40 protein-coding genes (1 of these 40 running past the window's edge) are annotated in these 57,671 nt (G+C 75.6%); 16 read left to right on the top strand and 24 right to left on the bottom strand.

Features of this window, described 5'->3' with window-relative positions:
* From HWY08_RS19545 to HWY08_RS19535, 3 genes are all read right to left on the bottom strand, one after another.
* Window positions 1-506 carry the start of an HD-GYP domain-containing protein gene (locus HWY08_RS19545; protein ID WP_176068394.1) on the bottom strand. It extends 859 nt beyond the left edge of the window, so only the first 506 of its 1,365 coding nucleotides appear in the window; its start codon is at window positions 504-506; its stop codon lies off the left edge, out of view.
* A complete protein-coding gene (locus HWY08_RS19540) occupies window positions 490-2,181 on the bottom strand; it encodes a hypothetical protein (protein ID WP_176068392.1) in 1,692 nt (563 codons plus the stop codon). Before HWY08_RS19540 ends, HWY08_RS19545 begins: the two co-directional genes overlap by 17 nt.
* Window positions 2,182-2,273: 92 nt before the next feature.
* The gene (locus HWY08_RS19535; protein WP_176068390.1) at window positions 2,274-2,915 is read right to left on the bottom strand and encodes a nicotinamidase; all 642 of its coding nucleotides are present in this window, start codon (window positions 2,913-2,915) and stop codon (window positions 2,274-2,276) included.
* Between the two features lie 65 nt (window positions 2,916-2,980).
* Here HWY08_RS19535 and HWY08_RS19530 point away from each other — a divergent pair, with 65 nt between their 5' ends.
* On the top strand, window positions 2,981-4,606 hold the full coding sequence (locus HWY08_RS19530; protein ID WP_176068388.1) for a 3'-5' exoribonuclease YhaM family protein: 1,626 nt from the start codon (window positions 2,981-2,983) through the stop codon (window positions 4,604-4,606).
* Window positions 4,607-4,696: 90 nt separating this feature from the next.
* Window positions 4,697-5,422 carry an HAD family hydrolase gene (locus tag HWY08_RS19525; RefSeq protein ID WP_176068386.1) on the top strand — a complete coding sequence of 242 codons (726 nt, stop codon included), beginning with the start codon at window positions 4,697-4,699 and terminating at the stop codon, window positions 5,420-5,422.
* Window positions 5,423-5,428: 6 nt separating this feature from the next.
* Here the strand turns inward: HWY08_RS19525 and HWY08_RS19520 are convergent, their stop codons facing one another.
* Genes HWY08_RS19520 through holB form a run of 4 tightly spaced genes read right to left on the bottom strand, consistent with a single transcriptional unit; the run spans window position 5,429 to window position 10,745 of the window.
* Window positions 5,429-6,211, bottom strand: a complete 783-nt coding sequence (locus tag HWY08_RS19520; RefSeq protein ID WP_176068384.1) for a TatD family hydrolase — start codon at window positions 6,209-6,211, stop codon at window positions 5,429-5,431.
* Between the two features lie 8 nt (window positions 6,212-6,219).
* Window positions 6,220-8,328 carry a methionine--tRNA ligase gene (gene metG / locus HWY08_RS19515; protein WP_176068382.1) on the bottom strand — a complete coding sequence of 703 codons (2,109 nt, stop codon included), beginning with the start codon at window positions 8,326-8,328 and terminating at the stop codon, window positions 6,220-6,222.
* Window positions 8,329-8,332: 4 nt separating this feature from the next.
* A complete protein-coding gene (gene holA, locus HWY08_RS19510) occupies window positions 8,333-9,700 on the bottom strand; it encodes a DNA polymerase III subunit delta (RefSeq protein ID WP_176068380.1) in 1,368 nt (455 codons plus the stop codon).
* Complete coding sequence (holB, locus tag HWY08_RS19505; RefSeq protein WP_176068378.1) at window positions 9,684-10,745, bottom strand: DNA polymerase III subunit delta'; 1,062 nt, start codon at window positions 10,743-10,745, stop codon at window positions 9,684-9,686. Before holB ends, holA begins: the two co-directional genes overlap by 17 nt.
* Window positions 10,746-10,826: 81 nt before the next feature.
* Between holB and HWY08_RS19500 the strand changes: the two genes are divergently transcribed.
* Window positions 10,827-12,329, top strand: coding sequence for a mechanosensitive ion channel family protein (locus HWY08_RS19500; RefSeq protein WP_176068376.1), 1,503 nt, complete (start codon window positions 10,827-10,829; stop codon window positions 12,327-12,329).
* 258 nt (window positions 12,330-12,587) lie between these two features.
* On the opposite strand, the gene HWY08_RS19495 is transcribed toward HWY08_RS19500, so the two are convergent.
* Entirely contained in the window at window positions 12,588-18,059 is a 5,472-nt protein-coding gene (locus HWY08_RS19495; protein ID WP_176068374.1) for a HAMP domain-containing protein, read from the bottom strand.
* A gap of 177 nt (window positions 18,060-18,236) precedes the next feature.
* On the opposite strand from HWY08_RS19495, the gene HWY08_RS19490 reads away from it, so the two are divergent.
* Together HWY08_RS19490 and HWY08_RS19485 are read left to right on the top strand one after the other, a co-directional pair.
* The gene (locus tag HWY08_RS19490) at window positions 18,237-20,330 is read left to right on the top strand and encodes a hybrid sensor histidine kinase/response regulator (protein WP_176068372.1); all 2,094 of its coding nucleotides are present in this window, start codon (window positions 18,237-18,239) and stop codon (window positions 20,328-20,330) included.
* 95 nt (window positions 20,331-20,425) lie between these two features.
* On the top strand, window positions 20,426-20,929 hold the full coding sequence (locus tag HWY08_RS19485; RefSeq protein WP_176068370.1) for a DivIVA domain-containing protein: 504 nt from the start codon (window positions 20,426-20,428) through the stop codon (window positions 20,927-20,929).
* A gap of 44 nt (window positions 20,930-20,973) precedes the next feature.
* Here the strand turns inward: HWY08_RS19485 and polA are convergent, their stop codons facing one another.
* The 7 genes from polA to HWY08_RS19450 all read right to left on the bottom strand — a co-directional run bounded on the left by polA (window position 20,974) and on the right by HWY08_RS19450 (window position 32,251).
* Entirely contained in the window at window positions 20,974-23,670 is a 2,697-nt protein-coding gene (gene polA, locus HWY08_RS19480) for a DNA polymerase I (RefSeq protein ID WP_176068368.1), read from the bottom strand.
* A 99-nt stretch (window positions 23,671-23,769) separates the two neighbouring features.
* A complete protein-coding gene (locus tag HWY08_RS19475) occupies window positions 23,770-24,174 on the bottom strand; it encodes an FHA domain-containing protein (RefSeq protein WP_176068366.1) in 405 nt (134 codons plus the stop codon).
* 138 nt (window positions 24,175-24,312) lie between these two features.
* Window positions 24,313-26,823, bottom strand: a complete 2,511-nt coding sequence (locus HWY08_RS19470) for a hypothetical protein (protein ID WP_176068364.1) — start codon at window positions 26,821-26,823, stop codon at window positions 24,313-24,315.
* On the bottom strand, window positions 26,820-28,283 hold the full coding sequence (locus tag HWY08_RS19465) for a hypothetical protein (RefSeq protein ID WP_176068362.1): 1,464 nt from the start codon (window positions 28,281-28,283) through the stop codon (window positions 26,820-26,822). Before HWY08_RS19465 ends, HWY08_RS19470 begins: the two co-directional genes overlap by 4 nt.
* A gap of 61 nt (window positions 28,284-28,344) precedes the next feature.
* Entirely contained in the window at window positions 28,345-30,465 is a 2,121-nt protein-coding gene (gene glyS, locus HWY08_RS19460; protein ID WP_176068360.1) for a glycine--tRNA ligase subunit beta, read from the bottom strand.
* 3 nt (window positions 30,466-30,468) lie between these two features.
* Window positions 30,469-31,377: a glycine--tRNA ligase subunit alpha gene (locus HWY08_RS19455; RefSeq protein ID WP_176068359.1), complete on the bottom strand. Its 909-nt coding sequence runs from the start codon at window positions 31,375-31,377 to the stop codon at window positions 30,469-30,471.
* Window positions 31,378-31,483: 106 nt separating this feature from the next.
* Window positions 31,484-32,251 (bottom strand): SDR family NAD(P)-dependent oxidoreductase, encoded by a 768-nt coding sequence (locus HWY08_RS19450; RefSeq protein WP_176068357.1) that lies wholly within the window; start codon window positions 32,249-32,251, stop codon window positions 31,484-31,486.
* Between the two features lie 137 nt (window positions 32,252-32,388).
* Between HWY08_RS19450 and HWY08_RS19445 the strand changes: the two genes are divergently transcribed.
* The 4 genes from HWY08_RS19445 to HWY08_RS19430 are packed head-to-tail and all read left to right on the top strand — an operon-like array spanning window position 32,389 to window position 35,336.
* Window positions 32,389-33,312 (top strand): phosphatase PAP2 family protein, encoded by a 924-nt coding sequence (locus HWY08_RS19445; protein ID WP_176068355.1) that lies wholly within the window; start codon window positions 32,389-32,391, stop codon window positions 33,310-33,312.
* Window positions 33,313-33,361: 49 nt separating this feature from the next.
* Window positions 33,362-33,895, top strand: a complete 534-nt coding sequence (locus HWY08_RS19440) for a biotin transporter BioY (protein ID WP_176068353.1) — start codon at window positions 33,362-33,364, stop codon at window positions 33,893-33,895.
* Window positions 33,892-34,620 (top strand): energy-coupling factor ABC transporter ATP-binding protein, encoded by a 729-nt coding sequence (locus HWY08_RS19435; RefSeq protein ID WP_176068350.1) that lies wholly within the window; start codon window positions 33,892-33,894, stop codon window positions 34,618-34,620. The genes HWY08_RS19440 and HWY08_RS19435 overlap by 4 nt, the downstream gene beginning before the upstream one ends.
* Window positions 34,617-35,336 carry a hypothetical protein gene (locus HWY08_RS19430; RefSeq protein WP_235969713.1) on the top strand — a complete coding sequence of 240 codons (720 nt, stop codon included), beginning with the start codon at window positions 34,617-34,619 and terminating at the stop codon, window positions 35,334-35,336. Before HWY08_RS19435 ends, HWY08_RS19430 begins: the two co-directional genes overlap by 4 nt.
* 31 nt (window positions 35,337-35,367) lie before the next feature.
* Here HWY08_RS19430 and HWY08_RS19425 read toward each other — a convergent pair whose 3' ends face one another.
* The 5 genes from HWY08_RS19425 to HWY08_RS19405 form a co-directional block, all read right to left on the bottom strand.
* Entirely contained in the window at window positions 35,368-35,658 is a 291-nt protein-coding gene (locus tag HWY08_RS19425; protein ID WP_176068346.1) for a hypothetical protein, read from the bottom strand.
* Between the two features lie 84 nt (window positions 35,659-35,742).
* Window positions 35,743-36,831, bottom strand: a complete 1,089-nt coding sequence (locus tag HWY08_RS19420) for a fatty acid desaturase (RefSeq protein WP_176068344.1) — start codon at window positions 36,829-36,831, stop codon at window positions 35,743-35,745.
* A gap of 100 nt (window positions 36,832-36,931) precedes the next feature.
* The gene (locus HWY08_RS19415) at window positions 36,932-37,804 is read right to left on the bottom strand and encodes a hypothetical protein (protein ID WP_176068342.1); all 873 of its coding nucleotides are present in this window, start codon (window positions 37,802-37,804) and stop codon (window positions 36,932-36,934) included.
* A gap of 33 nt (window positions 37,805-37,837) precedes the next feature.
* Entirely contained in the window at window positions 37,838-38,521 is a 684-nt protein-coding gene (locus tag HWY08_RS19410) for a Dph6-related ATP pyrophosphatase (RefSeq protein ID WP_176068340.1), read from the bottom strand.
* Window positions 38,522-38,578: 57 nt separating this feature from the next.
* Complete coding sequence (locus HWY08_RS19405) at window positions 38,579-39,283, bottom strand: hypothetical protein (protein WP_176068338.1); 705 nt, start codon at window positions 39,281-39,283, stop codon at window positions 38,579-38,581.
* Window positions 39,284-39,551: 268 nt separating this feature from the next.
* On the opposite strand from HWY08_RS19405, the gene HWY08_RS19400 reads away from it, so the two are divergent.
* Genes HWY08_RS19400 through HWY08_RS19380 form a run of 5 tightly spaced genes read left to right on the top strand, consistent with a single transcriptional unit; the run spans window position 39,552 to window position 44,568 of the window.
* Window positions 39,552-39,962, top strand: coding sequence for a hypothetical protein (locus HWY08_RS19400; RefSeq protein WP_176068336.1), 411 nt, complete (start codon window positions 39,552-39,554; stop codon window positions 39,960-39,962).
* A gap of 16 nt (window positions 39,963-39,978) precedes the next feature.
* The gene (locus tag HWY08_RS19395) at window positions 39,979-40,584 is read left to right on the top strand and encodes a hypothetical protein (RefSeq protein ID WP_176068334.1); all 606 of its coding nucleotides are present in this window, start codon (window positions 39,979-39,981) and stop codon (window positions 40,582-40,584) included.
* Window positions 40,581-41,987, top strand: coding sequence for a TonB-dependent receptor (locus tag HWY08_RS19390; RefSeq protein ID WP_176068332.1), 1,407 nt, complete (start codon window positions 40,581-40,583; stop codon window positions 41,985-41,987). Before HWY08_RS19395 ends, HWY08_RS19390 begins: the two co-directional genes overlap by 4 nt.
* Complete coding sequence (locus HWY08_RS19385) at window positions 41,984-43,231, top strand: sensor histidine kinase (RefSeq protein WP_235969712.1); 1,248 nt, start codon at window positions 41,984-41,986, stop codon at window positions 43,229-43,231. The genes HWY08_RS19390 and HWY08_RS19385 overlap by 4 nt, the downstream gene beginning before the upstream one ends.
* 8 nt (window positions 43,232-43,239) lie before the next feature.
* A complete protein-coding gene (locus tag HWY08_RS19380; RefSeq protein WP_176068330.1) occupies window positions 43,240-44,568 on the top strand; it encodes a sigma-54-dependent transcriptional regulator in 1,329 nt (442 codons plus the stop codon).
* Between the two features lie 6 nt (window positions 44,569-44,574).
* On the opposite strand, the gene HWY08_RS19375 is transcribed toward HWY08_RS19380, so the two are convergent.
* The gene (locus tag HWY08_RS19375) at window positions 44,575-46,068 is read right to left on the bottom strand and encodes a 3-hydroxybutyrate oligomer hydrolase family protein (protein ID WP_176068328.1); all 1,494 of its coding nucleotides are present in this window, start codon (window positions 46,066-46,068) and stop codon (window positions 44,575-44,577) included.
* A gap of 250 nt (window positions 46,069-46,318) precedes the next feature.
* Here HWY08_RS19375 and HWY08_RS19370 point away from each other — a divergent pair, with 250 nt between their 5' ends.
* Window positions 46,319-47,611, top strand: coding sequence for a DUF190 domain-containing protein (locus HWY08_RS19370; RefSeq protein WP_176068326.1), 1,293 nt, complete (start codon window positions 46,319-46,321; stop codon window positions 47,609-47,611).
* Between the two features lie 7 nt (window positions 47,612-47,618).
* On the opposite strand, the gene HWY08_RS19365 is transcribed toward HWY08_RS19370, so the two are convergent.
* The 3 genes from HWY08_RS19365 to HWY08_RS19355 are packed head-to-tail and all read right to left on the bottom strand — an operon-like array spanning window position 47,619 to window position 52,688.
* Window positions 47,619-49,409: a hypothetical protein gene (locus HWY08_RS19365; RefSeq protein ID WP_176068324.1), complete on the bottom strand. Its 1,791-nt coding sequence runs from the start codon at window positions 49,407-49,409 to the stop codon at window positions 47,619-47,621.
* Complete coding sequence (locus tag HWY08_RS19360; protein ID WP_176068323.1) at window positions 49,406-51,676, bottom strand: ATP-binding protein; 2,271 nt, start codon at window positions 51,674-51,676, stop codon at window positions 49,406-49,408. Before HWY08_RS19360 ends, HWY08_RS19365 begins: the two co-directional genes overlap by 4 nt.
* 34 nt (window positions 51,677-51,710) lie before the next feature.
* A complete protein-coding gene (locus HWY08_RS19355; protein WP_176068321.1) occupies window positions 51,711-52,688 on the bottom strand; it encodes a hypothetical protein in 978 nt (325 codons plus the stop codon).
* A gap of 526 nt (window positions 52,689-53,214) precedes the next feature.
* On the opposite strand from HWY08_RS19355, the gene HWY08_RS19350 reads away from it, so the two are divergent.
* Window positions 53,215-57,174 carry a serine/threonine-protein kinase gene (locus HWY08_RS19350; protein WP_176068319.1) on the top strand — a complete coding sequence of 1,320 codons (3,960 nt, stop codon included), beginning with the start codon at window positions 53,215-53,217 and terminating at the stop codon, window positions 57,172-57,174.
* The last annotated feature ends 497 nt before the right edge of the window (window positions 57,175-57,671 follow it).

The raw sequence follows: 57,671 nt of genomic DNA, 5'->3' as shown, positions 1-57,671 counted from the left end.
AGGAGCTCCACCGCGCGCACCCCGCGCATGGCGAGGCCCGCCGCGAGCGCCGTGCGCGGCCCGGACTCGGCCGGCCGCTCCGCGAAGGCGGTCACCAGGGCGCGCACCGCCGGCCCGTCGAGCGGGGCGTGCACCGCGACCCCGCCCACGTTGTGCTTGGCGAGCTCGGCGCCCAGGTCGCGCACGCCGGCCTTGCCCTCGGTGCGCACCCGGAAGTCGTTCAGGTAGACCTGGTCCTCCACCGTGACGAGCTGGAGCGTCCCGAGCAGCTCGTGCAGGCCGGCGACCACGCGCGAGAGTTCCGCCACCGGCGCGTCGAAGGCGCGGTTGTCGGCGGCGTGCACGCGGCTCATCTTGAGCAGCCCGCACAGCACGCTCGCCAGCGCCTCGCCGCCCTCGCGGACCTTCTGCGCGAGCTCCCGGTCCTCGCCGGCGCGCGCCCGGCCGATGGCGCGCGAGAGGCTCGACTGCGCGCGCGCCAGCTCCTCGTCAAGGCGCACCGGCATGCCCGGCCCCCTTCCTCCGCCGCGCCAGCACCGCCAGGCAGTGGCGCCGCAGCTCCGGCTCGCCGCGCTCGGCGAGCCCGGCGAGCAGCGCCTCCGCCTCCGGACCCGGCAGCTCGCCCTCCCCCGCCACCGCCGCCCACTGCAGGGTCCGCTGCTGCGCGGACAGGCCGCGCAGGAAGCGCGCCTTCGGGTCGAGCCAGCCCGCGAAGAGGCGGCCGGCGAAGATCGGCGACACCTGCGCCAGCGCCCGGCCCAGCGCCTCGGCCTCCTCCGGCGGGAGCTCGCGCTTGCCCTCGAGCTGCGCGCGCAGCGGCTCGAGCACCGCCGCGTCGCCGTGGCGGCCGAGCAGCTCGGCGGCGCGCACGCGCACCGGCAACGCCGGGTCGGTGAGCAGGTCGCAGACCGGGCGCAGCGGGAAGGCGCCGGACGCGCGCTCGAGCGCGGCGAGCCCCTCCAGGCGGAGCGCGGCGTCTTGCTGCCCGAGGAGCTGGCGCGCCACCTCGCTCGCCCGCTCCGGCGCGCGCGCCACGATGCCGCGGGCCAGCTCGCGGGCGAGGCGCGGGTCGAAGGCGGAGAGGCGCGCCAGCACCGCGTCCGCCTCGCGCGGCAGGCGCGCCAGCACGATCCGCAGCAGCAGCCGCTGCCGCGGCTCGGACGTGCCGGCGTCCGGCAGGAGCCGGTCGAGCGCCGCCTCGATCCCGAGGAGCGGCAGGAACGGCACCAGCGCGGGCGGGAGCTGGGCGGCGTCCTCCGGCACGGAGGCGAGCACGAGGTCCAGGGTGCGGGCGTCGCCCAGCCCTCGCAGCGTGGCCTCGCGGAGCTCGCCGCCCCCGGTGTCGCCGATGAGGTCGATGAGCCGCCGCAGCGACTCGAGCTCGCCGTCGGCGAGGAGCGCGTCGCGCAGCTCGGCGAAGAAGGCGGAGAGGTCCGGGTTCGGCAGCGGCCAGCCGGCGCGGGACGCCTCGGCGAGCAGGTCGCGCGCGAGCGACAGCGCCAGCTCGGCCACCGCCTCCTGCTCGTCGCTCGCCTGCGCGCGCAGCGCGGCGAGCTCCGCCTCCGGCACCTCGCGGAAGGCGATCGGCGCGGGCTGCGGCAGCCGGGGCAGGGGCGTGTCCCAGCCGGCGGGCGGCTGGGCGCGCGCGGCGCGCTGCGCCTGCTCGTCGAGCTCGGGCTCGGGGTTCTCCTCGGAGGGGGTGAAGCCCTCCACCGCCTCGATCGTGATCCCGCCGAACTCCGCCTTGCGCAGCAGGGTGACGATGTCCTCCTCCTGCTGCCGCACCGCGGTGTAGCGCACCGCCAGGATCTGGAGCAGCTGCAGGAGCTCGTCCCAGCTCACCGAGGGCTGCAGGGTGAGCCGGCGCACGCCGTCGCGGAAGAGGCGGAACGCGAGCGACTTCTCGCGATCGGGCTCGCGGTAGACCACCTCGCCCGCCACCGCCAGCTCGAACGGGCGCACCTCGATCGCCAGCGCGCCGAAGGCGGAGAGCGCGTCGCGTGCGCGGTCCCGGTAGTCGGCGAGCAGCTGCCGCACCACCGCGTTCCCGGCGTCGTAGAGCACGAAGCTCCGGGCGGCGCGCGAGAGCGCGAGCAGCACGCCGGCGGCGGCCTGCGCCACGGGCGACGCGGCCGGGCGCTCGGCGGGGACCGCGGCGGGGGGTGAGCGGACGGGGGCCACGGGTGGGCTTCCTGGGGGCGATCGAACCCTGCCCGCGCGGCGCCGTCAATCGCGTGGCCGCGGGGCGGGGCGAGGTGCGGCGATGTGCGCGCTCAGCGCTCGAGCTCGCGGCCGGCCACGAGGCGCACGCCGGCCCTGGCGAACGCCGCGTCCACCTCGGCGCGGCGCTCGGGGAAGACGGCGCGGGTGAGATCGTCGACGACGCACGCCTCGAAGCCGGCCTCGGCGGCGTCGAGCGCGCTCCAGCGCACGCAGAAGTCGCGCGCCAGCCCGCACACGAAGACGCGCCGCACCCCGCGCGCCTCGAGCCACGCGGCGAGCCCGGTGGTGGGCCGGCGGCCGTCCGGTCCGGCGTTCTCCCGGAAGGCGCTGTAGGAGTCCACCTCGCGGCGGGTGCCCTTGCGGAGCACGAGCGTGAGCGCGCGGTCGGGCAGCCCCTCGTGCAAGGCCGCCCCGCGCGTGCCCTGGACGCAGTGATCCGGCCACAGCTCCTGCGCGCCCTGCGGGCGCGCCAGCGACTCGTACGGGCGATGGCCGGGGTGCGCGGACGCGAACGACACGTGCCCGGGCGGGTGGAAGTCCTGGGTGGCCACCACCGTCGGGAAGGCGGGGGCGAGCCGGGCGATGGGCGCCACCACCTCGTCGCCGCCGGGGACGGCGAGCGCGCCGCCCGGCAGGAAGTCGTGCTGGAGGTCCACCACGAGCAGGGCGTCGCGGGCGGGATCGAGGCGCATCACCCCCTGAACATAGAGGAAACCGTGTTGTCTCGCCGCCGCGCCTGAGCTAGCTTCCGCGGACCATGGACAAGATCTGGGTCAAGGACGTCAAGGAGGGCGAGCGGGTGAAGAGCATCTTCCTCGTCGCCCGCAAGGCCGTCCCGACCGCGAAGAGCGGCAAGGCTTACCTCTCCGTCACGCTGCACGACAAGACCGGCGAGCTCGAGGCGCGCGCGTTCGAGCGCGTCGAGGAGCTGGCCCAGATCTTCGAGGAGAAGGACCTCGTCGAGGTCGAGGGTCAGGTCGGCGCCTTCCAGGGGAAGCCGCAGCTGCGCCTGGAGCAGGTGACGAAGGCCGACCCCGCCCAGCTCGAGGCGGCCGAGTTCGTCTGGGCGCCGCCGCCGGAGCCGAAGAAGCCGGAGCGCACCGGCCCGAGCCCGGAGGAGGACGCGGCGTGGAAGGAGCTCGTCGCGCTCGTCGACGCGGTGAGCGACGAGAACGTGAAGAAGCTCGTCCGCGCCTTCCTGGAGGACGACGACGTGGCCAGCCGGCTGCGCCGCGCGCCGGCCGCGAAGAGCGTGCACCACGCCTACCCGGGCGGCCTGCTCGAGCACACGGTCTCGTGCCTGAAGCTCGCCCACCGGCTGGCCGATCACTACCCGCAGGTCGACCGCGACCTGCTCGTCGCCGGCGCCTTCCTGCACGACCTCGGCAAGATCCGCGAGCTCTCCTTCGAGCGGCAGGTCGAGTACAGCGACGAGGGCCGCCTGGTCGGCCACCTCGTCATGACCGCGCAGTGGATCCACGACAAGGCGCGGCGCGCGGGCGTGCCGCGCGACCTCGAGCACCACCTCGTGCACCTCGTGCTCGCCCACCACGGCCGCCTCGAGTACGGCTCGCCGAAGGTGCCGATGACGCTCGAGGCGCTCCTCACGCACGAGATCGACGAGCTCGACAGCCGCGTGAACTCCTGGCTCAACCTCATGGGCCGCGAGGGCGGCAACCGGCGCTGGACCAGCTCCGACAACGTGTACGAGCAGCACATCTGGCGCGGGACGCTCCCCACGGCGCAGGTCGAGAAGAAGGGGCCCCCGCCGGAGCTCATGACCCCGGTCATCTACGTGCCGCGCGAGGGCGGGCCGCAGCAGCGGCCGGCCGGCGGCGGCCAGGGCGCGCAGAAACGCAAGCGCCAGGAGCGCCGGCCCGAGCCGCGCCCCGAGCGCGCCGCCGCGGCGGCCGCGCCGGGCGAGGCGGCCGCGGGCGCGGAGGCGCCGAAGGAGGGCGCTCCGGCGGAGCGCCGGGAGCGCCCCGAGCGCCCGCCGCGGCCCGAGCGCGCGCACGGCGCGCCCGGCGGCCACGGCGGCCCGGGCGGTGGCGGCGGCTTCCGCGGCGGCCCGGGCGGCCCCGGCGGCGCGGGAGGCCCCGGCGACCGCAAGCGCGGGTACACCGGGCCGCGGCTGCCGGGCGACAAGGGCCCGCAGGCGCGCCCGAAGGCGTCCCCGTCGCTCACGCACAACCCCTTCGCCGCGCTGGCGCAGAAGATCGAGGGCGCCGGCGAGGCGCACCCGGAGCCCCAGGCGTCCGCGCCCGCCGAGGCGCAGCCGCCGGCCACCGAGCCGCCGCCGCCCTCCGACGCCCCCGCCACGGCGACCCCGGGCGTCGCCGAGACCCCGGCGCCGGGCGACGTGCCGGCCGGGGAGAACCACTAGGCCACTCCCCCACCCGGGGAGAGGGCCAGGGAGAGGAGCCGCACTGCGGGCTCCTCCCCGCCGCGCCCACGCGTGTACAATCGCTCCCCCGTGGTCCCCTTCGGCCGAACCGCCGCCATCTTCGACGTCGACGACTCGCTCCTCGACGGCAACGCCGGCACGATCTTCACCTGGTACCTCTACAGCGAGAAGATCATGCGGCCCGACATGCGGGCGCGGATCCCGCGCATCATCTACGAGTACGCGCGCCGGCGGCTCTCCGAGCAGGACATGGTCGAGGTGGGCTCGCGCTGCCAGCAGGGGCTCCGCGCCGACGAGATCAAGGCGCACGCGCACGCCTGCTTCCAGCGCCACCTGCGCAAGCGCATCACCACCGGCGCCGTGCGCCAGATCCGCAAGCACCTCCTCTCCGGGCACCTGGTGGTGGTCGCCTCCGGCTCGCCGCAGTACATCATCGACGAGGTGGGCCGGCACCTGCGCGCCCACGTGGCCATCGGCACGCGCACCCGGGTGGTGGACGGTCGCGCCACCGACCAGATCGTCCCGCCGGTCGTCTTCCGCGACGGCAAGCGCTCGGTGGTCGAGCGTGTGGCGGAGAGCTACGACATCGACCTGGCGAAGAGCTTCGTCTACTCCGACTCGGTCGCCGACACGCCGCTCTTCGAGGCGGTCGGGAACCCGGTGGTGGTGAACCCCAAGCCGCCCTTCCGCGCCGCCGCCGAGCACCGCGGGTGGGAGGTGGTCGAGTGGCACGAGCGCACGAAGGGCCAGCTCCCGCCCGACACCGCCGACGAGTGGGGGAGCTGGGACGGCTAGGCCGCCCTACCCCAGCCTGAACAGCCGCCGCGCGTTGGCGCTCGTCACGTCCCCGACCTCGTCGACCGTGGTGCCCCACAGCTCGGCCACCTGGGCCGCCGTGTGCGCCACGTGCGCCGGCTCGTTCCGCTTGCCGCGGAACGGCACCGGGGCGAGGAACGGGCAGTCGGTCTCGACGAGCAGCCGGTCGCGCGGGACGCGGCGCACCGCCTCGCGCAGGTCGCCGGCGGCCTTGAACGTCACCACCCCCGCCACCGACAGGTAGAGGCCGAGGTCGAGGTAGGTCCGGGCGCGCGCCCAGTCGCCGGTGAAGCAGTGGATGACGCCGCCCGCCGGCGGCACGCCCTCCTCGGCCAGCACGCGCGCGCACGCCTCGTCCGCCTCGCGCACGTGCACCACCACCGGCTTGCCCGCCGCGCGGGCGGCCTGGATCGAGCGGCGGAACGAGGCCTCCTGCACCTCGCGCGGCGACAGGTCGTAGTGGAAGTCGAGGCCGGTCTCCCCCACCCCCACCACCCGCGGGTCCCTGGCCGCCGCCTCCATCGCGCGCCAGTCCTCCTCGGGCACCTTGGCGCACTCGTGGGGGTGGATGCCGACCGTCGCGGCGAAGGTGGCCGGCTGCGCCGCCGCGAGCGCCAGCGCGTTGCCGAAGTCGCCGGGGGCGCGCCACAGCCCGATGAGCACCACCCGCTCCACCCCCGCGGCGCGGGCGCGGGCGATCACCGCGTCGAGGTCGGCGCGGTAATCCTCGAAGTCCAGGTGGGCGTGGCTGTCGATGAGGTGCGGCATGCCGGCGCTCACTTCACGCGGGTGCCCGCCGGGATCCCCTTGCCGACGGTGACCACCTGCAGGTCGGGCGGCTCGCCGGCGGCGAGCAGCATGCCCTGCGAGGTGATGCCGCGCAGCGGGCGCGGCGCCAGGTTCGCCACCACGACGATGCGGCGGCCGACGAGCGCGCTCGGATCGGGGTAGGCCTGGGCGATGCCCGCCACGATGGTGCGCGGCGCCGGCTCCCCCACGTCGACGGTGAGCTTGAGCAGCTTGTCCGCCTTCGGCACCGCCTCGGCCGCCTGCACCTCGCCCACCCGCAGCTCGACCTTGGCGAAGTCGTCGTACTGGATCACGCCGAACGCCGGCGCCCCGGCCGCGCCGGCGGAGGCCGCGGGCTTCACGGTCGCCTTGCTGGCGGTCTCGGCCGGGCTCTGCGCCTTCGCGACCTTCGGGGCGGGCGCGTCCGGCAGGGAGACGATGAGCTTCGCCACCTGCTTCGCATCCACCGGCTGGATCTGCGGCGGCTTGGCGGTGAAGCGGGCCGGCTGGCCGTCGAAGGGCGTGAAGCCCTCGGGCCAGGCCAGGCTCACGCCGCCGAGCGCCTCGGCCAGCCCGGCCGCGAAGCGCGGCAGGACCGGCGCCAGCATCACCGCCAGCCCGTGGAGCGCCTTGGTGAGGTCGTACAGCAGCGCCCGCGCCCCCTCCGCCTCGAGCCGCTCCCACGGCTTCTGGTCCTGGAGCGCCTTGTTGCCGAGGTCGGCCAGGTCGTTGGCGGCGCGCAGCGCCGCCCGGTACTCGAGCTCGCGGAAGGCGGGCCGCGCCTGCGCCAGCGCGCGGGCGGTGGCCGCGGCGAGCTCGCCGCCCGCCGGGGCCGCCGGGCGCGCCAGCTCCCCGCCCGCCTTCGCGACGAGCGCGTGGACGCGCGAGGCGAGGTTCGCGATGCGCTTCACCAGGTCGGCGTTGACGCGGTTCCTGAACTCCTCCAGCGCCAGATCGAGGTCGTAGATGCCGGGCGAGAGGTTCGAGGCGTAGTAGTAGCGGAGCAGCTCCGGGTCGAGCCCGGACTCGAGGTAGGTGCTGGCGGTGACGAACGTCCCGCGCGACTTCGACATCTTCTCGCCGTTCACGGTGAGGTGGCCGTGGACGGGCATCCGGTCCGGGCGCTTCAGGCCGGTCGCCCACAGCATGGCGGGCCAGAAGACGGCGTGGAAGCGCAGGATGTCCTTGCCGATGAAGTGCTCCAGCCGCGTCGGCGCGCCCTCGGCCAGGTAGCGCCGCTCGAACTCGGCCGGGGCGAGCCGCTCGTGGGTCGGTGCTTCCGCCGCGAAGTAGTGCTCCGCCGAGGACAGGTAGCCGATCGGCGCGTCCACCCAGACGTAGAGGTACTTGCCCTTGAACTCCGGGTCCTTCACCGGGAACCCGAAGTACGGCTCGTCGCGCGTGATGCACCAGTCCTGCAGGTCGGCGAGCCAGCCCTTCACCTGCTCGCGCACCGCCGGCTCGAGGTGCCCCTCGGCGTTGACCCAGCCCTCGATGATCCCCTTCACCTCGGGCCGCTTGAGGTCCACGTAGGCGTGGTCGCTGGCGCGCACGACCGGCGGCGTCCGGCAGATGGCGCAGTACGGCTGCTTCAGCTCCCGCGGGTCGTAGGTGGTCCCGCAGTGCTCGCAGACGTCGCCGTACTGGTCGGGGGTGCCGCACTTCGGGCAGGTGCCCTTCACGAAGCGGTCGGGCAGGAAGCGCCGGTCGGTCTCGCAGTAGAGCTGCTCGACCGACTTCTTGTAGATGAGGCCTTTCGCCTTGAGCGCGTCGTAGACGCGGTACGCCCACTTGGCGTTCTCGGGCGAGTCGGTGGTGTAGAAGGTCGAGAACTCGACCCCGAAGGCCCGGTAGCCCTCGTGGTGCTCCTTCCGGTACTTCTCCACGAAGTCCCGGGGCGCGACGCCCGCCTTGGCGGCGTTCACCTCGATGGGCGTGCCGTGCGCGTCGGCGGCGCAGACGTAGGTGACGTCGTCCCCGCAGGCGCGCCGGAACCGGACGTAGATGTCCGTCTGGATGTACTCGACGAGGTGCCCGAGGTGCGGGCTGCCGTTGGCGTAGGGCAGCGCGCTCGTCACCAGGATTCGTTCGCTCACGTCCTCATCCTCTCGTATCGGCGGCCATCAGCCGCCACAGCGCGCGCTCGAGCAGCGGCCGCTCGTCGGCGCCCGACTTCATGGCCAGGTCGGCGTCCGCGAGATCGCGGAGCCCGCGCAGCAGCGCGGCGCGCGAGTACCGCTGCGCCGCCTGGTACTTCATCCAGAACCCGTACGGCTTCTTCGACCCGAGCTCCTCCTCGGGGATGTGCGGCAGCACCTGCGCCTGCCAGGCGTCGTAGCTCGCGATCCGGCGCTCCCCGGCCGCCCGGCGCCCGCGCTCGCGCTCCACCACCAGCCGGCGGACGGCCGAGGCGAGCATGCCGAGCAGCATGATGGGGTGCGCGCCGTCGGCCAGGCTCCGGTCGAGCACCGCCAGCGCGAGGGGCAGGTCCTTCGCCTCGACGGCGTTGCCGAGGGCGAAGAACGGATCCTCGGCGACGCGGGTGACGAGCGCGTCCACGTCGGCGGCGCCGATGGTCTTCCGGTCGCCGGCGTGGGCGACGAGCTTCGCCACCTCGCTCGCCAGCGTGCGGGCGTCGGCGCCGACGAGGGCCGCCAGCCGCTCCTCGGCGGCGCGGTCGATGGTCTTTCCCGTGCCCGCCAGCAGCCCCTCCAGCACCGGGCGCAGCACCGGCCGCTGCGCGTCCCAGGTGCCCTCGGTCCCGATGGCGAGCGCGACCCGCCGCCCGGCGGCGGCGAGCCTCTTCACCAGCGGCAGGCGACCGTCCACCTTCCCCGAGGCCACCACCAGCACGTGCCCGGGGGGGAGGCCCGCCGCCAGCGCCGCGTCGAGCGCCGAGGCGTCGTCGCGCGGCGACCTCATCTCCTTCTCCACCGCCCAGGCCGCCGCCTCGCGCACGAACTCGAGGTCGGCCCCCTCGACGCCCAGCTCCTTCTTCCACTCCGCCGCGGTGGGCGCGCCGTCCCCGGCGAGCGCCTCCGCCTTCCAGCCGGCCTTGGCCGCCAGCGCGAGGAGCTTGCGCGCGCCCTCGCGCTGCCGCCCCTTCTTCCACGCCTCGCGCGCGTTCGCGAAGGGGCCGCCGCCGTCCTCCTTGGAGGTGAGGAAGGCGGGCTCGAGCACCAGCACCACCTTGCGCGCCTCCGGGCCGGAGAACAGCCCGCGGGTCGCGAGCTCGGCGGCCACCTCGGCCGGCGAGGCCGCGGCGTCGAGCTCCACCACGTTGAGGTCGCGCTGCGCCTCGGGCACCAGCGCCTGCGCGAGCTCGCGCGCGGCCCGGCCGGCCAGGTACGCGTCGCCCTCGAAGAGGTAGACGGGCGCGGGGCGGCCGGCGCGCGCCTCGTCGAGGCACAGCTCCAGCGTGGCCCCCTCGGCCTTGCGCGCCGGGCGCCCCTTACCGAAGCTCGCCATGGAACCAGTCGATGAGCATGCGCTCCAGCGCCAGCGCCGGGGACGCGTTCTGGAGGAGCGCCGCCGCCGCCTCGCGCGCCGCCTCGCCGCGGCGGAGCACGTCCGCCGGCGCGAGCGCCCCGGCGGCGGCGGCCGTCCGCTCGGCCAGCTCCGCCAGCGCGAGCGGCGCCGCGGCGCCCGCCGCCTGGAAGGCCAGCACGTCCCGGAGCCAGAGCTGCAGGAGCTCGCAGGTCTCGCGCGCCGCCTCGCGATCCTCGGCCTGCGCGGCGGCGAAGGTGATCCAGGTGGAGGCGTCGCCCGGGTCGAGCGCCGCGGCGGCCGCCACCGCCTCCTCGCGGGCGCGGAGCGCGTCCGGGTCGAGCGCGAGCGCGCGCCCCAGGGAGCCGCCGGACAGCGCCGCCAGCAGGCGCGCGTCCTCGGGCGCGCGACCGGCCGCGGCGAGCCGCTCGGCCAGGAGCGCCTCCGGCAGCGGCGCGAAGGCGAGCCGGGCGCAGCGCGAGCGGATCGTGGGGAGCAGCGCGTCCGGGCTCGAGGCGACGAGCACGAGGGTGGTGTCGGCGGGCGGCTCCTCCAGCGTCTTGAGGAGCGCGTTCTGCGCCTGCGGGTTGAGCGCGTCGGCGGGGTCGATGACCACGAACCGGCGGCGCCCCTCGAAGCGGCGCAGCGACAGGCGGTGGTCGACGAGGTCGCGGACCTGGTCCACCACGATGTCCTTCGACGGCGTCCGCCCGCCCTTCGGCTCCCAGCGGCCGGCCTTCGCCATGACCCGCTCCTCCGCCAGCGCGAGGACGTCGGGGTGGGTGCCGCGGGCGATCTTGCGGCAGGGGCCGCACGCGCCGCAGGGGTCGGTCCGGAAGCCGGCGGCGCTCCCCGATGCCGCCCCGCCCTCGCAGTTGGCCGCCTGCGCGAGCAGCCGCGCCGCGGTGCCCTTCCCCACCCCCTCCGGACCGGCGAAGAGGTAGGCGTGGTGGAGGGCTCCCCGCGAGAGCGCCGCGCGCAGCGCGCCGAGGGCGCGATCCTGGCCGATGAGCTCCGAGAACGGCATGGGGCGGGCGGACCATAACATAAGGCCGGGCGGGCGCTTCCGCCGCTTTGCGCGGGCCGCCGGCGGTAGGATGCTCGTCCCATGGACCTCGAGGACTTCCTCGCCCGCTACGCCACCGGCGCCTTCGGCTTCGTGCTCCTCGCCGCAATGATGACGGCGCGGTCGCTCACGCGCGACGAGGCCTACCGGCGCGACCTCTCCGGCGCCGTGAAGTACCTCCTCTTCTTCCTCGCCACCGCCTTCCTGCGCGCGCTGACGCCCAACCGCGCCTCCTGGCACAAGCTCGACAAGGGGCTCTTCGTGGCGGGGCTGGTGCTCTTCTCCTTCGGCGCCATCCGCGGGAGCGCCGCCACCTGGAGCCTGCTCCACCGCCGCCGCACCGGGGTCGAGACGCCGAAGATCCTGCGCGACCTGGTGGACGGGGTGCTGTTCGTCCTGGCGCTGCTCGTCATCCTGCAGGCGACGCTCGAGATCGACGTCAGCGCGGTGCTGGCGAGCTCCGCCGTCATCTCCCTCGTGCTGGGCCTCGCGCTGCAGGAGACGCTCGGCAACCTCTTCGCCGGGCTCTCGCTGCAGGCGGAGCGGCCGTTCGGCGAGGGCGACTGGGTCCGCATCGGCGCCCACCAGGGGAAGGTGGTCGAGATCGGCTGGCGGGCGACCCGGATCCTCACCGGCGCCGGCGAGGGGCTCACCATCCCCAACAACGCGGTGGCCAAGGAGGCGGTCTACAACCTCTCCCGCCGCGGCTCGGTCATGCGCCGGGTGGCGCTCTCGCTCGCCTACGACGTGCCGCCGAACGCCTTCAAGGACGCGGCGCTGACGGTGGTGCGCTCGAACCCCCGGGTGGTGGCGGAGCCGCCGCCGGTGGTGCGCACCGCGGAGCTGGCCCCGGCCGCCATCCAGTACGAGGTGCTGTTCTGGGTGGGGCGGTGGGAGCAGGGCGGCGAGGTCGAGGACGAGGTCCGCTCCCAGCTCTGGTACCGCCTGCACCGCGCCGGGATCGCGCTCTCGCCGGTCGGGAACGAGGTGCGCCTCGCCCGCGGCGCGCGGCCGGCGGCGGGGGCCGAGGAGGTGGACGTGGAGGCCCTGCTCGCGCACGTGGACTTCCTCGCCCCGGTGGAGCCGGCGCTCCGGCGCGAGCTGGCGGCCCGGGCGCGCGTGGCCCGCTTCGGCCGCGGCGAGGTCATCCTGCGCCAGGGCGACACCGCCCCCGCCCCGTTCTACGTGGTGGCCGACGGCGAGGTGGTGGTGCGGGTGCGCGCGCCGGACGGCCGCGAGCAGGAGGTGGCGCGGCTCGGGCCGGGCGACTTCTTCGGGGAGATGGCCGCCCTCACCGGCGATCCCCGCTCGGCGACCGTCGCCGCGACGCAGGACAGCGCGCTCGTCGCCGTCGACCGCGAGGCGTTCGGCGAGCTGTTCGGCCGCGCGCCCGAGGTGGCCCGCAAGCTGACCGACGTGCTGGCGCGCCGGCGCGCGGGGCTCACCCGCACCGTCGAGCAGGCCGCCACCGGCGCGGTGCGCCCGCCCGAGGAGCCGCATCAGCTCCTCGACCGGCTGCGGGAGATCTTCAAGAGCCTCGGGTAGGCGCGCTCAGCGCCGCTCGCGCGGCTCGCGCCCTCCGTCGCCCGCGAAGGCCACCGCGCCGAGCAGCGCCCCCATCGACCCGGCGACCGCCGGGTTGCAGGCGATCGATCAGGTCGAGCCGAGCGCCTGCGAGGCGAAGCTGTAGGTCAGCCCGAGCAGCGCCCCGGCGCCGAGGCCGGCGAGGAGGCGCTTCCAGGGTGAGCGGCGAGGGCGATCGTCCAAGGTGGACCTCCTCCCGGTACGAGCCGCGCGGGCGCCTCAGGGGTTCGCGCCCGCCTCCTCCGCGACGGGGCCGATCGCCCCCGAGCTGACGAGCCAGTGGTGGATGACCGAGAGCAGCCGCTCGGGGTCCACCGGCTTCGCGACGTAGTCCGAGGCGCCGGCGGCGATGGCGCTCTCGCGGTCGCCCTTCATCGCCTTGGCGGTGAGCGAGACGATCGGCAGCTGGGCGTAGCGCGGCATGCCGCGGATGAGCTTCATGGCCGTCAGCCCGTCCATCTCCGGCATCATCGTGTCCATGAGCACCAGGTCCACGTCGGGGTGGCGCTCCAGCATGCTGAGGGCCTCGCGCCCGTTCTGCGCGTGGACCACCTCCAGCCGCGCCCGCTCCAGGACGGTGTTGATGGCGAAGAGGTTCCGCATGTCGTCGTCCGCGAGCAGGATCTTCTTCCCCGCCAGGTCGACGCCCACCGGCAACGGCGGGAGCTCCGCCTCCTCCTCGACCGCGGCTGCGCGGACCTCCCGCGCCGGCTCGGCGCCCGCGTAGCGCTCCGGGAGCAGCACCGTGAAGAGGCTCCCCTGCCCGGCCGCGCTCTCCACCTCGATGGTGCCCCCCAGCAGCCGGGCGATCTCGCGGCTGATGGTGAGCCCGAGCCCGGTGCCCCCGTACTTGCGGCTGGTGGTGCCGTCCGCCTGCTGGAACGCCTCGAAGATGATCCGCTGCTTCTCCTTCGGGATGCCGATGCCGGTGTCGCGGACCGAGAAGGCGAGGAGCCCGCGGGCGGCCCCGGGCCGCAGCCGCTGAGCGGAGTCGATGGTGAGCGACACCGCGCCGCGCTCGGTGAACTTGAAGGCGTTCGACAGCAGGTTCTTCAGGATCTGCTGCAGCCGGGCCACGTCGGTGTACACGCTGGCCGGGAGCCCGGCGCCCATGGAGATCGTGAAGTCGAGCCCCTTCTGCTCCGCCACGTGCCGGAAGGTCTGCTCCAGGTAGTCGCGCACCTCGGAGAGGTGCGCCTCCCGCGGCTCGATCGGCATCTTGCCGGCCTCGACCTTGGACAGGTCGAGGATCTCGTTGATGAGGTTCAGGAGGTCGTTGCCCGACGCGTAGACCGTCGCCGCGCACTTCACCTGCTCCGGCGTCAGGTTCCGGTCGCGGTTGTCCGCCAGCACCTTGGAGAGCATGAGCAGGCTGTTGAGCGGCGTCCGGAGCTCGTGCGACATGTTGGCCAGGAACTCGGACTTGTACTTGGAGATGAGCTGGAGCTGCTCGGCCTTCTCCTCCAGGCTGCGGCTGGCGAGCTCCACCTCCGAGTTCTTCTGCTCGAGCAGCCGCGCCTTCTCGTTCAGCTCGGTCGCCTGCGCCTCCAGCTCGGCGTTGGAGCGCTTCAGCTCGGCGAGGAGCTCCTCCGTCCGCATGCTGGACGAGATCATGTTGAGGATGACGCCCACGTTGTCCATGAGCTGGTCGAGGAAGGCCAGGTGGTTCGGGCTGAACTCCGCGAAGGAGGCGAGCTCGATGACCGCCTTGGTCTCGCCCTCGAACAGCGCCGGCAGCACCACCACCGCCCGGGGCCGGGCCGAGCCCATCCCGCTCGTCACGTAGATGAAGTCCTCCGGCACGTCCCGCACCACGATGCGCTTCTTCTCGTAGGCGCACTGGCCGATGAGGCTCTCCTTCAGCCGGTAGCGGGTGGAGAGCGTCTTCCGCCCGCCGAAGCCGTAGCTCGCCACCAGGTTGAGCTGCGGCTCGCCCCCCTCGTCCCCCGGCTCCAGCATGAAGAAGGCGCCGTGCTGCGCGTTCACGAGCGGCGTCAGCTCCGACATGATGGCCTGGGCGACGGCCACGATGTTGCGCTGGCCCTGCATCATGCTCGAGAAGTCGGCCAGGTTCGTCTTGAGCCAGTCCTGCTCGGTGTTCTTCTCCGAGGTCTCCTTGAGGGTGGAGATCATCTGGTTGACGTTGTCCTTCAGCGCCGCGACCTCGCCCTCCGCCGCCACGGTGATGGAGCGGGTGAGGTCGCCCTTGGTCACGGCGGTGGAGACCTCGGCGATGGCGCGCACCTGGGACGAGAGGTTGCCGGCGAGCTGGTTCACGTTGTCGGTCAGGTCGCGCCAGGTGCCGGCGGCGCCGGGCACCTTGGCCTGGCCGCCCAGCTTGCCCTCGATGCCCACCTCGCGCGCGACGGTCGTCACCTCGTCGGCGAAGATGCGCAGCGTGTCGGTCATGGAGTTGATGGTCTCCGCCAGGGCGGCCACCTCGCCCTTCGCCTCCAGCACGAAGTTCTGGGACAGGTCGCCGTTGGCGACCGCGGTCACGACCTTCACGATGCCGCGCACCTGCTTGGTCAGGTTCGAGGCCATGAAGTTCACGTTCTCGGTCAGGTCCTTCCAGACGCCCGAGACGCCCGGCACGCGCGCCTGCGCGCCCAGCTTGCCCTCCACGCCCACCTCGCGCGCGACCGTCGACACCTGATCGGCGAAGGTCCGCAGGGTGTCGGTCATGCTGTTGATGGTCTCCGCCAGGGCGGCCACCTCGCCCTTCGCCTCCAGCACGAACTTCTGCGTCAGGTCGCCGTTCGCGATGGCGGTCACGACCTTGATGATGCTGCGGACCTGCAGCGTCAGGTTCGAGGCCATGAAGTTCACGTTGTCGGTCAGGTCCTTCCAGACGCCCGAGACGCCCCGCACGTCGGCCTGCCCGCCCAGGTTGCCGTCGGTGCCGACCTCCTTCGCGACGCGCGTCACCTCGGCGGCGAACGAGTTCAGCTGGTCCACCATGACGTTCATGGTGTTCTTGAGCTCCAGGATCTCGCCCTTGGCGTCGACCGTGATCTTCTGCGACAGGTCGCCCTTCGCGACCGCGGTGGTGACCTTGGCGATGTTCCGCACCTGGTTGGTGAGGTTCGCGGCGAGGACGTTCACGTTGTCGGTGAGGTCCTTCCAGGTCCCGGAGACGCCCTTCACGTCGGCCTGCCCGCCCAGCCGCCCCTCGGTGCCGACCTCCTTCGCGACGCGCGTCACCTCGGCGGCGAACGAGTTGAGCTGGTCCACCATGACGTTGATGGTGTTCTTGAGCTCCAGGATCTCGCCCTTCGCCTCGACGGTGATGGTCTGCGACAGGTCGCCCTTGGCGACCGCGGTGGTGACCTTCGCGATGTTGCGCACCTGGGTGGTCAGGTTCGCCGCCAGCACGTTCACGTTGTCGGTGAGGTCCTTCCAGGTGCCGGAGACGCCCTTCACGTCCGCCTGCCCGCCCAGCCGGCCCTCGGTGCCGACCTCCTTCGCGACGCGCGTCACCTCCGCCGCGAAGGAGCGGAGCTGGTCCACCATGACGTTGATGGTGTCCTTCAGCTCGTAGATCTCGCCCCGCGCCTCGACCGTGATCTTCTGCGACAGATCGCCGTTCGCGACGGCGGTGGTCACGAGCGCGATGTTGCGCACCTGGTTCGTCAGGTTGGCGGCGAGGCCGTTCACGTTGTCGGTGAGGTCCTTCCAGGTCCCCGACACGCCGCGGACGTTGGCCTGCCCGCCCAGCTTGCCCTCCGTGCCGACCTCGCGCGCCACGCGGGTCACCTCCGCCGCGAACGAGTTGAGCTGGTCCACCATCTTGTTGATGACGTCCTTGATCTGGAGGATCTCCCCCTTCACGTCGACGGTGATCTTCCGGGTCAGGTCGCCGTCGGCGATGGCGGTCGCGACCTTCGACACGTCGCGGAGCTGCACCGTCAGGTTGGCCGCGAGCCCGTTCACGTTGTCGGTGAGGTCCTTCCAGGTCCCCGACACGCCGCGCACGTTGGCCTGACCGCCCAGCTTGCCCTCGGTGCCGACCTCCTTCGCGACGCGCGTCACCTCCGCCGCGAACGAGTTCAGCTGATCGACCATCTTGTTGATGACGTCCTTGATCTGGAGGATCTCCCCCTTCACGTCGACGGTGATCTTCTGCGTCAGGTCGCCGTTGGCGATGGCGGTCGCGACCTTGGACACGTCGCGCAGCTGCACCGTCAGGTTCGCCGCCAGGCCGTTCACGTTGTCGGTGAGGTCCTTCCAGGTCCCCGACACGCCGCGGACGTTGGCCTGCCCGCCCAGCTTGCCCTCCGTGCCGACCTCCTTCGCGACGCGCGTCACCTCCGCCGCGAAGGAGTTGAGCTGGTCCACCATCTTGTTGATGACGTCCTTGATCTGGAGGATCTCCCCCTTCACGTCGACGGTGATCTTCTGCGTCAGGTCGCCGTGCGCGATGGCGATGGCGACCTTCGACACGTCGCGCAGCTGGACGGTCAGGTTCGAGGCCATGGTGTTGACGTTGTCGGTGAGGTCCTTCCAGGTGCCCGACACGCCCTTCACGTCGGCCTGCCCGCCCAGCCGGCCCTCGGTGCCGACCTCCTTCGCGACGCGCGTCACCTCCGCCGCGAAGGAGCGCAGCGTGTCCACCATGGTGTTGATGGTGTTCTTGAGCTCGTAGATCTCCCCCTTCGCCTCGACCGTGATCTTGTGGGAGAGGTCGCCGGTGGCGACGGCGGTCGTCACCTTGGCGATGTTGCGGACCTGGTTGGTGAGGTTCGCGGCGAGCCCGTTCACGTTGTCGGTGAGGTCCTTCCAGGTGCCCGACACGCCCTTCACGTCGGCCTGCCCGCCCAGCCGGCCCTCGGTGCCGACCTCCTTCGCGACGCGCGTCACCTCCGCCGCGAAGGACGACAGCTGATCGACCATCACGTTGATGGTGTTCTTGAGCTCGAGGATCTCGCCCTTGGCGTCGACGGTGATCTTCTGCGAGAGGTCGCCCTTCGCGACGGCCGTGGTGACCTTCGCGATGTTGCGCACCTGCGCCGTCAGGTTCGCGGCCAGCCCGTTCACGTTGTCGGTGAGGTCGCGCCAGGTACCGGAGACCCCCTTCACGTCCGCCTGCCCGCCCAGCTTGCCCTCGGTGCCGACCTCGCGCGCCACGCGCGTCACCTCGGCCGCGAACGAGTTCAGCTGATCGACCATCGCGTTGACGGTGGTCCCGATGCGGAGGAACTCCCCGCGCACCGGCCGCCCCTCGATGTCGAGCGACATCTTCTGCGACAGGTCGCCCTTGGCCACCGCGGTGATGACGCGCGCCACCTCGTTCGTCGGCGCGACCAGGTCGCCGATGAGCTGGTTCACGGCGTGCATGCCGCTCGCCCAGGCGCCCTTGGCCGGACCTACCGAGGCGCGCTCCGTCATGCGCCCCTCCTGACCGACCACCTTTCCCACGCGGGTCAGCTCGCCGGCGGTGTGCTCGTTGAGGCTCAGGATGTCGTTGAGCAGCTCGCCGGCGCGCGAGAGGATGCCGTCCTTCTGGTAGGTGAGCCGCACCGTGAAGTCGCCCTGCTTCACCGCCTTGAGCACGTCGATGAGCCGCTCCAGCTCCTCCTGGCTGGCCCTCGACAGGAGCTCCCACTCGGTGGCGGGCGGCTTCGACTCGACGCGGGGGCGCGACTTGGCGCGCGGGCGCCGCCCACCTGCGTTGGAGCGCTCGGTCTTCATGCGTCCTCGGGAGCGGACCCGTCGGGGCGGGACCGCGGCGAAAATGAAGGAGCTATTGTCCCAGAGGGCCGCGAACTTCCTAGCCCTAAGAGGGGCCACTGCTCATTCGAGGCAACACCGCGGGGAGGCGCGTCGCGTTGCGTCCTCACCCCGGGGTCTCTAGAACGGGGCGGTCCCATGAGCGAGGCGATCCAGATCCTGCTGGTCGACGACCGGCCTTCCAACCTGCTCGCGCTGGAGGCGGCGCTCGCCTCGCCCGAGTACGAGCTGGTGAAGGCGGAGTCGGGCGCCGAGGCCCTGCGCTTCCTCCTGAAGCACGACTGCGCGCTCATCCTGATGGACGTCCAGATGCCGGGGATGGACGGCTACGAGACGGCGCGGCTCGTCCGCCAGAACGAGCGGACGCGCAACATCCCCATCGTCTTCGTCACCGCCTTCGCCGAGGACGAGGCGCGCGTGCTCGCCGGGTACGAGAGCGGCGGCGTCGACTACCTCCGCAAGCCGCTCCAGCCGGAGGTGCTGCGGTCGAAGGTGGCGGCCTTCGTGGCGCTGCACCGGGCGCGGCTCGAGATCCAGCGGCAGGCGGAGCTCCTGCGCGCCCACGAGCGGCGCGAGCACGCCCACACCTTGGCCCAGCTGGAGGTGCGCGCGCTGCGCCGCCAGCAGGTGGCCCAGCGCCGGTACCAGACGCTCGTGGAGGGCCTCTCGCACGCCATCGCCTGGACGCTCGACCCCCTCACGCTCGGGTGCACCTTCGTGAGCCCCAGCGCGGGGCCGCTGCTCGGCTTCCCGCTCGAGCGCTGGACGGCCGAGCCGGCGTCCTGGCTGGAGCGCCTGCCGCCGGCGGACCGCCCGCGCTTCGCCGCCGCCGCCGCCGCGCTCTCCCCGGGCGGCGCGCCCGCCACCCTCGAGCACCGCCTCTTCCGGGCCGACCGGAGCACGGCCTTCTTCGAGACCACCCTGCGCCTGCTCCCCGGCGACGAGCCGAGCCGGGTCGAGCTCCACGCGCTCTCGGTCGACGTCACCGCGTCCGTCCACGCGCGCTCGGAGGCGGCCTTCCTGGCGCGCGCCTCGGACGAGCTCTCGCGCAGCCTCGAGGTGCACGAGCTCGCGCAGGCGGGCGCCGCCATGGCCGCCGGCTCGCTCGCCGAGTGGGCGTGCGTCGAGGTGGAGGGCTTCGCGGCGGTGGTGGCCCACGCCAGCCCGGAGCTGCAGGCGCCGGCCGAGCGCGCCGCGGAGCGCCTCGGCCGGTCCGAGCGGCGCGGCGTCGCGGCGCCGGCGCTGCTCGAGGGGCCGCTCCCGCTCGCCCCGGCCGGCGCGGACGCGGCCGAGCTCCCCGAGGCGCTGCGGGCCGCGAGCGCCTTCGTCCTCCCGCTGGTGGCGCGCGGCCAGCGCCTCGGGACCCTCTCCCTCTTCGCCGCCGCGGGTCGGTTCGGCGCGCACGACCGCGGCCTGGCGGAGGAGTTCGCCCGCAGGCTCACCCAGGGCATCGAGAACGCGCTGCTCCACGCCAAGACCGCGGCCGCGGTCCGCGCCCGGGAGGAGTTCCTCTCCATCGCCTCGCACGAGCTGCGCACGCCGCTCTCGGCGCTCCACCTGCAGGTCGAGCTGCTCCGGAAGCAGAGCGCGCGCCCGGGGGCCGCGGTGGACCCGGAGACGCAGCGCCGGCTGGGCGTGGTGGCGCGCCAGGTCGATCGCCTGACGGCCCTCGTGAACACGCTGCTCGACCTGGCCCGCATCCGGAGCGAGCGGCTCTCGCTGGAGCTGGCGCCCTGCGACCTGGCCGAGGTGGTGCGCGAGACGGCGGCGCGCTTCGAGGCGGAGCTCGGGGCGAGCCGGCGCGCGCTGGCGGTCGAGGTCGCGGACGGGCTGGTGGGCCGATGGGACCGGACGCGCCTGGAGCAGCTCGTCACCAACCTGGTCGCGAACGCGGTGAAGCACGGCGGGAGCGGCGCGATCACCGTCCGGGCGGAGCGCTCGGTCGCGGGCGCCGCGCTCACCGTCGCCGACACCGGCCCGGGCATCCCCGCAGCGGAGCAGGCCCGGCTCTTCGCGCCGTTCGCGCAGGGGCACCACCCCGGCCGCGGCGGGCTCGGCCTCGGCCTCTACATCGCCCGGAGCATCGCGGAGGCCCACGGCGGGCACATCGCCCTCGAGAGCGGCGCCGGGCGCGGGACCACCTTCCGCGTCGAGCTCCCGCTCACGTTCGCGGTCGCCGCGCCCCCGGAGCTCCGCCCGCCCGCGCCGCGCGCGCTGGCCGGCCCGGCGTAGCGCCCCGCGGTGTGGGCGGGTGTCGGTCGCCGTGCGCGATTTGGACGGAGTCTCGGAAGCGCGGTAGGGTCGGCCCCGCCCCACCGGGAGCCGCCATGAAGATCACGCCCCTCGACATCACGCAGAAGGCCTTCCGCCGCCGCATGCGCGGCTTCGACCGCGAGGAGGTGCAGGGCTTCCTCTCGCTCGTCGCCACCCAGGTGGAGGAGCTGGCGCGCGAGAACCAGATGCTGCGCGAGGACGTGCAGCACATGGACGAGGAGATCTCCGAGCTGCGCAGCCGGGAGCGCGCGCTGCAGGAGACCATGATCACCGCGCAGAAGGCGTGCGAGGAGATCCGCGAGGCGGCGCGCAAGGAGGCGGAGATCACGCTCGCCGAGGCGGAGCTGCAGGCGGAGAAGATCGTCCAGGGCGCGCACCAGCGCTACACCCGCATCGTCGACGACATCAACGAGATGAAGCGGCAGCGCGTGCAGTTCGAGGCGGAGGTGCGCGCCATGGTCGGCGGCCACCTCAAGCTCCTCGAGACGTTCGCCCACGACGGCCGCGAGGCGGGGGTGGAGTACCTGCCCGCGAAGAAGAAGTCCGAGAACGCGTAACGCGGGTTCGCGCCTCGCCGCGACCGGCTGCGGCGACGCGACCGCTAGTGCGCCTCGGCCCAGCTCCGCCCCGTCCCCACCTCCACCTCGAGCGGCACCGCCAGCTCCGCCGCCGCGCCCATCTGCGTCCGCACCAGCTCGGCGGCCGCCTCGGCGTCCCGCTCCGCCACCTCCAGCACCAGCTCGTCGTGCACCTGCAGGAGCAGCCGCGCGTCGAGCCCGCGCGCAGCGAGCTCGCGGTCGACCCTGATCATCGCGATCTTGATGAGGTCGGCGGCGGTGCCCTGGATGGGCGTGTTGACCGCCATCCGCTCCGCCCCCTGCCGCAGCGCGGGGTTGCGGGAGAGCAGCTCCGGCAGGGCCCGCTTGCGCCCGAAGAGCGTGCGCACCTCGCCCGTCCGGCGCGCCTCCGCCACCGTCGCCTCGAGCCAGGCCTTCACCGCCGCGTAGCGCGCGAAGTACCGGTCGATGATGCCCTGCGCCTCCGCCGGCGGCAGGTCGAGCCGCTGCGACAGGCCGAAGGCGGAGAGCCCGTAGGCGATGCCGAAGTTGAGCACCTTGGCGATGCGCCGCTGGTCGCTCGTCACCGCCTCGCGGGCCACCCCGAAGGTCTCGGCGGCGGTGGCGGCGTGCACGTCCTCCCGCCGCTGGAAGGCGGCGAGCAGGGCCGGGTCCTTCGCGAAGTGAGCCAGGATCCGGAGCTCCACCTGCGAGTAGTCGGCCGAGAGCAGCAGCTGGCCCGGCGGCGCCACGAAGGTGGCGCGGATCCGCTTCGACAGCTCGGTGCGGATGGGGATGTTCTGGAGGTTCGGGTCGGAGGAGCTGAGCCGGCCGGTGGCGGCGCCGCCCTGGTGGAAGGTGGTGTGGATGCGGCCGTCCGCCTCGACGAGCTGCGGCAGGGCGTCGACGTAGGTGCCCTTGAGCTTCGAGAGCGAGCGGTGCTCCAGCACCAGCGCCGGCAGGGGGTGCTGCTCGGCCAGCTTCTCCAGCACCTCCTGGTCGGTCGAGGGGCCGGTCTTGAGCCGCTTCAGCACCGGCAGCTTCAGCTCCTCGAAGAGCACCTGCGCCAGCTCGCGGGTGGAGGCGACGTTGAACGCGCGCCCGGCCGCGCCGTGGATGCGCTTCTCCAGCTCCTGGATGGCGCTCCCGAACTCGGCGCTCATCGCGTCCATGGCGGAGGTGTCCACCTGGATGCCGAGCCGCTCCATCCGCGCCAGCACCGGGACGAGCGGCCGCTCCACCTCCTCGTAGAGCCGGGTGAGCCCCTCGTCCTCCAGCCCGCGCCGGAGCGCGGCGGCGAGGTCCGGGAGCACCGCCGCGCAGGCCCCCGCGGCGGTCCCCACCTGCTCCGCCGGCAGCTCCCAGGGCGGCGTGCGCGCGCCGCGCTTCCCGCCCCCGCCCTCCTCCATCGGCGGCAGCTCGCAGGAGAGCCGCTCCCGCGCCACGTCCACCAGCGCGTGCTCGCGCCGGGTGGGGAGCAGGAGCCGGCTCGCGATCTCGGTGTCCACCCCCGGGCCGCGCAGCTCGAGCCCGAGCTGCCGGAGCGCGTGCGCCTCGGCCTTGAGATCGTGGCCGTGCTTCGCCACCTCCGCGTCCTCCACCAGCGGCCGGAGCCCCTCGCGCGCCTCGGCCAGGGAGAGCTGCGCCGGCGCGCCCAGGTAGCGGTGGCCGAGGGGCAGGTAGAAGGCGCGCCCGCCGCCCGCGAACGCCACGCCGAACGGCGGCTCCTTGCGCGGGTGGCCGTCGCCCAGCGCCGCGCGCAGGCCCACCTCGCCCGCCGCGCGCACCGCCGCCACCGCGGCGTCGAGCGCGGCGCGGGTGAGGACGAGCTCGGTCTCCTCCCGCCGGGCGGTGGGCGGGGGCGCCGGCAGGTCCTTGAGCAGCCGCGAGAACTCGAGCTCGCCGAAGAGGGCCCGCGTCTTCTCCGCGTCGAAGGGCTGCCGCGCGAAGTCCGCCGGCCGGTAGGGCAGCGCCATGTCGCTGCGCAGCGCGACCAGCCGACGGTTCAGGCGCAGGCGCTCCGCGCCGGCGACGATCTTCTCCTTGAGCTTCTCGCCGCCGCGCGCCACCGCCGCCGGGATCTCCTCGGGGCGGCGCAGCATCTCCTCCACCGAGCCGAACTTGCGCACCAGCGCGGCGGCGGTGACCTCCCCCACCCCCGGCAGCCCGGGGACGTTGTCGATCTTGTCCCCCAGGATGGCCTGGTACTCGACCGCCTGCGCGGGCGGGATGCCGAGCTTCTTCTCGACCTCGGCCGGGCCGGTCCAGCCGCCCCGGCCGCTCGCCTCCGCCATGGGGTCGTAGAGGGAGAGCTTGTCGTCGACCAGCTGGGCGAAGTCCTTGTCCCCGGTGACGACCACCACCTCGAACCCCTGCTCCCGCGCGCGGCAGGCCAGCGTGGCGATGACGTCGTCGGCCTCGAACCCGGCCTCCTCCAGCACGGGGACGTTGAGCGCCCGCGCCACCTCGCGCACCAGCGGGAACTGGCGCGCCAGGTCGTCGGGCGCCTCCGGGCGGTTCGCCTTGTAGGTCGGGTCGAGCTCGTTCCGGAAGCTCTTGCGGCCGGCGTCGAAGACGAGCGCCACGTGCGTCGGCGCGTGCTCCCGCAGCGCCTTGAGGAGCATGGTCGTGAAGCCGTAGACGGCGTTCGTCGGCACGCCCTTGGTGGTGGAGAGGTGCGGCAGCGCGTGGTAGGCGCGGAAGACGAACCCCGAGCCGTCGATGAGCGTGAGCGTGGGCATCTGGAGGGCCGGAGCATAACCCGCCGGCGGCCCGACGGCGGCCCCGCGATCGAGCTCCCCGGGCGCGCGCGAGGCGGCGGGCGGCGCCCGACCGGACCCTCAGCTCAGCCGGCAGCGCACGGCCACGTCGGCGAGCCGCAGGACGTCGCCGTGGCCCACCCGGCGCCGCGCCACCCGCTCGCCGCCGCACCAGGTGCCGTTGCGAGAGCCGAGATCCTCGACCCACCAGCCGTCGAGGCGGTGCACCAGCGCGGCGTGCTGGCGCGAGATGTGACGGCCGGTGAGCACGACGTCGCACCGCGGCCCGCGGCCGAGCACGAGCCGCTGCCGCCCGCCCGCCGACACCACGCCCGCCGCCGTGACGAGCGCGAGGCGCGCCGCGGCGCCCGTCTGCAGGGCGCGGGCGCGCCGCTCCAGCTCGTCCGCGGTGCGGAGCACGCGCTCGACGACCGCGCGGCGCCCGTCGCCCGGGGGCGCGGAGAGGGCCGGAGAGATGGGAGGCACGGCGCTCGAAGCTAGCAGAACGGCGCGCGGCCGACCAACCCCAGCGCGTGCGTCGCGACGACGGGGCAGCCCCGGTGGGCCGTCACCCACGGGCGCCACCCAGGGTGGCGTACGGGCGCCCGGCTGACCCGCCGCCGCTCAGCGGATGCTGGTCACCTGGCTCGGGGTGCCGGTCGTGGCGAACCACATCACCACGTCGTCCTGGTACGCGGTGTAGAAGCGGAAGTCCTCGGTCGTGTGGTTGGGGAGGTCGCCCGGGTCCACCGCCACCACGCTCGCGGGCGGGGCGCCGCCGAAGCCGGGGCGGCGCGAGGACTGGGCGAGCCCGCTCTGCGTGCTGAAGCGGATCCCCGCCCCCCGCGGCGGGTGATCGGCCGCGGTCGCCACGAGGGCGGGCGAGGTGATGTTGCGCAGGCCCACCCGGAAGCGGATGGCCGCTCCGGGGGCGAGCGGGTCCACGATCCGCGGGAAGATCTCGTAGCAGCCGAGCGTCCGCATCGCCACCGGCGTGGTCGCCGAGGGGAGCGGGCACGGGCCGTCAGTCGGGTAGAAGAGGCGGCGGGCGTGCCGGCGCTTCACGGCCGCGTCGGGATCGGTCGAGGCGGCGAGCTCGGCGTCGGAGAGCCAGGCGAGCGTGTAGACGGTGTCGGCGGGGCTGTCGCCCTGGAGCGCGATCTTCGCGCGGCCCTGGTAGCCCGAGGCGTCGTTCGAGACCACCACGCCGGCCCCCAGCACCGTGATCTGGGTGGGGAGCAGGGCAGCTGTGGCCGCGTCGAGGCAGGCCGGGAGCGGGGTCGCGAGCTGGAGCGCGCCCCCGGGGAAGGCGACGCCCGCGAGCGGTCCGGAGGCTGCCGGCAGTATGGCGGTCACGAAGGCCTGGCAGTCGGCACCGAGATCAGGGAAGGTCACGATGTCGCCGACGTGGACGCCGCGCGCGGGCTCGTCGACGCGCACCGGTGCGTACCACCGCGCGGGGTCCGAGAGAGGTCGGGTGTTGCCGGTGTCGCTCTGGATGCCAGCCCAGGCGTTGACGCCGTCGCCCGCGACCACGCCCGGCCGCCCCGAAAGACCCGGGAGCGCGCCCTCGTACACGGCGGTCCATCCCGCGGTCGGCGTGAAGCCCGGCCAGGTCTCGATGGCGACCGGCAGCGTGAGGGCGTCCACGACCAGGGCGCTGCTCAGGGTGACCAGCGCGTTCGTCGACGTGTCGTAGCCGTACTTGTCGTACCAGAGCGCGAGCTGCCACTCGCCCGCGCCGACGACGTCGCTCGTGGCGGAGAGGACCTCGGTGCGCCCGAGGCCGGCGAGCGGCGTCGAGCTCACCACCGGCGCGGCGCGCGACAGGTCGAGCCAGTAGACGTTTCCGTCCGTCGAGGTGACCATGCCGACCGCGCTGGTGTACCGGAGCGCCGAGCCGTAGAGCAGGCGGGCGAGCGGGCTCGTCGGGCTGCCGGTGGCCGGGCAGGTGGTGCTGATGACCGGACTCGTGGTCGGGATGCGCGCCGGGTCGTCCGGGCTGGTGTTCTTGGCCGGCGCGTTCGCCACGGCGAGGTGGAGCGGCACGCCCGGCACGGGGATGGGCTGCCGGAAGGGCTGCGCCTGGACAGGCGCGGCGGTCGGCGTCCAGGGATTCGCCGCGGCCGGCGCCGCCTGCGCCGCCAGATCCGAGACGAGGTGGCCGGAGGCGTCGGCGGGCAGGCGCTCCAGGGTGGCGACGCCGCAGCCGATGGCCTGGTCGGGCCCGCAGCCGGTGGGGTCGAGCGCGGCGTAGACCCGGAGCACCGGGGTCCCCGTGAACTGCTCGGCCGCGCACGAGTCCACGACGCCGGGCGTCGCCACCACCCGCTCGTCCACCATCGCCGCCGCCACCGCCACCGTCGGGGCGAGCGCGTCGTAGACGAAGGCGGGGAAGGTCGTGGCGGCGTCCCCACCGGCGGCGAGCTCGACGAGGCCGTGGACGGTGACGCCGCTCAGGCTGAGGGGGTCGTGGGTGGCGGCGTAGACGGTGGTGCCGTCCGGGCCGACCGCGAGGTCCACCGCGTCGAAGGTGAGCGGCTGGAGGACCGGCGTGCCGGCCACCACGGCGCCCGTGCCGTCCGCGGCGCGCGTGAAGTCCACCACCACGAGCTTCTGGCCGCTCACCGAGGCGAGGATGCGGCCGACGGGGTGCACCCCGTCCGGCTTGGCGGTGAGGCCCACCAGGGCGAGGATCTCGGCGTCGGCGCCGAGCTTGGGGAGAAGGTTCGCGAGCTCGAGAGACGCGGCGACCCGGTTCTGCGCCGTCCAGGTCTCGACCACCTGCAGCGTCGGCTGGCCCGCGCTGGCGGAGACGAGCACGTCGGCGTTCCCGTCGCCGAGCGAGGCCGCCGCGAGGTGCAGCGGCCGCGGCAAGGTCGGGATGGAGAGCGGGTAGATGACCGCGGGCCCCAGGATCGGCTGGTCCACCGACGGGTCGAGCAGGCGCAGGTCGCCGGTGCGCGCGTCGGCCACCGCCAGGTACGGCGCCACCGTCCCGGTGGCGGCGTTGTTGCGGGTGATGCCGTAGAACTGGACGATCGCGCTCGGACCGCCGAAGCGGGCGCCGATCGAGGAGGGCCCGGAGGAGCACGCCGCCAGGGCGGCCAGGAGGACGAGGGTGACGCGCTTCACTGGCGCTCCGGTCCGATGCGCGCCCAGGAGAAGGACGACGAGTCGAGTGCGTCGGGGTGAGCCGGGTCGAACACGATGGCGTTCACCCAGCCGCGGTCGAAGGAGCCGACGAAGAGGCGCGCCAGCGACTTGCCGCCGAGCTGGTACGGTTCGTAGGCGAGGCCGAACGGCTGCTTGCCGAGCACCGGAGCCCCGAGCGGGCAGGGGCCCGGGGCCCGGGCATCGCCCGACGCCCCGCTCCCGCAGACGCTGAAGGCCGCCACGGGCTGCCCGAGCTGGTCGTCGTAGAAGGTCATGGAGCCGTCATCGGAGCTCGTGAGCACGACGAGGTCGAGCGGGACCCCCGACGCGTCCACCTGCGGCTTCCCCGCCGCGTCGAGCTTCGGGACCACGGCGAGCGCGGTGGGCCCGCGGTCGAGGTGCGCGACGTCCAGGATCGTCTCCGCGGCCGGCGCCCCGGCGAGGACCGCCTTCAGATCCAGCACGAGCAGCGCGCCCCCCACGTCGCCCACCGGGCGCAGCCCGCTCGAGGTGGCGGTGTCCACGTCGAACAGTCGCGCCGCCACGTAGGCGCGCGAGGGCGGCGAGTCGCTCGAGAGCCCGAGCGTCACCAGCTCGGCCCCTCGCACCACCTGGCCGTAGTCCACCGAGCCCGACCCGAGCTGCGGGAAGGCGAGGTCGATCCAGCGCAGCCTCGCCATGCCGACGGTCGCGAACCGCTCGCTCACGAAGAGGAGGCCCCGGCCCTCGTCGAAGGCGGTGCTCTGCGTGGGCTCGATGCCGACGTCGTAGGTCGCCTCGATCGCGCCCGAGTCGAGGTCGATCCGGGAGAGGAACCCCTCGGACGAAGGCGAGCGCAGGTAGGTGACGAAGGCGAGGTGGCGCGGCTGCGTCGCTCCCCCGCCCGCCGCGGCCAGGTCGCCGCAGACGACCGTCACCCCGTAGCCGTCGGCCAGCGTGGGCGCGAGCGGGAGCTCGCAGCCGGCGCCGCACGAGAGCGCGCCGGTCGAGGCGTCGACGTCGAGCCGGTAGAGCACGTTCTGCGCGCGCGAGGTGACGAGCACCTGCGGAGCCTTGCCCCAGCCCGGGCAGCTCGCCTCGTCCACGTACGCCACCTCGCCCGCGAAGCTGCCGATGCGCGTGCTGCCGAGGATCGCGCCCGGGAGGAACGGCCCCGCGGCGGCGTTCGGGACGCCGCCGAGCGCCCGGTCCACGTCCACGGCGAGCACCGTGCCGCCGGTGATCGCGTCGTAGCGCAGGTCGAAGTTCGACGAGGCGACGAGGAGCTGGCTCTGGCAGCCGGCGGTCCCCGCGACGCAGGTGGCGGGCGCGTGCCGCACCGCCAGGCCGGTCGGGTAGTAGAAGCGGTCCATCGTCGGCGGGACGGAGCGCTGGGCGTCGTGGCACGCGGCCGCGACGAAGGGGAGGAGGAGCGCGGCGATGCGAGAGCGGGCGGCCAAGGGTCGCGAACCGTAACCGCCTGATCCGAGGCGGGTCAAGGGGTTTGCGGCGCCTCGCCCCCTACCCCGCCGCGCGCGCCGGAGCCGCGCCCGGCGGCAGCTCGGCCTGGATCTTCCTGAAGTCGGCCACGTCGGCGAAGAGCGCGGCGACGCGCTTCACGAGCGCGAGGCGGTTGGCGCGCAGCGCCGGCTCCTCGGCCATGACGAGCACCTCGTCGAAGAAGCGATCCACCGCCGGCTTCAGCTCGGCGACGGTGCGCAGCACCGCGGCGTAGTCGCGCCGGGCGGCCTCGCGGTGCACCGCCACCGCCGCCTCGACCCGCTCCACCTCGGCGAGCAGCCGCCGCTCGGCCTCGTCGCGGAGCTGGGCCGGATCGACCGCGCCGCCGCCCTCCCCCTTCGCCTTCTCCTGGATGTTGGCGACGCGCTTGAAGGCGACCGCCAGCGGGACGAAGTCGGGGCGCCGCTTCACGTCGGCCAGCGCGGCGAGCCGCTGGCGCGCGTCGACGAGGTCGTCGAACCCGGCGGCGAGCACCGCCTCCACCAGGTCCACCTCGAACTCGTCGCTCCACTGCGCCTTGAGGCGCCCGCGCAGGAAGTCGAGCACCTGCGCCTTCACCGCGGCGCGGTCCTGGCCCACCTTGCCCGCGAGCGCGTCCAGCGCCGCGTCCACCGCGGCGCCCAGCGAGAGGTGGTAGCCCCGCGCCTGGACGATGCGGACGATGCCGATGGCGGCGCGGCGCAGGCCGAACGGGTCGGCGGCGCCGGTGGCCTTCTCGCCCACGCCCAGGATCCCGACCAGCTGGTGGAGCCGGTCGGCGAGGCCGACCAGCGCGCCGGCGTCGCCGCGCGGCATGTCCTCGGCGGCGCCGATGGGCTTGTAGTGGTCCTCGATGCCGTCGGCGACCTCGGCCGGCTCGCCGTCGAGGCGCGCGTAGTGGCCGCCCATGACGCCCTGCAGCTCCGGGAACTCGCCCACCATCCCGGTGCCGAGGTCCGCCTTGCAGAGCCGCGCCACGCGCGCCACCGCCGGCTGCTGCGCGGAGAGGCCCAGCGCGGCGGCGAGCTGCCCGGCGATGCGCTCGATCCGCTCCACCCGCTCGAGCTCCGTGCCGAGCTTCGCCTGGTAGGTGCGCCGCCCGAGGTCCTGCACGCGGTCCTCGAGGCGCCGCTTGCGGTCCTCCTCGAAGAAGAAGCGCGCGTCGGCGAGGCGCGCCCGCAGCACGCGCTGGTAGCCGTTGCGCGCGACCTTGGGGTCCTTCACCGGCGTGCCGGAGACCGCGATGAAGCGGTTCGTGAGCCTGCGCTCGCCGTCGAGCACGGCGAAGTAGCGCTGGTGGTTGCGCTGCTCGGAGATGACCACCTCCGCCGGCAGCTCCAGGTTCGAGGCCTCGAACTCGCCCAGCACCGCGGTGGGGTGCTCGACGAGGTACGTCACCTGCTCGAGGAGCGCCTCGTCGGGCCGGACCGCGCCGCCGCCCTTCTTGGCCGCGGCGGCGAGCTGCTTCTGGATCTCGACGCGCCGCTCGGCCGGATCGGCGAGGACGAACGCCTTGCGCAGCTTCGCGAGGTAGTCCTCGGGCGCGCCGGTGAGCTTCACCGCCCTGGGCGCCTTGAAGCGGTGCCCGTAGCTGACCGCGCCCGAGACGATGTCGCCGTAGCGGACCTTCACCACCTTGCCGCCGTAGAGCGCCGTCATCCAGCGCATGGGGCGGGCGAAGGTGACGCTGGTGTCGCCCCAGCGCATCGCCTTCTTGAAGCGGAGGCCCGCCACCAGCTTCTCCAGCAGCGCCGGCAGCACCTTCTCCGCCCGCTGGCCCTTCTCCACCTTGTGCGCCGCCAGCCGCTCGCCCTTCGGCGTCTGCACGCGCGCGAGCGCCTCCACCTCGACCCCCTGGCTCTTCGCGAAGCCGAGCGCGGCGGCGGTGGGCTTGCCCTCGGCGTCGAAGGCCGCCTGCACCGACGGGCCGAGCGCCTCGGTCTTCGCGTCCGGCTGCTTCGCCGCCACGTCGCGGGCCCAGACGCAGAGCCGGCGGGGCGTGCCGACCGCCTTCACCTCGCCGTGGGCGAGGCGCGCCTCGTCGAGCGCCTTCGTGAGGTCCTCGGTGAGCTGCCGCAGCGCCGGCGGGACGAAGCCGGCCGGGATCTCCTCGCTGCCGATCTCGAAGAGCAGGTGTGCCATGGCTTACGCGGCCCTCTTCTTGGTCTTCTTGCCGTTCGCCTGCGCCGCGGCGAGGAGCGGGAACCCGAGCTGCTCGCGCATGGCGAGGTAGCCCTCGGCGCAGCCGCGGGCGAGCGCCCGCACCCGCCCGATGTAGGCGGCGCGCTCGGTGACGCTGATGGCGCCGCGCGCGTCGAGCAGGTTGAACGCGTGGGAGCACTTGAGGCAGTAGTCGTACGCGGGCAGCGGGAGCTTCAGCTCCAGCAGCCGCTTGCACTCGCGCTCGTAGGTCGCGAAGAGCTCGAACAGCATCTTCGGGTCGGAGGCGCGGAAGCTGTACTCGCTCTGCTCGTACTCGTTGCGGTGGAAGACCTCGCGGTACTTCACGCCCTTCACGAACTCCACGTCGTAGACGTTCTCGACGTTCTGCAGGTACATGGCGATGCGCTCGAGGCCGTAGGTGAGCTCGCACGCCACCGGCCGCACCTCGAAGCCGCCCGCCTGCTGGAAGTAGGTGTACTGGGTGATCTCCATCCCGTCGCACCACACCTCCCAGCCGAGGCCCCAGGCGCCGAGCGTCGGGCTCTCCCAGTCGTCCTCCACGAACCGGATGTCGTGCTCGAGGGGATCGATCCCGATCGCCTTCAGCGACCCGAGGTAGAGGTCCTGCACGTCGGGCGGGTGCGGCTTCAGGATGACCTGGAACTGGTGGTGCTGGAACAGGCGGTTCGGGTTCTCGCCGAAGCGCCCGTCGGCGGGGCGGCGCGACGGCTCCACGTAGGCGACCTTCCACGGCTCGGGGCCGAGCACGCGCAGGAAGGTGGCGGGGTTCATGGTGCCCGCGCCGACCTCGAGGTCGTAGCCCTGGGCCAGGATGCAGCCCCGGCTCGACCAGTACTGCTGCAGCTTGAGGATGAGCTCCTGGAACGTCACGCGCGCCTCCTCGGCGGCGCCCTCGGCGCTGCCGGACCGGGCACCGTAGGGCCCGCAGGCCCGCGGTGTCAAACGTGAATTCGCGCCGCCGGGGGCGCCCTGCCGCTCAGAACTCCTGCTCGGTCGGCCGCACCAGGAGCTCGTTCACGGCCATCCGGCGGGGCCGGGTCACGATGTACCGGATGGCGTCGGCGACGTCCTCGGCCTCCAGCATCTCGACGTTCGCGAAGGTGCGGGTCGACTGCTCGCGCACCTCGGGGCGGACGTGGCTGACGAGCTCGGTGTCGACGGCGCCCGGCTCGACCAGGGACACGCGCACGTGGCGCGCCGTGACCTCCTGCCGCAGCGACTCGCTGAACGCGCCGACGCCGAACTTGGTCAGGTTGTAGACGCCGGCCCCGCTGCGAGCGCGCCGGCCGGCCACCGAGCTCACGTTGACGAGGTCCGCCACGCGGCGCGGCGAGCGCTCCGCCGCCGCGAGCAGGTGCGGGAGGGCCGCGTGGGCCGTGTAGAGCAGGCCCTGGAGGTTCAGGGCGATCATGCGATCCCACTCCTCGGTCGGCGCGCCGGAGATGGGCCCGAGCAGCATCACCCCGGCGTTGTTCACCAGCACGTCCAGGCTGCCCAGCTCGCCCACGGTCCGCTGCACGGCCGCCCGCGCCTGCGCCTGGTCGGTCACGTCCACCTCGAGCGCCAGCGCGCGCGCCCCGGACCGCGCCAGCTCGGCGGCGAGGGCGTCGAGCCGCTCCTTGCGCCGCGCCACCAGCGCCACCGCCGCCCCGGCCTCCGCCAGGGCGCGCGCGGTCGCGGCCCCGATCCCGCTGCTCGCGCCCGTCACCAGGGCCACCGTGCCGCTCAGCTCCCGTCCCGCCATCTCGCGCTCCCTCTCGCGGCGCCTCGCCGGCGCGCCGCGGCTCGCCGCTGCGTGGGCTGGCGATTGTAACCGCGCCGCGGCTGGCCGGGCCTTAGAACGCGATGTCGCGCGCCGCCGCCGGCGCGTAGAATGCGGCCATGCGCGGCGCCCTGCCCCTCGACCACCCCGCCCGCGGCGGCGCGCCGCTGCTGCTCCCCGTCGACCGGCTCCTCCTCGGGGCGCTGGCGGCGCTGGCGGTCGTGGCCGCGGCGGTCCACCCGCGCCCGGCGCCGTTCCTGGCGCTCTACGCGGCGCTCGCGCTCGTCGTCGCCGGGGCCGCCTGGCTCGCGGCGCGGTCGGACCTCGGCGACGCGCTCCACGTGTTCGGGCCGCTCCTCGTGATCGTCGGCGTCTACGAGTCGGTCGGGTTCCTGGTCGCGGCGTCCACCCCGGACCGCTGGGACGCGGCCCTGGCCGCCCTCGACGGCCGCGCCTTCGGACCGCTCGTGGCCGCCTGGCGCGGCGCGCTCGGGCGGCCCGCCTGGCTCACGGATCTCTTCTCGCTCTTCTACGTGAGCTACTACGTCCTGCCGCTCGCGATGGCGGTGCGGCTCTACCGGCAGGGCCGGCGCGAGGAGCTCGACGAGCTCGTGTTCGCGCTGCAGCTCACGCTGCTCCTCACCTACCTCGGCTACTTCCTCTTCCCGGCGGCCGGCCCTCGCGTGCCGGCGGCGGCGGCGGAGGCGGTGCTGGGCGGCGGGCTCGCGAGCGGGGCGGTGCGCACCTTCCTTCGGGTCTGCGAGCTGAACCTCCTCGACGCGTTCCCGAGCGGCCACACGGCCGTCGCGGTGGCGCTCCTCGCGCTCGGGTGGCGCCTGCTGCCGGGCTGGCGCGTGGCCCTCGCGATCCTCGCGGCGGGCATCGTGGGCTCGACCGTCTACCTGTCCCACCACTACGCCGTGGACGTGGCCGCCGGGGCGCTCGTCGCCGCGGGGGCGCTCACCGCCTCCGAGCCGCTGCGGCGCGCCCTAGGGGCCGCGCCGCGCGCGCGGCTCGCGGCCGGCGCGTCGCCCCTCTCCTGATCCCCCAGCGCCCCGCGACGCCGTCCCAGGTCGCCGCCGCACCGTCGCCATGAACCTCGTCCGCACCCACCGGCTGGTCTGGATCGCGCTCCTCGCCGCCTGCATCGCCGCCGGCGCCTGGATCCAGCTCCCGCTCGGCCCGGTGCCCTTCACGCTGCAGCCGCTCTTCGCGTTCCTGGCCGGCTTCCTGCTCGGTCCGCTGGGCGGGCCCGCCGCGGTCCTCCTCTACCTCGCCGCGGGCGTGCTCGGCCTGCCGGTCTTCGCCGGCGGCGCCTCGGGGCTCGGCGTACTGTTCGGCCCGACCGGCGGGTACCTGGCCGGCTTCGTGCTCGCCGCGGCGGTGACCGGCCTCGCGCACGGCCGCGCCGCGCTCACCTGGGCGCGCGGGCTCGCCTTCGGCGCCGCCGCGCTGGCGGTGGCCTACGCCGCCGGCGTCCTGCAGCTCCGGGCGGCGCTGGCGCTCGGCTGGCGCGCCGCGCTGGTCGCCGGCGTCGCGCCCTTCGTGCTCCAGGACCTCGCCAAGGTCGCGCTGGCGGTCGCCACCGCCCGGTTCCTCGGCTCGCACCGCCTGGCGCCCCCATGATCCGCGCGCGCGACCTCTCCTTCGCCTACCCCGGCGGCCCGCCGGTGCTCGAGGCCGTCTCCTTCGAGGTCGCCGCCGGCGGGCTGTGCGGCGTCGTGGGCGCCAACGGCTGCGGCAAGTCCACCCTGCTCGCGCTGATGGCCGGGCTGTTCGAGCCGACCGCCGGGACGTTGACCGTGCGCGGCGAGCCTTCGCCGGGGCGCGGCGGCGGCGTGCGCGACGGCGTGGCCCTGGTCCTCCAGGACCCGGACCAGCAGATCATCGGCGCGACGGTCGAGGAGGACCTGCTCCTCGGCCTGCCGCCGCGAGACGCCCGCCGGGCGGACGAGGCGTGCGCGCTCGCCGCGCGGCTCGGGCTCTCCGAGCTGGCGGCGCCCGTCCAGACCCTCTCGCTCGGCCAGCGCCGGAAGCTCTGCATCGCGACCGCCCTCCGGGACGGTCCGGAGGTCCTGGTGCTCGACGAGCCGTTCGCCGGGCTCGACTACCCCTCGGCCCTGGAGATGCGGGCGCTGCTCGCCGCGAACCGCCAGGCCGGTCGCACCCAGGTCATCGCCTCGCACGACGTGGAGCCGTTCGCCGATCTGGCGGACGCCTGGCTCGTGCTCGCGCGCGGGCGGCTCGCCCTGGGCGGGCCGACCGAGGCCGTCTTCCCCGAGCTGCGCCGCCACGGGGTCCGCCCGCCCTCCGCCTGGCGCCCGGGGCTCGAGGTCCCGCGGTGGGAGTGACCGCGCCCGCGCGCCCGCCGGGCCGCCGCCCCCCGCTGCTCGACGGTCGGCTCCTGCTCGCGCTGGCGCTGCTCCTGGGCCTCCTGGTGTGGCGCGGAGGGCCGCTCGCCGCGGCCGCCGAGGCGCTGGGCTTCGCGGGGGCGCTGGCCGCCGCCGGGCGCGGCAGGCGGGCGGTGCTGCGTTCGGCCGCGGGCGCCGCGGCCTTCGCCCTCCCCTGGGGCGCGGTGCGCGTCGCGACCGCGCTCGCGGCCGGCCCGGGCGCGGCGGCGGCGCTGGCGGCGGGCGGCACGCTCGCGCTCCGGCTCACCGCCCTGCTCCTGCTGGGCGCGGCGCTGACGGCGCTGCTCCCGCCGCGCGCGCTCGGCCTCGCCGCGGCGAGCCTGGCGCGCCCGGTGCTCGGCCGGCGCGCGTGGGAGGCGGCGCTGGCGCTCGCGCTCATGGTCCACTTCGTCCCGCGCGCCCGGGCGCGGTTCCAGGAGGCGCGCGCGGCGCTCCGGCTGCGCCGGGTGAAGGTGTCCCGGCCGCGCGCGGCCCTCCTCGTGCTCCAGGCGGGCACGCGGAACCTGGCGGTGGGGACCTGGGATCAGACGCTCGCGCTGGCGGCGCGCCGCCTCGACCGGCCCGAGGCGTGGCCGGCGGGGGAGCCGCTCCAGGCCCGCGAGGTGATGGTCGCGGTCGCGGTGGCCGGCGCCGCGCTCGCGCTCGCCGCCTGGTGAGCCGGCCCCGCGCGGCGCGCCGGCGGCGCCGTCACTCGTCGCGGCGCGGCACGGCTCCGCGCGCCGGCTCGGCGCCGGGGTCGCGTCCGCTGCGCTCGCCCGTAGAGGACCCGCTCGCTCCCTTCATCCCGCGCCGCGCGCTCGCCGGCTCGTCGCCGCGTCCCTCGCCGGCGCCCGGACCCCGGTGCTCCGCGCCCCCGGTGTCGTTCGCCTCCGACCTGCCGAGCTCGAGCTCCGTCTCCTGCTCCAGCGCCTTGAGCGGGTTGCGGGGGTCGTCCTCGCCGCGGACGGAGAGCGCGTCGGAGCGGTCGTTGCGTGGCATGAGAGGACCTTGCGCACGCCGCCGCGCGCGCGCACCGGCGGGGCGCGCGCCGCTCCGGCCGGCGAGCGTGCGCCGCGGGAGCGCCTACGAACCCGCGGGCGCGGCGCTCGGCCGCGGCACCGCGTCGAACCCGACGAAGTCTCCGGCGCGCTCGTCCCACAGGGCGAGCCGCCCGCACCGCAGGCTGCCCGCGAGCGTGAGCGGCCGGACCGCCTGCAGCTCGGGGGTGGCGTCGAGGCAGCGCTGCAGGTGGTAGTTCGGGATGCGCGGGCGGAGGTGGTGGACGTGGTGCAGGCCGATGTTCCCCGAGAACCACTGCAGGACCCGCGGCAGCTTGAAGTACGAGCTGCCGGCGAGCGCCGCCTGGAGGGGATCCCAGACCTCGCCGCGGACCCAGTACGCCCGCTCGAACTGGTGCTGCACGTAGAAGAGCCAGATGCCCCACACCCCCGCCAGGAAGAGCACCGGGATCTGGACGAGGAGGAAGGTCCCGAGGCCGATGGTGAGCGAAGCCGCCGTCGCGATCGCGGCGAGCGCCAGGTCGGTGGAGAGGACGCTCAGCACGCGCGCGCGCGTGCCGCCGCGGGGTGGGAACCGGTTGTTCACGAGGAAGACGAGGAGCGGCCCGACCAGCAGCATGAGCGCGGGGTGACGCGTCACCCGGTAGCTGAAGCGCTTCCGGCGAGGCGCCGCGGCGTACTCTTCCACCGTCATCGTCCAGACGTCCCCGAGGTCCCGCCGGTCGAGATCGCCCGAGGTGGCGTGGTGCCCGAGGTGCGAGCGCCGCCACTCGCCGAACGGGGTGAAGACGAGGACGCCCAGGATGCGCCCGACGACGCGGCCGGCCCGATCCGACGGCAGGAACGACGCGTGGACGCAGTCGTGGAACAGGATGAAGAGGCGGACCATGAAGCCCGAGGCGAGGACCCCCAGGAGCGCGGTGGTCCACCACGGCAGGCCGCGCCGCAGCGTCACCACCATGAGCGCGAGAGCGCCGAGGTAGGGGAGCAGCGTGTTGGCGAGCTGCCAGGCGGCCCGCGCCGCGCTCGGCGCCTCGAAGCGCCGGAGCGCTGCGAGCCGCCGCCTCGGCCAGGCCGGGAGGGCGCGGGATGGCCCGGGCCGTGCGCCGGGGCCGGCGCTGGAGGGAGGGGACGCGTCGTTCGCAGCGGTCATCGCCCCAAGGTGACGCAGCCGTGTCACCGCGGCGTCATGCGGCGCGCCGGGCAGCGCCCCGGCCCCTCCCAGGCTCACCGAGCGCGTGCGTCCGTGGGCGTCAGCGCCCGCCGTCCTGCGAATCCTTCTCCTCGGCCTCCTTGGCCCTGGGCTCCTTTCCCTCGCTCGGCTCCTTGGGCCAGACCGGGTGCAGGAGCTCCAGCCGCCACACCGGGCCGTCCTTGAAGAGCGGCAGCTCCGCCTTCACGAACGCCGGCGCCTCGCCGGTGAGGACCCAGACGTGCGAGTCGGGGGGGAGCTTGCCGAGGACGGAGGCCACGACGCCGGTCACCCCGGGCACGTGCACCTTCACGACGTAGTGCATGGCCTTCCGGCCGGTGGCGCCGGTCGAGAAGGGCTCCTCGCCGCTGGGGGAGATCTCCAGGTTCACCAGGCGCGGCTTGGGCGTGATCGCCACCATCGACACGGTGGTCTTGGGCGCCGCGGGCGAGAGGTTCTTGAGCATCGCCAGGAGCATCCCGTTGGCGACGTCCCGCGGCAGCGCCAGGTGCTCCTCGAGCCGCTGCTCCTTCCCATCCTCCTCGGTGTAACGGACGGTGACCCGCCCGCTCGCGGAGATGGTGGACTCGAGCTGCGTCTTGAAGGCCGGCCCCTTCTGCACCACGTGGTTGCTCACCAGCCGGAACGTCTTGCGCTGGAGGTAGACGGTCCGCTCCTCGTGCAGCGAGCCGTCCGCGAAGTGGAGGGTGAGCCGCGTCGAGACGCGATTCCCACCGGAGGTGGGGGCCGTGGTCTCGACCAGCTCCCCGTCCGCGAGGTGGACCCCTTCCAGCGTGCGCAGCCCGATGAACCCGTGCGCCAGCCCCTCCCAGTGCCTCACCGCCACCGGGTCCCCGGACGCCGCGGCGGGCGCGACCAGCGCCAGCGCGACCAGCGCCGCCCCCCCGGCGGACCTGCCTCGTGCGGCGCGCATCGCGAGCTGCCCCCGGAGAAAGGTAGTCACCCCTCAGCCGGCCACCACCTCCGCCGGCTTCAGGTCCGCGAAGACGAAGCCCTCCCGCTCGACGACCTCGCCCGCCACGACCCGCACCGGCTCCCGGAACATGGGTCCCGCCGAGACGAAGGTGTGGAACTCGCCGTTCTCACCGCAGGGGTCCACGCCGGCGGGGAGCGCGTCGAGGAGGGCCGCGTCGAACGCGCGGCCGGCGTGCTCGCGGCCCAGCCGGCGCGGGTCGACGCAGGTGAGGGTGGCCTCGAGGCCGCCGTCGAGCATGTCGCGGGCGAGCCGGGCGGTGTCCCGGCCCCACAGCGGGAAGAGCGGCTCGATCCCGGTGCCGGCCAGCTTCGCCTCCCGGTAGGCGCGCACGTCGGGCAGGAACAGGTCCCCGAACACCACCCGGCTCACGCCCGCGGCGCTCGCCTCGGCGAGCGCCCGCTCCATCTCCCGCTCGTACGCCTCGTTGGGGCAGGGCCAGGGGATCCGCACCTTCCGGCACGGCAGGCCGAGCCGCTCCGCCTGCTGGTCGAGGAGCGCCTCGCGGACCGCGTGCATCGACACGCGCCCGAACTCCGAGGTGACGGTCGTGAGGAGCCCCACGACCTCCACCTCGCCCGCGCGCTGCACCTCGCGCAGCGCCCACGCGCTGTCCTTGCCGCTGCTCCAGGCGACCCAGGCTCTCGGGAGGGACATGCGCACTGCCGTACCCGGATCGGCGGCCGGCGCCAAGCGCCGCGCGAGCCGCTCCGGTCACCCGGCCGGCGTGACCGGGGTGCCGCCGTCCGTGGGGGCCGGCTGGTACGTCCCTCCGCTCATCGTGCAACCCGGCATCGCGTCGCTCCAGGCCAGGTGCTGCCCGTCGGGCCCGGTGAAGCCGCCGTCCGTCATGCCCTGCATCGCGCTCGTCATGTCGGCGCCGCTCATCATCCCGCTGCCGCCCATCATCCCGCCGCCGCTCGTCATCCCGCCGCCCGTGGCGCCGCTGCCGGTGCCCATCATCGACGCCATCGCCGCGGCGCGCATCTGGAGGTGGTCGGCGGCGAGCGCCATCTGCTGGCAGTGCTGCGCCGCCACCGCCCGGTTCTGGGCCATGTCGGTCGAGGCGCACGCCACCCCCATCTGCTGCTGGAGCTGCGTCGCCAGGACCTCGGCGCCGCAGGTCATGTCGGCGGCGCCGGGCTGCCCCATGGAGCGCATGTGGTCGTCCATGCTGCCCGAGCTGGCGCGCATGGCGGCGACGGCCGCGCCCATCTGCGCCGCGTACTGCTGCGCCGCCGCCTGGCAGTCGGCCGGGGTGGCCATGGTCTGGGTCGAGCTCTGGTAGGTGGTCACCGCGGTGGAGGCGGAGAGCGCGGCCTGTCGGTACTGCGTGACGGCGGCGGTGCTCGGGCTGGTGGACGCGCCGCCGCAGGCCGAGAGGGTCACGGCGGCGGCGAGGAGGAGGCGACGCTTCATGTGAGGCTCCGTGGTCGAGCGACGAGGCCGCGGGAGGCGGCGGCGCGGTCGACGTGGAGGTGCGAGAGCAACCTCCGTGCCGCGGCGCGTCGCCCGTCGTCCCAGCGCGCGCGGGACGAGCGGCTACGGCCCGTGTACGCCGCGGTACGCTCCGCCGTACCGGCCGGTACAGCCTGGGCTCGCCGGAGACACCCAAGCCCGCGCCAACCCTCGATGGTATGTAGCTTGCTCTTCACCTGGTACGGCCGAAGGTCTGGCCGGAGACGCCATGCCGGTCCTCCACGTCCTCTTCCTCGCCGCCGCGCTCGCCGCGCCCCCCGATCTCGACCCGGCCGGCGCGGCGCGCGTCGCCATGCGCGAGGCGCTCCGGGAGGCGGCGCCGCTGCCCTCCGGACGGCCGGCGCTGCCCGAGGGCGCCCTCCCCGCCGGCCAGCTGACGGACGCCTCGCGCGCCTCGAATCGCGAGGTGGAGCGCATGGCGATGGAGCACGCCGAGAAGAGCGCCGGGGCGATGCGCCAGGGCGGGATGGGGTCCATGCGCGGCGGCGGCGCGGGCGACTCGATGCGCGGCGATCGCCAGGCCGGCGAGCCGAGCAGCCCGGCCGAGATGATGCGCTCGCGCGGGATGATGCCGGGCCGAGGGCCGACGACGCCGAACCCGCCCCATCGCGGCATGTAGGCCGTTGCCCGCCGCGATGGCCCCGCTCCTGCTCGCCCTGCAGATCCTGCTGGCGACCTCCGGACAGCCCGGCGGCGCGGAGCACCTGCTCGCCGGCGCCCAGGCCTTCCGCGAGGGGCGATACGAGGCCGCCCTCGTCGAGTTCCGGGTGGCGCAGCGCCTCGGGGCGAAGGAGGCGGCCGGCTACGCCGCCGCCAGCCTCGTGAAGCTGGGGCGCGCCGAGGAGGCGGTGGAGGTCTTCGCCGCGGCGGATGCGGCCGGCGACGACGCGGTGCTCGGGTACTACCGCGCCATCGCCTGCCACGACGCGCGCCTCTACCTCTGCGCGGACCGGCTGCTGGGGGAGGTGGGCGAGCGCGCCGGCCCGCGCATCGCGGAGCAGGCCCGCCGGACGCGGGCGGCGCTCGCCGCCGAGCTGGCGCGCGAGCCCGCGCGCGCGTCGATCGACTGGTACCTCGGGCGCTGCGCCGAGCGGCGCGCCGACCGGCGCCCCGCGCTCGCCGGCGCCTACTGCGACGAGGCGGTGGGGCTGGCCACCCGCCGGGGCGACCGCTACCACCTGGCCGAGGCGGCCGCCGAGCGCGCCGCGCTGACCTCGCCGCCCCCGAGCGGCGCCCGATGACGGGGCTCCTCCTCGCGCTCGCCCTGGCGGCCGCCGACCCGTGCGCGCCACCGCCGCCGCCGGCCGGCGCGCCCGATCCGGCGGCCGCGAGCGCCTACCGCGAGGTGGGCGACGCCGAGCGCCAGGCGGGCGCGCGCGAGACCGCTGCGCTCGCCTACCGCGAGGCGCTGGCGCGGGACCCCGGCGACCAGGCCTCGCGGTCGGCGCTCGACGCGCTCTGCCGCGAGGGGACCGCCGCGGCCCCGCTCCAGCGCGGGCTGCGCGCGCTGGAGGCGGGCGAGCTGCGCGAGGCCGCGCGCGCCTTCGCGGAGGCGCGCGCGGCGGGCGCCGGCGCCTCCGCGGCGCTGCTCGAGGGGGTCGCCCTCTACGAGCTCGGCGAGGACGACCGGGCGCGGGACGCGCTCGCCGCGGCGCGCGAGGACCCCGCGCACCGCGACGTGGCCCTGCTGTACCTGGGGCTCCTGGCGCTGCGCGCCGGGGACGCCGAGGCGGCCGCGGCCGAGCTCGACGCGGCCAGCCAGGACCCCGAGGTCTCGGCGCTGGCGGCGCCGCTGGCGCGCCTGGCGCGGCGCAGCGGGCGCCTGGTGGTCTCCGCGCTGGTCTCCTCCGGCTGGGACTCGAACGCCCAGCTCGCGCCGAGCGGCACGCCCATCGACACCTCCAGCGACGGCCAGGTGGACGTCGCGGCCGGCGCGCTCTACCGCCCGCTCGGCCCGAGCGGCCCTTACCTCGCCGCCCGCGGGCTGTTCCACCAGCAGCTCCGGTTCACCGAGCTCGACGCCTGGGGGCTCGCCGGCGCCGCCGGCTGGCAGCTCGGGGGCACCGCGCGCGGGCTCGCGGCCGAGTACGGCTACACCTACCGCACCCTCGACGGCTCGCCGTTCCTCTCCGCGCACGGCCCGCGCGCGGCGGGCTGGACCTCGGCCGGACCGCTCACGCTGGCCGCGTCGTACACCCTGCGCCTCGAGAGCTACCAGGGCGCGCTCTACCAGCCCTTCTCCGGCGCCTTCCAGACCGCCGAGGCCAGCGCCTCCGTCCAGCTGGCGCGGTGGGCGCGCGCGCTCGCCGGCTACCGGGTCGCGCGCGACGCGACCGACCTCTCGCAGCTCTCGTTCGTCGAGCACGGGCCGCGCGTCGAGCTGCGGCTCGACGCGGCGCCCGCGCTGCGCGTGGTGCTGGGCGCGGCGCTCGCGTGGCGCGGCTACGACGCCCTCGACCCGCAGCTCGGGCTGACGCGCGCCGACACCTCCCTGGGCGGCGGCGCGGCGCTCGAGTGGGAGCTCACGGCCCGGCTCTTCCTCCAGGCGTCCCTCGAGGCGCGGCAGGTCTGGTCGAACGCCTCCGCCTTCGCCTACCTGCGCGTCGCGCCGGCGGTCGGCCTGGGCTGGGTGGGGGGCCTGTGATCGCGCCGCGCGCGCTCGCCCCCCTGGCCGCCGCGGCGATCGCGCTCGCCGGCGCGCTCGCCGCCACGTTCGCGCTCCACCGGACGGCGGCGGCCGCCCTCGACCGGGTCCTGGAGGAGCGCCTGCGCGGCGCCGGCGAGACCGCGGCCGAGCTGCTGGCGCGCGGGGGCGACGCCGAGACGCTCCGGGGCGTCATGCGCGCGAACGAGCTCGAGGGGGCCTACCTCGTCTCGCCGTCACTGCGCGTCCTGGCCGACGCGACCGGGCCGGCGCCCGCGCCGGCCGACCTCCTGCGGGTGGACGCCGCCCGCGTCGCGCGCGCGCTCGGGGGCGAGGCCTCCATCGCCTTCGCCTGGTCGGTGGCGGACGTGCGCATCGCCACCGGCTACTTCCCCATCCGCGGGCGCGACGGGCGCGTCGAGGCGGTGCTGGGGCTCGAGGCCGGGCAGTCGTTCCTCGCCCCGCGCGACCGGCTGCGGCGGGCGCTGTGGGCGGCCGTCGCGCTGGCGGCGCTCGGCGCGCTGGCCCTGGCCGCGCTGGCGCGGCAGTGGGCGCGCGGCGAGGCGGCGCGCGCCGAGGCGGCGGAGCGCGCGGCCCGCGGCGACGCCATGGCGCGGATGGCGGCCATGGCGGCGCACGAGATCCGCAACCCCATCGGCATCATCCGCGGCGCGGTGGAGCTCATGCAGGAGCGCGGGGGGCCGCGCCTCGCGCCGCCGGATCGCGAGGCGCTGGGCGACGTGCTGGGCGAGGTCGAGCGGCTGCGCCGGCTGACCCAGGACTTCCTCGATCTCGCGCGCGAGCCGGCGCTGGTCGAGGCGGAGTGCGACCTCGCCCGGCTCGCGGCTGACGCGGCGCAGGGCCTCGCGCACACCCACCCCGGCGTGGCGGTGGAGCTGGAGCTGCCGCCGGCCACCCTCCGCGGCGACGAGGGGCGGCTGCGGCAGGTGGTCTCGAACCTGCTCCAGAACGCCGCCGAGGCGGGCGCGGGCCGGGTGAAGGTGTCGGGGGAGGCGCGCGACTCCGAGCTCCGCCTGCGCGTGGCCGACGACGGCCCCGGCATCGCGCCCCAGCTGAAGGCGCGCCTGTTCGAGCCGTTCGCGACCGGCCGCGCCGAGGGCACCGGGCTCGGACTCGCCCTCTCGCGCCGCATCGTCGCGCGCCACGGCGGCTCGCTCGAGCTGGCCGGCACCGGTCCGGCCGGAACCACCTTCGAGCTGCGCCTGCCGCTCCGGAGAGGGTAGATACCGCCATGGCCTGCGTCCTCGTCGTCGACGACGAACCCAAGCTGGGGAAGTACGTCACCCAGGCGCTGGAGCTCGACGGCCACGCCGTGGTGCGCGCGGGCGGCGGCCGCGAGGCCCTGGCGCTGCTGGCCGAGCGCTCCTGCGACGTGGTGGTGACCGACCTCCGCATGCCGGACGTGGACGGCCTGGCGGTGCTGCAGGCGGCGCGGGCGCTGCCGTCGCCCCCGGAGGTGATCGTGATGACCGCCTTCGGGACGGCCGAGAGCGCGGTCGCCGCCATGAAGGCCGGCGCGGCGGACTACGTGACGAAGCCGTTCGCGCTCGACGAGCTGCGCCTGCGCGTGCGGCGGCTCGCCGAGCAGCGCGGCGCCGCCGCCCGCGGCGACCGGCTCCTGCGCCAGCTCACCCCCGACCTGGTGGCGGAGAGCGCGGCCATGAAGGCGGTGCTCGCGGCGGCGCGGCAGGTCGCCCCGACCGACGCCACCGTCCTCCTGCTGGGCGAGAGCGGCACCGGCAAGAGCCAGCTCGCGCGCTACGTCCACTTCCAGAGCCGCCGCGCCTCGGGTCCCTTCGTCGAGGTCCACTGCGCCGCGCTGCCGGAGACCCTGCTCGAGGGGGAGCTCTTCGGGCACGAGAAGGGCGCCTTCACCGGCGCGGTGCAGCGGAAGGCCGGCCACCTCGCCGCGGCGGACGGCGGCACGCTCTTCCTCGACGAGATCGGCGAGCTGCCGGCCGCCACCCAGGTGAAGCTGCTCAGGTTCCTGCAGGAGCGCACGTTCGTGCCGCTGGGGGCGACCGAGCCGCGGACGGTCGACGTCCGCGTCGTCGCCGCCACGAACCGCGACCTCGCCGCCGCCGTCGCGGAGGGCGCGTTCCGCGAGGACTTCTACTACCGCCTGGACGTGTTCGCGATCCGGGTCCCGCCGCTGCGCGATCGCCCCGAGGACGTGCTCCCCCTCGCGGAGCGGTTCCTCGCCGCGCGCGGCTTGCCGGCCGACAAGCTCGAGCCCGCGGCGCGCCAGCGGCTCGCGGCGCACCGCTGGCCCGGAAACGTCCGCGAGCTCGAGAACGCGCTGCAGCGCGCGCTCATCCTGGCCGGCGAGGGCGGGATCGGCCCCGCGCACGTCGCCCCGAGCGGCCCGGCGGGCCGCAGCCGCGGCGCCGCCGAGCTGCTGGGCGAGGGCTTCCAGCTCGACGCCTTCGAGCGCGACCTCCTGCTCGCCGCGCTGGAGCGCGCCGGCGGCAACAAGACCCACGCGGCCCAGCTGCTCGGGATCACGCGCCGCCGGCTCTACTCCATGCTCGCCAGCCTGGGCGAGCGACCGCCGGAGTGACCTCCGTCAGGGCGCGAACAGCGCCGCGCAGTGGCCCGGCTGCGCGGGCGCGCCCGCGATGGCGCCGCCGGGCGGGACGCACTGGTCGGCCGGGAGCGCCGCGCCGGCCTCGACGTGCGCGACCAGCAGGTCGAACGCGGCGTGCGCGTGGGGCAGGACGAGCTGCAGCTGCGGGAAGAGATCGGCGTAGGACTCGATGTGGTTGCCGTTCTGGACCTCGTAGAGCCGGTAGTCCGGGGCCCTCCCCTCCTCCTCCCCCTCCCCGTGGCCGCGCTCCGCCAGCCCCGCGGCCACCTTGCGCGCGTACGCCCGCGCGTGGTGGTCGATGGGCAGGAGCGCGTCCATCGTCCCGGCCACGGTCACGAGCGGCCGCTGGATGCGCCCGGTGGTGGCGATGGCGGCGAGCTGCGCGCCGACGTCGGAGGCGGAGAGCCGCGCCAGGTAGTTGTAGCCGGCGGTGCCCGCGCCGTAGGTGTCGTAGCTGGGGTCGAGCCGCTTCTGCCACTGGCACTCGGTCAGCTCCCAGTAGCTCGCCCAGTGGTGGGTCCACAGCGAGTCCGCGCCCGAGACGAGGTCGGGCGGGTAGCCCGCCGCCAGGAAGTTCCGGTAGGCGGTGCTGGTGCTGCTCTTCCCGGAGGCGAGGTAGTCCGGCCAGTTCAGCACCGCCGGCGGCAGGTCGGTGAGGAGGTTCGGGGCGCCCGCGTCGACGAAGGTGCCCTCCCAGTCCACCCCGCCGTCGAACAGGTGGGGCGCCAGCTCGACGGCGCGGCGCACCTGGTACCCGCCGTTCGACGTCCCGACCGCGTAGGTGTAGCGCGGCGGCTCGCCGTAGTGCGCCCGCACGCCGCGCCGGGCCGCGGCGGCGGCGTCCAGCATGACCTCCGACCAGCGCGTGAACGGCTGCCCCGGGTCGTCGTCGTAGAAGTGGACCCACACCGGCGAGCCGGGGTTGAGGCGGCACGGCAGCGGATCGGCGGGCGGCGTGGCGCTCACGGCCGCCAGCTTGAAGTTGAAGACCCCCTTGTTCTGGGAGGCGTAGGCGTAGCCCTTCTGCACGACGTAGTCGCTCCAGGCGAAGTCGCCGTTGAACTCGCTGCGCTGGGAGGAGGCGCCCGCCACCACCAGCCGCCCGTTCCACCCGTCCGGCAGCCGCAGCAGGAAGCGCGCCTCGCCGGTCGGATCGCCGGCGAACCGGGCCTGGAGCTGGACGCCGGGCACCGCGCGGGTGATGGGCGTGCCGCGGGGCGGCGCCGCCACCAGCACGGCGCGATCGGTCCTGGGCGTGAACGCGCCGGCCGGAAGGCCCGGCAGCGAGTTGTCGAGCGGCGTGGTGGACGCGTTAGCGGTGGTGAGGTCGGCGCTCTCGAAGCAGGTCACGTCGGCGAGCTGGCTGGAGAGCGCGGCGACGAGCCGCTCGCACCTCGACGGCGCGGCGGCGGCGAGCGACGGGAGGACCGCGGCGAAGGCGAGGGCGGACAGCGACAGCCGTGGGTGTGGCATTTCGTCTCTCCTGGCGAGCGGGGTAGCCGCGCGAGGGGAACCCGGCGGGCGCTCGGCGTCGAGGCAGCCTGGGGGCGTGCGCGCGGCCGTTCACGAACCAACCGGAGGCTCCCCCGCCAGGCACGCGGGCGGCTGGGCCCGCGGCGGCGACAGCCCCGGCCGAGGCGCCTGGCGGCGTCGCAGGCCGCGACCGGCGGGCGCCCTCGCCCGGGGGCGCGTATGAGATCGCCGGCCGGTCGAGGAGGCGAGCATGGAGATCCTGGGCAAGGCGAAGCGGGTCCGGATCTACGTGAACGAGGGCGACCGGGTGCACGGCAAGCCGCTGCACCTCGCGATCCTGGAGCTCCTGAGGGCCGAGGACGCCCAGGGCGCCACCGTGCTGAAGGGGCTCGAGGGGTTCGGGGCCGCCGGCCGCATCCACCTCAGCACGCTCGCGGACGTCCCCTGGCAGCTCCCGGTCGTGGTCGAGTGGATCGACCGGCCCGAGGAGGTCGAGCGGCTCGCCCCGCGGCTGCGCGCGCTGGTCCGCCACGGCCTCATCACGGTGGACGACACGGACATCCTCCTGTTCGAGCCGCACCCGCTCCGCGATCTCGCCCCCACCGTCGCGGTGCGCGAGGTCATGAGCCGTGAGGTCGCCTCGGTGGCGCCCTCGGCACCGCTGCCCGAGGTGGTGGAGCTCATGCTCCGGAAGACGTACCGGGCGGTCCCGGTGGTGGAGCAGGGGCGGCCGGTCGGCATCATCACCAACGGCGACCTCGTGCACCGGGGCGGACTGGGCGTCCGGCTCGATCTGCTGCGGCGGCTCGAGCGCCCCGAGCTGCGCGAGGTGCTCGAGCCGCTGTCGCGGCAGGGCCTGACGGCAGCCGAGGTGATGACCTCCGGCCCCGTCACCGTCGGCGAGCTCGCCTCGCTTCCCGCCGCCGCCGAGCTGATGGTGCGCCGCCGCCTGAAGCGCCTCCCGGTCGTGGACGATCGCGGCGCGCTGGTGGGGATGGTGAGCCGGCTCGATCTCCTGCGCCGGGCCGGCGGCGGGTTCGGGGGGAAGGAGCCGCGGCCCCGCGAGCTGGGGCTCGAAGGCGATCAGCCCATCGCACGGGTGATGCGGCGCGACGTCCCCACCGTCCAGCCGGAGTCGCCGCTGGCGGAGGTCTTCCAGGCGGTCGTCTCCACCCGGCTCAACCGCGCCCTGGTGGTGGACCGCGACCGGAAGCCCGTGGGGCTCGTCACCGACGCCGAGTTGCTCGAGCGCGTCACGCCGGCGCTGCGCCCCGGGGCGATCCGCTCGCTCATGCAGCGCCTGCCCTTCGGGCGCGGCCAGGGCGAGGAGTCCCTCGCGGCGCACACGCGCGGGCACACCGCGGCGGACGTCATGACCCGGGCCGTCGCCACCGTCCGCGAGGACGCGCTCCTCTCCGAGGCCATCGCGACCATGCTCCGCGGCCAGGACAAGGTGCTCGCCGTCACCGACGCAGCCGGCCGCCTCGCCGGCATCGTGGACCGCGCCGACCTCCTCCACGGCCTCATCTCGCGGGGCGCCTGATCGTGGCTCAGGGCGCGACCACCACCCGGTGGCTCGCGCTCACGTCGTCCGAGAGCACCACCTCGAGCTCGGGGGCGGCGGTCTGCACCACGCCCGCCCCGCCGCGGAGAAAGGCCAGCACCTCGCCCGTCCGCGCGTCGCGGACCAGGGCGCCGGGGTGGGCCGCCGCGTCCCAGCTGAGCTGGGCGTGGCGGCGGGAGGCGGCGCGCACGGCGACCGGCGCGGCGGCGACCGCGACCGCGCCCGGCGAGACGGCCAGCGCGCGGCGGTACACGACCGCCCCGCGCTCGCGGACCACGAGCCCGCGCACGGCGTCGGCCCAGCCGCGGGCGAGGGGAACCGCGAGCGCGAAGTGCCGCTCCTCGGCCTCGCCCTCCCGCTCGGCGGCGACGGGCGCGGGCGCGAAGGCGACGGAGGACAGCGTGGCGCCGGCCCCGTCCACGAGCTCGAACTCGTACTCGCCCGGAGACACGGCGCTCGGGATCGTGTCGACCGCGTAGGCGGGCTCGACCTCGACCTTTCCCTCGCGTACCCGGCCCGCGACCACCAGGCACGGCTGGCGGGAGACCACGGCGGTCGCGGTCGCGGCCCTGCTCGCGGTCGCGGTCGCGGTCGCCGGCACCGCGCCCAGGAAGCTCAGGACGCGGCGGTAGCCGTAGTCGCTCGTCCAGGTGGTCTCGAGCCTCCCGCAGTAGCTCATGAGGTCGTAGACCGAGGCCGGGTCCTTCACCGAGCCGTCGAGCGGATCCCACCCGAACACGCCGATGTGGGCCCCGGCGTAGGTCGGACCGGTGGGCCAGCCCGTATCCGCGGTCGCCGGCGGGATCCCGCACGGCGCGTGCAGCAGGCCCAGGAGGTGCCCGACCTCGTGCGCGGCGGCCTTCTGGTAGAGGGGATTGTCGGGCGTGGACCCCGCGTCCCAGACCAGGACCGAGGCGGGCCGGCGCGCGGAGAGCGCGTAGGCGATCCCGGCCGTGCCCGAGGTGTAGCTCACGCGCACCGCGCCGAGGTAGCTGTTCGGGCTCCCGTCCACGACCCGCTTCTGCTCGAGCTCGGCGAGCAGGGCCGACCAGCCGGAGCCGTCGGCGCCGAGGACGGTGCTCGTGGTGTAGGTGGCCCCGAGCGCGGCGCTGGCCTCGGACAGCGGGTGGATGCGCCTCGCCCGGTCGAGCCATCCGTCCACCGTGCGCACGCCGCCGGCCGGCTCGACGCCGGCCACGAGCGGCTCGAGCGGCGTCAGCCCGGCGGGCGCTTGCACCACCGGGACGACGGTGATCGCGACCGCCGGGACCGCGCGCACGTCGAGGGTGCCGGAGGCGGGGTAGCGGAAGCTCGTCCGGGTGCGGCTGGCCGGGACGCCGGCGACCGGATCGATCTCAGCGACGAGGTAGCGGCCGGGCTGGACGTCGGCGGCGGGGATCGCGAAGTTCCACGACCCGGCGAGCGACGCCTCGCTCACGGCGGCGGGGAGCGCGGTGGGCGGCGGCTGGGCCGTGGCCGCGTAGGTCTGGAGCAGCGCCCCCGCGGCGTCGTACAGCCGCGCCCGCACCGCGGGGGCCGCGAGGCCGGGGAGCTTGGCGCTGAGGAAGACGCGGAGGAGCCCCGCCCGGCCCTGCACCAGCGGGACGGTGCCGGCGTAGTCCTGGGAGCTCTGGACGAGGTAGGCGCCGTCGATGCCTGCGTCGTACGCGGGCGCGCCTCCCCCGCACGCCGCCGCCGCGAGGAGCCCGAGGAGCACCGCGCGGAGCCGGCGCCGCGGCGGGCCCGAGGAGCCCCGCCCGGAGCCGAGGAGCCTCACGCCCGCGCCTCGTCCGCCGCCGCGTCGATCAGCGCCGAGAGCCGCGCGAGGTCGATGGGCTTGGCGAGGAGCGGCGGGCGCTCCCCGGCCGGGAAGCGGCTCGCCGCCTCCTCCAGGGAGCCGCCGGTGATCACGGCGGCGTGGCGGGCCAGCTCCGGCTCGATCTCGCGCAGGGACGCCAGGAAGTCCTGGCCGGTCATCTCGGGCATCTGCAGGTCCACCAGGGCGAACAGGAAGCGCTCTCCCCCGCGGAGGCGGATCAGCGCCTCGCGGGGGTCGGCCACCGCCTCCACATCGTACTTGCCGGAGAAGCAGCGCTTCAAGGCGGAGCCCAGGAGCGGCTCGTCGTCCACCACGAGCACCCGCCGGCTCGCCGGTGCCACCCGCGGCGCGGCGCCGGCCGCGGGCAGCAGCACGCGGAACGTGGTCCCCTGGCCCAGCTCGCTCTCCACCGCGAGCTCGCCCCCGAGCTCCGTCACGATGCCCTGGCACACGAAGAGGCCGAGCCCGGTCCCCGCCCCCACCGGCTTGGTGGTGAAGAACGGCTCGAAGATGCGGGGGAGGACCTCGGGGTGGATGCCGGCGCCCTCGTCCGCCACCTCGATCACCACCCGGCGCGCGGCGTCGTCGAACCGCGTGCTCACGCGGATGAGGCTCGCGTCCGCGCGGCCCGGCTCGATGGCGTGCGCCGCGTTCACGAGCAGGTTGAGGAAGACTTGTCCCAGCCTGGCCTCCTCGCCGCGCACGCAGGGGACCGGGCGCAGGTCCTTCACCAGCCTGGCCCGGTGCCGGATGAGGCTGTCGGACATCCGCAGGGCGAACTCCAGCGCCGCGTTGGGATCGGCCTGCTCGGCGTTCGCCGGGCGCTCCTTCCCGCCGAAGGCCTGCAGATCGCGGACGATGCTGGCGATGCGCTCGGCCCCCCTCCGACTGTCGGCGAGCGCCTCCGCGATCTCCGCGCGCTCCGGGCCGAGCGCCTCCCCCACCGCGGCGAGCTGCCTCGAGACGTAGTCGAGGTTCGAGGTGACGAAGGCGAGCGGGTTGTTGATCTCGTGCGCCACGCCGGCCGCCAGCGTCCCGAGGGACGCGAGCCGCTCGGCGATCTGCAGCCTCGCCTGCAGGCGCCGGCGCTCGCCCAGGTCGCGGAACACCGCCACGCAGGCGACGATCTCCTCCTCGCGCCCGACGAGCGGGACCGTCACCAGCTCCGCCTGGACCTCGGCGCCGGACTTCGCGCGGAGCGCGAGCTCCTCGCAGTGCCGTCCCCCGCGGCGCGCGCACTCGACGAGGACGCGATCGAGCCGCTCCTCGCCGCTGCGCAGCAGCAGCGCCCCGGGGCGCCGCCCCAGCACCTCCGCCTTGCTCCACCCGAGCAGCCGCTCGGCGCTGGCGCTCCAGTCGAGGATGGTGCCGCCCGCGCCCACGATCACCACCGCGTCGGCGAGGCTGTCGAAGAGGAGCGACTGGCGCCGCAGCTCGCCGTCGGCCAGCCGGCGCTCGGTGACGTCGAGGAGCGCGCCCGCGAGCCGCACCGGCCGCCCGCCCCGATCCCGGAACGGCTCGCCCGACATGGCGACGCGGCACACGCTCCCGTCCTGCCGGACCAGCCGCACCTCGGCCTCGAAGGCCCCGCCCTGCCCGGCCGCCGCCTCGAGCCGGGCCCGGAGCGCCGCGCGGTCGTCCGGGTGCACCCGGGCCCAGGAGTCGTCGGCCCGCGGCTCGGTGCGGTCGCCGTCCTGGCCCACGGCGCGCGCGACGCCCCCGTAGAGCTGGAGCGCGCCGCCCGCGACGAACCACTCCCAGGTCCCGGCGCCCGGCGCCGAGATCGCCTGACGCAGCCGGACCTCGGCCTGGACCGCCCCGCGGTTGGCGCCGAAGAGGAACTCGGTGGAGGTCCCGATCTGCAACCGGTCACCCTCGGCGAGGGCCGCCGACCGGATGGCGACGCCGTTCAGCCAGGTGCCGTTGGTGGAGCCGAGATCCTCGGCGAAGAACTCGCCCGACGGCGCGCGCCTGATCTTGAGGTGCTCGCGCGAGACGCCGGGGTCGTCGACGCGGATCTCGGCCCCGCCCCCCCGGCCGATGACGACCTCCGCCAGCTCCAGGCCGAAGTACGCGCCGACCAGGCCCGGGGCGGGCGCGCTGACGAGCAGGAGGCCCGGTTGCTCCGGCTGGGTCCGGGGGCGGACCCGGCCCAGGATGGAGGTGCGCTCGACGGGATCGTCCTGCGCCGGCGTGCACCTTCCGGCAGCGGCCCCGTCCGTCATCGCGCCCCTCCCCCCGGGGACATGATCTCGGCGCCTAGGGGCAGAGCCCGCAGTCGGACCTGCAGCTGTCCGCGCTGTCGGTCGTGCCGCAGTGCTCGCTGATCTGGCACACGCCGTCGCCGCACCGGTAGACGTCGGAGAGGGCGATGCGGGTCGTCAGCGGCTTGTAGGTCACCCCGTTGAAGGTGCAGCTCTCGTAGAAGGTGCCGGTCCAGTCGCGCGTGCAGCGGTTCCAGCAGTAGTCGACGTTGTACATGGGCGGGCAGTCGATGCTCGGCCCCACCGCCTGCCGGTCGATGGCGCAGGCGCGCACGCTGGAGATGCTGTCGGGCCACGCCCAGTGATCGAGGCCGACGAAGACGCCGTCGTTGGTGAAGAGGTTCCCGAAGAAGCAGGCCTCCCGCACGGGGTAGTCGAAGAGCTCGTTCTGGGTGAGCGGGATCCGGGCGCCGGTGGCGGTCCGCCCCTCCACCGCGATGGTGACGTTGACGCCGTACTTGTTGACCAGCGCGGCCAGGCAGGCCGAGACGAGCTGCTGCTCGGTCTCGGTGGCGGGAGCGCCGCCGGCCCAGCTCGGCGCGAGGCCGAGCCCGCCCGTCCAGGTATAGGCGACGCCGGTCGCGGGGTTCGTCCAGGTGACCGACTTGCCGCTCGGCGCGGCGCACCGGTACGCGTACTCGACGACCATCTCCGCCGTCGCGGGGTTCGCGTTGAACCAGCTCGCGAAGCTGGCGGTGTCGAAGTTGGCGAGGTCGAGCCCGGCCGCGCCCAGGCCGTTCTGGCAGATGCCGTTGCCGGTGAGGCCGTTCGTCCCGAGCCCGTTCCCCTCCACCATCTGCACCTCGCAGGTGGCCAGCACCGGCCCGAGCGACGGCTGCCCGGCGATCTGGGTGAGGCCGCTGCCCGGCGTCCCGGCCGCCCCGCCGCTGGCCGCGGGGCCGCACGCGGCCGCCGGAAGGAGGAGCGCCACCGTCGCTGCCTGGAGGAAGCCGAGCTGCCCGCGTCCCGTCATCGTGTCCTCACGTCTGCGGGCCACCGGCCCGTGCGGTTTCCATCGGGAGTTCGACCGATCGTTCTCTGGATCGGCCACGCATTGCAACGAGGTTGCGCGAGCCCCGGGACAGCGGCGGAGTGTCCCACGTTCACCGCAGGTCGCGGCGCTCCGCGTACCACCCGGGGCGCAGGCCGCGGCGCGAGCGTGGGGCGCCCGCGGCCATCGAACCGTCATCCTTGCACTTCCTCTCGGCCGGGACCGCCGGGACGGGCGCGGCGCCGGCCGCGTTCGCCGCCGCCGGCCGCGCGCCCCGCGCCACCGCCCGCCGGGCGACCCACCATTGTCCTGGGACGCGCTCGCGCTCCGCGGCGCCCCCGCGGCTCCCGTCCGGGAGGCGCCGCTCACCTCGAGCTCGCGGGCGTGGGACCTTTCCCCACCGCGGGCACGGGCGCGCCGCGGGCCCGCTCGCGCGATCGACCACGCGGGCGTGCGACAATGACCCGGCCCGGCGCGGCTCGCCGCTCACGGCACGACCTGGAGAGGAATGACGCGCTGCCTGACCTGCGGACGCCGCGCCGAAGGGGCTCACCCTCCGTGCGGCTCCGCCCCGCCGCGGCCGCCCGCGGAGCCTCCGGCGGCGCTGCCGGTGGTGCCGGGCTACCTCGTCCGGGGCCTCCTGGGGCGCGGCGGCTTCGCCACCGTGTTCGAGGCGGAGCGCGCCGCGGACGGCCGCCGGGTGGCGCTCAAGGTGGCGCGCCTCGACGCCGCGGGCGCCCGGGAGCAGCTCGAGCGCGAGGCGGAGGCGCTCCGGGCGATAGGCCCGCCGGCGGTGCCCGCCCTCCTGGGGCGAGGGGCGCTCGGCGACGGCGCCCCCTACCTCGCGCTGGAGCTGGTGGAGGCGCCGTCGCTCGACGCCCTCCTGCTCGCGGGCGGAGGCGCGCTGCCGCGCGCCGAGCTCGGCCCCGCGGTCCTCGCCACGCTCGAGGCGCTCGCGGCGATCCACGGCGCGGGCTGGGCGCACGGGGACCTCAAGCCGGAGAACGTGCTCCTCGCCGGCGAGCCCCGGGTCGCGCGCCTCGTCGACCTCGGCCTGGCGGAGCGCCTCGGCGCCAGGGCCGCCGCGCCCGGGCCGGGGACGCCGGGCTTCGCCGGCACCGCCGAGTACATGTCGCCGGAGCAGTGCCAGGGCCTCTCGCCCGACGCCCGCTCGGACGTCTACGCCGCCGGGGCCCTCCTCCTCGAGCTCGCGGCGGGGCGGCCGCCGTTCTTCGGGCCGGCGCCCGAGGTGCGCCACGCCCACGTGAACCTCCGGCCGCCGCCGCCCGCGTCGCTCGCGCCGATGCCCGCCGCGCTGGCGCAGGCGATCCTGCGCTGCCTGGCGAAGGCGCCCGAGGATCGCTTCCCCTCGGCGGCGGCCCTCCTCGAGGCGGTCGCGCCGAGCCTCTCGGGCTCCTCGCCCGAGGACGCGCCGCGGGCCGCCCAGGCGGCGCCGCCGCCCTCCCGCGCCGCCCGGCGCAGCGTGGGGGTCGTCTACCTCGAGTCGGGCGCCGAGGTGGGGCGCCTCCAGGCCGCGGCCGCCCAGCTCGGCGGGGTGCTCGCGCACGCCGAGGGGCGGCGCTGCGCCTGGGTGTTCGACCCGGCGGCCGGCGAGAACCCGGTCCGGCTCGCGCTGCACGCGGCCCGCAGCGCCGTCGCCGCCGGCCTCGCCCCGCGGGGGCTCGTCGACCTGGTCGCGGTGCTGGCCCGGCCCCGTCCCGGCGGCGCCGACCGGTACCTGGCCGCCGCCTTCTCCGACCCGGGCTCCTGGCCGGCCGCGTCCGATCCCGCCGGCGCGCTCGCCACGGCCCGCGCGGCCGAGGTGCTGGTCGGGGTGGGGCTCGAGACCGTCCCCGGACGGCCGGACCTCTTCGTCTGCCCGCTCCACCCGGCCGGCGCCGACGAGACCACGGTCGTGCGCGAGGGGGCGCCCCCGCTGCTCGGCCGGGACGAGGTGCTCGCGCGGCTCGCCGCGCTGGCCCTGGACGCGGCCCGCGACCGTTCACCCATCGTGACATCGGTGCTGGGCGACCCCGGCCTCGGCAAGAGCCACCTCGGCGCCGCGCTGGCGGAGCGCCTGCGCGCGCTCACCCCCGCGCCGCTGGTGCTGGAGCTGCGCGCCAGGACCGCGCCCGAGAGCGGCGACGCCCTGGCGGCCCTCCTGCGCTGGCTGCTCGACGTGCCGGCGGCGGCCGCGGCGCCGCCGGACGCGGGGCGCTCGCTCCTCGCCCTGGCGCTCCCGCCGGAGCTGCGCGACGAGGCGTGGCCGGCCGTGGCCCTCACCCTCGGCTGGCTCGCGCCCGGCGCCCCGCTCCTCGAGGCGGCGGGGGCCGCGCCAGGCGCCCTGACGGCGCTGGCGATCCGCGCCGCCGCGTCGCTCTTGCGCCGCCGCGCGGCGGCGAGGCCCCTCTGCGTCCTCCTCGACGACGCCCACCTCGCGGGAGGCGCCGCGCTCGACGCGCTGGAGTCGGCCGCCCTGGCCGAGGCCCGCGCCCCCCTCTTCGTCTGCGCGCTCGCGCGCCCCGCCTTCGCTGCCGCCCGGCCGTACTGGGGGGAGCGGGCGGCGCGGCGGCAGCTCGAGCGGCTCGAGCCGCTCCCAGCCGCCACCGCCGCGGAGCTGTGCCGCCGGCTGCTCGCGCCGGCCGAGGGGATCCCGGCGCAGGCCGTGGAGCGGCTCGCGGCGCGCGCCCAGGGCGTGCCGTTCCTCCTCGTCGAGCTCGTGCGCGGGCTCCGGCGCGACGGCCTCGTCCGCCCGCAACCCCAGGGCCGGTCCTGGTACCTCGCCACGGACGAGCTGGACCGCGTCCCCGACCTGCCGCTCGTCGAGTGGCTGGCCGGCACCGAGCTGCGCGCCATGCCGCCCGACCTGGCCTCCCACGCGCAGCTCCTGGCGCTGCTGGGCGACGAGGTGCCGCTCGGCGAGGCCGACGGCGTGCTGGCGCAGCTCGCCGAGGCGGGCCTCGGCGGCGCGTTCCCGCTCGACACCGGGGCGGCGGTCCGGCGCCTCGCCGGGCGCGGGCTCCTCGTCCCGCCTCGCCGCGGCGGAGGCACCCGGTACCGGCTCCCGCTGGTCCGCGACGCCGTCGCCCGCTCCACCCCGGACGCCCTGCGCGCCGCCATCCACGAGGCCGCCTTCCGCTTCCACCTGCGGCCCGGGTCGCTGCCCGAGCCCGCGCGGCTCCTCCGGCTGGCGGTGCACGGGCAGGAGAGCGGCCGGCGCGCCGACGCCGCCGCCGCCTTCCTCCAGGTGTCCGCCGACCAGGCCGGCCGGCACGCCTACCTCCAGGCGGAGGCGCTCTACTCCCGCGCGCTCGAGAACCTGCCGGCGTCGAGCCTCCCGCAGCGGCTGGAGGCGCTCCGCGGGCGCGGGCTCATGCGGAGCCGCACCGCCAGGCACCGCGACGCGGTGGCCGACCTCGAGGCCGCCTGCGCCGTCGCGCGCGAGCTCGGGGACGCGGCGGCGGAGCGCGAGGCCCTGCTCGACGAGGCCACCGCGCTCGACTGGATGAGCGACTTCGGCGCCTCCCGCGCCTGCGTCGAGGCGGCCGAGGCCCTGCCCGGCGTGCCGTCGCCGCGCGTGCAGGCCCGCCTCGATCTCGGCCGGGGCCGCTCGCTGTTCCGCGCCTCGCGCTGGGCCGACGCCTGCGCGACCCTGGACCGCGCCGCGGCGCTGGCCGGGCGGCAGGGCGACGCCGGCTACGAGACGCTCGTGGCCTCGCTGCTCCTCCTCGGGGCGGCGTTGCCGTACCTGGGCCGTCCGGCCCAGGCCGAGGCGGCCCTCGAGCGCGCCCGCGCGGTCGCCACCGGCCGCGGCGATCTGGTGCACGTCGCGGTGGCGCACTCCAACCGGCGGAACCTCTCGGTGGCCCGCGGCGACCTCGCCGCGGCGGTGGCCGGCCAGCTCGAGGCGATCCGCATCGCCCGCGAGCTGGGCCACCTCGACTCCGAGTACGCCTCCGAGTTCAACCTGGCCGAGCTTTACTACCAGGCGGGAGATCTCGCGGCCGCCGCCCCCCACCTCGCCCGCGCCGAGGAGATCGAGCGCAGCCACCCGGAGGCGGCGCCCGGCCCGCTGGGGCTGCTCCTGCGCGCCCGCGCCCTCCTCGCGGGCGGCGACGCGGCCGGCGCGCGCGCCCGGCTGGAGCGGTACCGGGAGGCGCGGGCGGCGGGCTGGGGCGGCGCGGAGGTCGGCCCGTCCGAGGCCGTCCTCGCCGACATGGTCGAGCTGGCGGCGCGCGGCGCGGCGGACGCGGAGTGGGAGGCGCTCCTGGCGAGGTCGGCGCGCGACTCGGTGGAGCAGGAGCCGGTCGAGGTGCTCGAGATGCGCGGGCTGGCGGCGCTCCGCGCCGGCCGGCTCGACACGGCCCGGGCCGCGCTCGAAGGCGCGCTCGAGCTCGCCGGCCGCATCCCCGGCCTGCTCGCCCCGCGCATCCGGCGCGCGCTCGAGGCCGCGCAGGCGGCGAGCTGAGGCGTATCGCTCCCTTCTCCCTCTCCCCACGGAGCGGGTATCGGGCTGCGCGGAGAGGCCTCGCAACCCCGCCCGCAGCTCGGAGCGGTTTCGCGCGAGCTGGCGGGGTTCGGCAGGGAGGGGCGCGGCAGGTGGGCGGGCGGCGCCGCGCGGGCGGGCGCGGTCGTTGGGCGGACGTCGCACGCGAGGCGGAGCCGCGTGTTCGAGGCGGCGGGGCGTGGCCCGGCTCACGACGTGTCCCGAGGGTGAAATACGCGGGGCCGCGGCAGATGCGGGCCGGGCGAGGCGTTCACCTATCGTAACTATCGTCCGGATCGTCCCACATGGGAGCTTGACGCGTTTCCGCGCGGATCGCGCTTCGGCGGACGCGAAGGCGCAAGGAGGCCTCTCCCGCGGCCGCGCCGGGCCGCTCCGAGGCGCGACGGCCGGCCGAACCCGTTCTCGCCGGGTGTGGTCGCCGAGCGGTCCCAGCGCGAGCCTCGCGCGTCCCAGGAGCC

Origin of the sequence: Anaeromyxobacter diazotrophicus (assembly GCF_013340205.1) — a bacterium.
Taxonomy (GTDB): Bacteria; Myxococcota; Myxococcia; order Myxococcales; family Anaeromyxobacteraceae; genus Anaeromyxobacter_A; species Anaeromyxobacter_A diazotrophicus.
This window is presented reverse-complemented; position numbering and strand designations above follow the sequence as displayed.

Bases quoted from the DNA above. Each gene is read 5' to 3' on its own strand.
- HWY08_RS19535 (WP_176068390.1), bottom strand. From the start codon at position 2,915: ATGCGCCTCGATCCCGCCCGCGACGCCCTGCTCGTGGTGGACCTCCAG.
- HWY08_RS19530 (WP_176068388.1), top strand. From the start codon at position 2,981: ATGGACAAGATCTGGGTCAAGGACGTCAAGGAGGGCGAGCGGGTGAAG.
- HWY08_RS19520 (WP_176068384.1), bottom strand. From the start codon at position 6,211: ATGCCGCACCTCATCGACAGCCACGCCCACCTGGACTTCGAGGATTAC.
- holA (WP_176068380.1), bottom strand. From the start codon at position 9,700: ATGGCGAGCTTCGGTAAGGGGCGCCCGGCGCGCAAGGCCGAGGGGGCC.
- holB (WP_176068378.1), bottom strand. From the start codon at position 10,745: ATGCCGTTCTCGGAGCTCATCGGCCAGGATCGCGCCCTCGGCGCGCTG.
- HWY08_RS19500 (WP_176068376.1), top strand. From the start codon at position 10,827: ATGGACCTCGAGGACTTCCTCGCCCGCTACGCCACCGGCGCCTTCGGC.
- HWY08_RS19495 (WP_176068374.1), bottom strand. From the start codon at position 18,059: ATGAAGACCGAGCGCTCCAACGCAGGTGGGCGGCGCCCGCGCGCCAAG.
- HWY08_RS19490 (WP_176068372.1), top strand. From the start codon at position 18,237: ATGAGCGAGGCGATCCAGATCCTGCTGGTCGACGACCGGCCTTCCAAC.
- HWY08_RS19485 (WP_176068370.1), top strand. From the start codon at position 20,426: ATGAAGATCACGCCCCTCGACATCACGCAGAAGGCCTTCCGCCGCCGC.
- polA (WP_176068368.1), bottom strand. From the start codon at position 23,670: ATGCCCACGCTCACGCTCATCGACGGCTCGGGGTTCGTCTTCCGCGCC.
- glyS (WP_176068360.1), bottom strand. From the start codon at position 30,465: ATGGCACACCTGCTCTTCGAGATCGGCAGCGAGGAGATCCCGGCCGGC.
- HWY08_RS19450 (WP_176068357.1), bottom strand. From the start codon at position 32,251: ATGGCGGGACGGGAGCTGAGCGGCACGGTGGCCCTGGTGACGGGCGCG.
- HWY08_RS19445 (WP_176068355.1), top strand. From the start codon at position 32,389: ATGCGCGGCGCCCTGCCCCTCGACCACCCCGCCCGCGGCGGCGCGCCG.
- HWY08_RS19440 (WP_176068353.1), top strand. From the start codon at position 33,362: ATGAACCTCGTCCGCACCCACCGGCTGGTCTGGATCGCGCTCCTCGCC.
- HWY08_RS19435 (WP_176068350.1), top strand. From the start codon at position 33,892: ATGATCCGCGCGCGCGACCTCTCCTTCGCCTACCCCGGCGGCCCGCCG.
- HWY08_RS19425 (WP_176068346.1), bottom strand. From the start codon at position 35,658: ATGCCACGCAACGACCGCTCCGACGCGCTCTCCGTCCGCGGCGAGGAC.
- HWY08_RS19420 (WP_176068344.1), bottom strand. From the start codon at position 36,831: ATGACCGCTGCGAACGACGCGTCCCCTCCCTCCAGCGCCGGCCCCGGC.
- HWY08_RS19415 (WP_176068342.1), bottom strand. From the start codon at position 37,804: ATGCGCGCCGCACGAGGCAGGTCCGCCGGGGGGGCGGCGCTGGTCGCG.
- HWY08_RS19410 (WP_176068340.1), bottom strand. From the start codon at position 38,521: ATGTCCCTCCCGAGAGCCTGGGTCGCCTGGAGCAGCGGCAAGGACAGC.
- HWY08_RS19405 (WP_176068338.1), bottom strand. From the start codon at position 39,283: ATGAAGCGTCGCCTCCTCCTCGCCGCCGCCGTGACCCTCTCGGCCTGC.
- HWY08_RS19400 (WP_176068336.1), top strand. From the start codon at position 39,552: ATGCCGGTCCTCCACGTCCTCTTCCTCGCCGCCGCGCTCGCCGCGCCC.
- HWY08_RS19395 (WP_176068334.1), top strand. From the start codon at position 39,979: ATGGCCCCGCTCCTGCTCGCCCTGCAGATCCTGCTGGCGACCTCCGGA.
- HWY08_RS19390 (WP_176068332.1), top strand. From the start codon at position 40,581: ATGACGGGGCTCCTCCTCGCGCTCGCCCTGGCGGCCGCCGACCCGTGC.
- HWY08_RS19380 (WP_176068330.1), top strand. From the start codon at position 43,240: ATGGCCTGCGTCCTCGTCGTCGACGACGAACCCAAGCTGGGGAAGTAC.
- HWY08_RS19375 (WP_176068328.1), bottom strand. From the start codon at position 46,068: ATGCCACACCCACGGCTGTCGCTGTCCGCCCTCGCCTTCGCCGCGGTC.
- HWY08_RS19370 (WP_176068326.1), top strand. From the start codon at position 46,319: ATGGAGATCCTGGGCAAGGCGAAGCGGGTCCGGATCTACGTGAACGAG.
- HWY08_RS19360 (WP_176068323.1), bottom strand. From the start codon at position 51,676: ATGACGGACGGGGCCGCTGCCGGAAGGTGCACGCCGGCGCAGGACGAT.
- HWY08_RS19355 (WP_176068321.1), bottom strand. From the start codon at position 52,688: ATGACGGGACGCGGGCAGCTCGGCTTCCTCCAGGCAGCGACGGTGGCG.
- HWY08_RS19350 (WP_176068319.1), top strand. From the start codon at position 53,215: ATGACGCGCTGCCTGACCTGCGGACGCCGCGCCGAAGGGGCTCACCCT.